Consider the following 55,807-nt stretch of genomic DNA (forward strand, 5'->3'; position numbering starts at 1 on the left):
CGCTGTTCGAGCTGGGCGTTGGCCTGCGCCAAGTCTCGTTGGGCGTTCATGCGGTCGGTGACATCGTAGCCGCCGACGAAGATGCCGGTGACCTGGCCGTCGTCGTCGCGCAGGGGCTCGTAGACCAGGTCAATGAACCGGTCTTCGGCGCCCGACTCGCGATCTAGTCGGATCGGCATCTCGCGCGCCGAGAAGGCGGTCCCGGACACATAGACCTCGTCGAGTAGCTCGTAGAAGCCCTGTCCGACCAGATCCGGGAACACTTCCCGCACCGAGTGGCCGATGAAGTCACGCTTGCCGGATATGTCTTCGTAGGCGTCGTTGACCCACTGGAAGCGGTGCTCAGGTCCTTCGAGGATCGCGGCGAAGCCGGGCATCTGCTGTAGCGAGCGGCGCTGCTGGGCGGCGATGCGGACGATCTCTTCCTGGCTTGCGCGCAGGTTGGCGTCGGCCAGGACCTTCTGGGTGGTCTCGTTGGTGAAGATAAAGAGACCGGCCGGACCGCCATTTTCGTCCAGGATCCGCGAATAGGAGAAGGTCCACCAGGTATCGGCCTGGCCGCGGTCGGTGGCGAGCTTCCACGGCAGGTCGTTGAAGCGATTGCTGCGGCCGGCCATGGCGTCTTCGACGATCGGCATCGCCTGGTCGAGCGCGTCGGCCCAGACCTCGTCGAACCGCGCGCCCATGGCCCAGTCGACTCGCGGTCCCAAGAGCGGGGTGTAGGTCTCGTTGAAGAAGAAGTGCAGATCCGGACCCCAGCACAGGATCATCGACTCCGGCGAATTGACCACCAGGCTGAGCGCTGTCTTGAGCCCTTGGGGCCAGTCTGCGGGCACACCGAGCGGATGGTTGCTCCAGTCGCGCGCCAGGATCAGGTCGGTGGCGCGGCCGCCGCCGGCGAGGAAGGGAGCAGGGTTGGGCGTCATCACTCGTACCTGGGGCGCTCCGATCGCGAAGGCTTTCGGGAGATCGGACGCTGATCGAACGCCGTACCGGAGCGCGCACCATCTCGCTCCGCTGTATGGTCAAGCTAGCCTCGTCCAGCGCCGATAGCCACGGTCCTTAGGTTGCCAGAGGCAAACCGGATCATGGCGCGTTGGCCTGCAGAGCAAGGATCCCCATCACAAACTTCCCACGGGTGCCTAACGCGAAGCTGAGCCATTCGGTTCGCCGAAGCCGACAAGGACATTTAGCTCTCCTTCCTACGACAGGAGATCTATGTCGAGGCCGCCAGCTGGTAAGCCGCTAAGGCCGTCGGTTAGGACATGGCTACGGCGGAAAGCCTGAGGGATCTATTTGAGCGAGGCGACGACCGGGCAGTGGTCGGACGGGTGTCCGTCAGCCAGCGCATAGGTTTGCTCTTCGAACCCCGCAAGATCGCGAGCGCTTCGAGCGTCGAGCACGATGTGATCGATGAACTCCTTGAAGCGCGGATCGCACTTGGGTGTTGTCGTTCCTTCCGCGAGCGAGAGGTCAGCATTCGCGGGTTGTCCATCGTCGAGATCGGCCCACAGCACGTCGTCCTGGCGGGCAAGCCGGCGATTGAAGTCGCCAAGTACGATGAAGCGGATGGGCTCGGCGGCGCGGGCGTCGATCCACTTTTCGAGGACGGGAATCTGCTGTTGCAGGGTTTGACAGGCGTCACCCTTCAGGCCGTTGAAGCAGCCTGACTTCAAGTGCACCGCCAAAAGGCGAACCGGCGCGTGGCCACGAGCGTGCACGATGATGTCTACGCCGGAGCGAAGGTTGGGATTGCCGACCGCTAGGTCCGCCAAGTCTGGAGCGCGGTCGAACTGGACGCCTTTGCGAATGGCGAAGCCGACGGCTTGACGGGTGAGCTTGCGACCCTCCTGGCCGCCGCAGGGGAAGTGGTCACCGGCCGATCGTTCCTCGATGATCAGCTGGTACTTGGCTGGATCAAACACCCGCGAGGCGGCCTTGATCGACTCCACTTCTTCGAAGGCGATGACGTCGGCGTTTAGCCGATCAGCGTAGCGCCGCATGAGGGCATAGTCTGCGTCGGTGCGGGCCTTGCAGCCTTGGGCGCCGTCCTCCGAAAGGTGCTCCATGTTCCAGGTGGCGATGCGAAGGGGGGCTCGCGGCGCCGGCGGTGTCGTGGCGCAGGCCGCCAAGGATAGGCTGATGGCCAGGACGGCGAGCGGCTTGAACATCGAAACGACTCCGTGGCGAACGTCGCCTTAGATCGCATGTGTTATAAATTAACAACGATCGTTTTCCGGAGGGGGCTCGTTCGCAACCAGTCTCGGAGATCGCCAACTCCGTCGCCAGGGCGGCTTTCTGCGGGGCCGTCGGGTTTTATGAGGTTCCAAGCGAGTTCGACGGTGAAGAAAGGCGGCCGCGGATCCAGGCGCGTGCCGGATTTTCCCAGAGCGTGTAGAGCGCAACCGCCGCCGCTAGGGTGATGGGCAGGAGCACGGCGACCTCGACCACGGATAGTCGGTAGCTGCTGTCGCTTCCGGTCAGCACCGCGATGGCGTTTTTCCAGATCACGAGGACGGGCATGTGCGCCAAGTAGAGCGCATAGCTGGCTTCGCCGGCGAGAAGGGCGGCGGGGTGGGCGAGCACGCCATCGGCGCCGGATCGGCTGACCATCGCCAGGCTCAGGACGAACGGCCCGGCCAGCGCGACCGTGATCCGCTCGTCGAGCTGCCAGTGCATCGAGGCCAGGAGCGCTGACGCCGAGATGATCGCCGCGGCGACGGCCATCGCCGGACGTGGGTGCAAGCGAAGCGACAATTGCTGCAGGCCGATACCGTAGAGGAATTGGCCGGGTATGCGCAGAACCCCGAACGTGCTGTCCGCATGGGTGACCACCTCGCCCGAAATCCGCCGGTAGATCAGGTCCATTACCGCGAAGACCAGCGCGGCCAGCAGCACGGTGAGCCATGGGTTTCGTCCGCGTCGTAGGCCGACATAGGCAAAGAGGGGGAACGTCAGGTAGGCGGCCCATTCGGCTGACAGCGACCAGGCTGGGCCGTTCCACTCGGTGGGCGATATCGGTAGCCAGGCCTGAACGAGGAAGAGATCGGCGAACCAGTCGGTCAGGCTATGGCCGGCGGCCGCGAAGGGCTGGCGCAGCATCACGGCTATGATGGCGACCAGCCCCATCAGGACCAGCATCGCAAGGTGGGTTGGGTAGATCCTGGCGAACCGGGCGACGATGAAGCGGCGATGGCTGTAGCGGCCTTCCTGGATTTGCGGGCCGTAAACGTGGGCCAGTACGAAGCCCGACAGGATGAAGAAGATGTCGACCCCCAGGCGGGCGCGCTCGATCAGCGCGATTGGCACGGCCTCGGGCGTGATCATGTTCACCTGGTAGTGGAACAGCACCACCCCGAGCGCCAGCACGAAGCGGATGCTGGTCAAGGCGTGTAGCGGCGCGGGTGCAGTGGCCTGCTGCTTGGGCGTTGCGGCGCCGGAGGACGCACGCGCTTGGGCGAGGTGAACGATGTTGGACAGGACGGCCCCCTGAACTTGTACGAGCGCGTCGTCGATGTGCTGACCGCTCTCAAGCGCATACGCATCGTCAAGGTCTGGCCCTTGGGCAGGCGCCCAAAATCCTGCCGGCGCCGTCTATCGCTCTTAGGAGATCGAGATTGCGGCGACGCTCGATCGGCACCACATTTTGGGTGTGGCGGATGGGGAGGCGGTCATGGGGTGGGTGCCGGTCATAGCGGCGATCGTCAGCGCCATCGCGGTCGTGACGGCGGCGATTTTCACGGCTGTCCAGACGAACAAGCGCGGCTTGAGAGAGAAGATCTGGGCCGCCAAATCCGAAGTCTACGCCGACATCTTCGATGCGCTGGATGTCATGGCCCAGTGGGCCGACCTCGTCAGCGAGGACACGCGGAGGGAATTCGTAATCACCCCCGAGGTGGAGCGGCGCAAGCGCGAAGAGTTCGAAATCGCCACTGCTGTGATGCGCAAGGCCGTCGTCCGGCGGACCGGCCTTCTGAGCGCTAAAGTTGAGCAGGCGGTCAGCGTCTTTTTCCTAGAGCTACGGCAGGCCGATGCGGCCGGCGAATGGTCTTCTCACGTCAGGCAAAAGACGGCGGCGGTGTTGAAAGCGCGGGCCAGCTTGAAGCGATTGGTGCGCAAAGACCTGGGTTTGTCTTCCGGGGGAGCTGGCTGGCGCACATGGCGTTCAGGCGAAGTCGCGCGTGGAGCTTTGGGTGGCGCTGAATTCATTGGTACGGTGCAACCGATGTTCAATCACGGAATGAGCCTGCCGGTCTCGAACGGCGCGGCTTTTGTCCGTCGCAAACGGCTGATGACGGACGAGTCTCCACCGTCATAAACGGCCAGCTGTGCGGCGAGGCCAGGGTCGATGAACTGGTCGTCCAGCTACCAACGCGACTGGGAAATTCAGCCACGGCTCTTTGGCGTGATGGAGGTGGAGGGCGCTCTGATGTTATTGGGCGCCGATATCAACGGCGTGTTTGGGCCAGCGAACGGAGGACGTACTCTCCCTCAGGGCAGCCCGGCATCTTGGCGCAGTTGGCGCGCCCCCGCTTGGATCGCGTGTCGGTGCTCGTTTATGAACTGCTCGGTGATCGGATCAAGCGGTTGCAGGTAGCCGGAGTGCATCACGATCTTGTTCTGCTTGATAGCCAGGGCGAAGGTCTGACGGAGCAAGGCCACCTCGTCGTAGAGTTCGTCTAGTTTTTGTCGCCAATCGTCCTTCAAGACAGCGCTGCGCCCGCCATGGGCTGCTTCGAAGGTATGGCGCTGGTTGCGATCGATCCGCTCACCTGTGTTGAGCGCGTGCACAGTGTCTTCAAGCGCTTGCTTGAAATTATCGCCGTGTTCCTTATCGATGGGATCTTCGAACGCTGGGCGAAAGAACGCACGAGTGACGACGTCGATGATCTTACGATCTTGATCGTCATCAGATCGGATCTGCAGGACGTTCTCGTAGTAGTGTCGAGCTAATGGGTCATAGTTATTCAGGTGGTTTACGAACTGGTCCCAGAACCAGATCGTTACGCTGCAGCGATCAAGCTCGGCGCGCTCCTTGCTGAGGACGTGAGCGGCCAGGACCAAGTCCGCGCTTGCCGGTGCGGTTGTGGCGAGGATGAATTTCTTGAGCGGCCAGGGGCCGTTGTCCGTCTCCTCTACGGCAGTGCGCAGCTCTTTTGCATTGAGGCTGCCGCCAGGTCGAGGCAGACCATTGGGGTCGAGTTTGAGGTGGCGTTTGCATTGGATGCCGATCTCAAGGCCGGAGATCCAGAGATCGAGACCGCCTTGGTACTGACCAGACCGCCCGACGATGTCGACGGAATGCGGATTGTACACGCGTTCAGCCGTCGATGCCGTCAAGGTTTCGAAGTCGGGCCAGTTCTGGGGCGGCGGAAAGAACAGTCTGAGCGGAGCCATGGAGTAAGCTTACGAGGTTCCGCCTGTACCGCCTAGGTTGTTCTGCCGCGTCTCGCTGGGGCTGACGGTCCTGCTACCGGTCGGCTCCGCCGCAGGCGCACGTCGGGACCAGGCGTCCGCTCGCCTTCAGCGATGGGGTTGGCTTTGCGTTTGGCCAGCCAGATCTCGACCTCGCCTCGATCCCACACCACGCAGCGGCGGGTGAGGGCGAAGCGACGGGGAAAGTCGCCGCGCTGTTCAAGTTCGTAGATGGTGCTGTCGGCTAGTGGCACGAGCTTGCGCAGTTCTGAGCGCCGGATCGGGCGGATCGGGCTGCTGGGTTGGGCATTGGCCTGGGCGGCGGGCGCCGGATCCGACATGTTCTGCTCCTGTGATCGACGCGCGATCGTTGGCGATTGTCGGCGACGAGCGAAAGATCGACCTTTGATGGAGCGGGCCTTGGCGTAGGTCCGGAGGGCAGATCGGAGGCGTGACCTTGCCGATGGAAGAGCCGCTGTTTGACTTCGAGGCGCAGCTTACTGTCCTCGTCGCCACAGAGTTGGCGCTGGCCAATCGCGATCCCAAGCGGCTGGCGGCGACGATTTCGCGCTTGGCCGACCAGGTATCTAATGCGCTGGCGGTCGCGTTCCGTGACGACACGAGCGCACTGGACCGGATCGTCAGTGGCTTGGAGGGCATCATTCACCGCAACGCCGTTGCGCGGGTCGAGATGTTCAGGCGCTTGGACGCGGACGACGACCTGGGCTAGGCGCGGCGCGGCGCCTCAGGCGTAGCAGTAGTGGATCAGGTCGCGGATCACATGCAGCAGGCCTGAGAGCGGCCCGCCTTCGATTGGCGAGCCGTGGGCGTGACGATTTCGCATCTCCGTCAAGGTCGGACGGTCAGCTAAGGGACCGATCTTCCGCAGGCGATTGACGACCCGCCCGCCGCCTATTCGGGCGGTTGGAAAATCCAGCTCGCGAATGCCCTGATGAGTGACCAGGTGGTCGAGGAGGTCCGAAAGCAGCGGCGTGGCGATCATGCCGGTGGCCGACGGCTCTTTCTTTTTCTTGGGCGGTGGCGACAGGCCTTTGATCAGTAGGCCGAAGCGATCGTTGAGCGCCAACTCCAGGGCGGTGAACGCCACCATCTCCGCAGCCAGGATCACGTCGGCGTCGGCCCAGGCCAGCAGGTAGAGCTTCTGGGCTCGCCGGTACTTTATTCGCACAACGGCCGGGGCAGAGCATGTTGGGTCTAGGTCGAGTGCATTCAGCGCTTGGCGCCAGGTTTCCACGGTCGGAAAACTCGTCAGGGCGGCAGGGCTGGTGGGGTGGGGCCAGTGCATGCAGACCCCGCCGGGAAAGTGCTCTAGCCAGGTGGCGAGGGTGTCCATCGCCTCGGTCGTTCCGTCGAAGAGGGCAAACGGCTCGAGCGGAACGTTGGTCATGGCGCGAGATCGAGGAGCTTGGCCAAGCGGATCCTGAAGCTGCGGTCGGTGCTCACACCTAGAACCTTCTGGTCGAAGTAGAGCGCGCAGATCTGTTCGGGGAGCCGCCGGACGTCGATCCGATAGACCCCATCGGCGTAGCCGATCATCTGACCGGTGACGAGATCGTCGATGATGTCGCCTTCTTCATGGACGTCCAGGCGGGGAGCATCGAAGGTCTCCTCCCACTCGCGAAGGAATTCCGGGATATCGCGCTCATCCAGGTCGAGCCCAAGAAGACCGGCGACGAGAGGCGCAGGCGTGATCGCCAGCGCGATGCGAGACAGCCGCGGGTGTTTCACGCCCGTGACCGGACGCGCCGGCGACAACCTGCCCGGCCGCCGTATCTGGGTCGGATGCGTCGAGGTCGGCGTCGCCTGGCCGCAGAAGATCAACGACGGCCGCGCCGACCCGTCGGTCGGGTGCGAGGGCGTCAGCCTTTCGGCGTCGATCAGCGCCAAGCTCTGCGAGGACGAAATGGGCGAGGGTCACACCCTGGTCTGTTCGCGTCCTAAGCGCCCAAGGCCGCGAGGACCTGTGCCGTGCTGGCGGCTGGCTTGCCTGGGCGGGGGCATGGGTCCAACGCGCAATCGGCGATCACGGCCAACAGGGTTAAAAGGCGCTCGCGACCAGGCGCCGACTCGTGGCTTGAAGGCGCCTCTGTACCCAGACGAGGGCCGGCATGACCCCGAATGCGTTCCGCGCCGCCGCCGCCAGCTTGCCGGCGGTCCTCCAGGTCTGTGTGCTGGAAACCGAGGTCTTCAAGGTCCGTGGGCGCGCGTTTGCGACGTTGAACTGGCCAGAGCCCGGCTGGGCTGTCGTCAAACTCCGGGCGGCGGACCAAATCCGGCTGATCGCCCAGAGCCGTGCGCTTGCGCGYGAGCCGGGACCGCGAGGCAAGCGCGGGGTTACGGTGGTGCAGTTGAAAGCCCTGGACGAGGCCGACGCTGGCGAGGTGCTGGCGGCGGCGTGGGGCCTGGCTTATGGCGGCGCGCGCGCCAGCGCCGAGGCGGTGTTGAGCGCGGTTTCCGCCGCGATGGAAGCGCGCTGAAGCGTCAGGCGATCAACGCCGGCTGAGCCTGCGTGATCGGGTCGGACGCCTCGAAATTGGATACCGTGACACCGAGCAGGCGCACGCCCGCGCGTAGCGGAAAGACCGAGCCGACGAGATCGCGGCACAAGCCTTTCAGGATCGCGCCGTCGGTGATCGCTCCTGGCATGGAGCGGCTGCGCGTGGCTTGCTGGAAGTCGGCGTACTTGATTTTCACCGTTACGGTGCGCCCGTAGGCTTTGGCTTGCCGGCACCAGGCGGTGACCTTGTCGGCCAGCGCCTCGATCTCGGCCTCCAGACGAGCGCGATCGCTCAGGTCCTCGGCGAAGGTGGTCTCAGAGCCTGAGGACTTGCGCTCGCGATCGGGATTGACCGGACGCTCATCCACGCCGCGAGCGATGCCGTAGAACCATCCTCCGGACTTGCCAAAGTGCTGCTGGAGGAAGGGCAGGGATTGGCGGTGGAGATCCTCGCCGGTGTGGATCCCCAAGGCCTTCATACGCGCCTCGGTCTTTTCGCCCACGCCATAGAAGCGTCCGATCGGCAGGGTTTGAACAAAGGCCTCGCCCTTGCCCGGCGCCACGACGAACTGGCCATTGGGTTTGTTCTGGTCGCTGGCCATCTTGGCCAGGAACTTGTTGTAGGAGATCCCGGCCGAAGCCGTCAGCCTGGTTTCGGCGAGGATGCGTTCGCGAATGAGCCGGGCTGTCTGGGTTGCGGTTTCGACGTGGGCCTTGTTGGCGGTGACATCGAGATAGGCTTCGTCGAGCGAGAGCGGTTCGATGAGGTCAGTGTAGTCGGCGAAGATCCCGTGGATCTGGCGGGAAACGGCGCGATAGACCTCGAAGCGATGCGGCACGAAAACAAGCTCTGGGCATTTGCGCAGCGCCGTCGAGGAAGGCATGGCGGAGCGAACGCCGAACGTACGCGCCTCGTAGCTGGCCGCGGCGATAACGCCCCGTGCTGCGGGGGAGCCGACCACGACTGGACGCCCTCTGAGGCTGGGGTCGTCGCGCTGTTCCACGGACGCGTAGAAGGCGTCCATGTCGATATGAATGATCTTTCGCAGCGGAGATTCCATAACGGCGGCAAGTTAGCAGTGCCGGAACAAAAATGGAACTTTTTCACTTGCCGCGACCGTCGAGCGCGAGCGATACCTGACAGGCGCAAACGCACGTGTCGGGGAAAGATCGGGGCAGGGGTGACGGGGACGACGATCAGCTACACCTTTGTTTGCCTGGGCGACAAACAGGTCGCCACGACCATGGACTTGCAGGTCCTGACCGAGGACGCCTATCGCCTGCATGCAATCGCCTTGCTGCGTGCGCATGGCTCGGCGTCGGCGGTCGAGGTGTGGACGGACGGTGGTTTGATCGAATTGATCCATCGCGATGGCGTCCGTGTATGGCCGGAGCCTGCGGACGAAGCCTAGGCGGCGAGGGCAGCACCAGACTGCAGGATGCGCTGCAGCGGCCCGGCTGATCGGGCCAGCTGCAGCGCGCGCCATCGTGCCACAGCATGGTCTTGCGGAGGCGCCTAAGCGCCCCCGTCGAACCGCCAGACGGGGATGCCCAGCTTGCGGGCCTTGTCGGCCAGGTTGGCCTGGATGCCAGAGCCGGGGAACACCAGGACGCCCAGGGGCAGGGTCTCCAGCAACAGGTCGTTGCGCTTGAAGGGCGCTGCCTTGGCGTGGCGCGTCCAGTCGGGCTTGAAGGCGATGTGGGTGACCTGGCGGTTTTCCGCCCAGCAGGCGGCGATGCGTTCAGCGCCAGTGGGCGCGCCGCCATGCAGCAGCGTCATGTCCGGGTGCTTGGCCAGGACGCGGTCGAGCGCCTCCCAGATCCGGGTGTGGTCGTTGCACGCCGCGCCCCCGGTAAAGGCGATCTTGGGGCCAGGCGGGACAAGGACATGCGTCTCGGCGCGACGGCGCGCGGCCAGGAAGTCGCGGCTGTCGATCATCGAGGCGGTCAGGGCGGCGCGGTTGACGCGCGAGCCGGCCTTGGGCGTCCAGCCCGCGCCGGTGTGGCGCAGGAACTCGGCCGCCGCCGCATCACGAAGGTGCTCGAGGCCATCACGCTGGTCGAGGAGGCGCTGGCCTTCGGCGAGGAGCCGTTCGAGCTCGACGGAGGCGACCTCAGAGCCGTCCTGGCGCTGCTGGCTGAGCTTCTGGGCGTCCTCGTTGCCGTCCAGGCGGCGCTGCAGGCGGTCGGCCGCGCGGTGGAAGAGATCGACCGCGGACCAGAGCAGTTCGGGCAGGAGGGGTTCCAGGCGCGTGTCGCTGAGCGTGGCGACGAGGGCGTCGAAGACGTCGGCCGCGACGCCGGTGAGGGCGAGAGGGTCTGCGGGCGGACGCGTGTCGCTGTCGGCGTCGAGGGACGGCGGTCCGAAGAGAGCCAGGGCGTCGAGCGCATAGCCGGTGGCCGACTGGCCGTGGAAGGGTTCGGGCGTATCGAAGCTGGGATCGAGGGCCATGTCGGCGTCCTCCTGGGGGATCAGGCCGCGCCCATCGCGACCTTCGTGGCGATCCCTCTCGGGCGGCGGCGGCGGCGCGCACCGCCCGCGGCCGGAGCGCAGCGGAGGACGCCGGGGCGGGACTGTTTTGTCTGGCGATGCAAAGCCGAGCTCTGCTCGGCGGCGGAAAACAGTCCCGCCCCGGCGTTGCGCGCCGTCGACGCCGCCCGCCCGATCGCCCTCTAGAAGGCCGTGGGCGCGACCTGGTCTCGCCGGGAGACCGCGAGGTGGCGCACGGTCCCAGGGGGCGTGTGCCAACCCGTCCACGACCAGTCTGGCGCCGGAGCAGGCGGCTAGGCGACCGGCAGGAAGCGGACCAGGTCCTCGGGGGCGATCTGTGATGCGAGAAGGGCGACCAAGGCCCGAGGGCCCATCCGGCGCAAGGCGTCGTTGAGATCGTCCAGGTCGGTGCTCAGGGCGCGCGTCTGGATCCCCGCCGCCTCGGCGCGTTGGGCCAGAGCGAGCGCGGCCGCGCGGCCGGCCGGATCAGGGTCGACGACGACATAGAGGCGGCGAAGCGAAGGCGGCAGCGCCAGGGCGGCCAGGTGCGCCGAGGAGAGCGCGGCGACGAGCGGGAGGTCGGGGGCGAGCCCGCCCAGCGACAGGATGGTCTCGAGGCCTTCGCCAGCGGCCAGGACGTCCTGCGCCAGGCCAAAGCGGACGCCGCCGCCGGCGAGCGCGCCCATCGCGCGCCTGGGTGTGACGATGGGCGCCTTGCCGCGTCCGTGCCGATCGAGCCAGGTGCGATGGGCGCCTGTCTGGCGACCGGCCAGATCGGTCACCGGGGCGATGATGGCCGGCCATGCCGTCGGGGTGTCGGGCGGATCGGTGGTCGTGGGGCGGTAGTAGCAGCTGGGGTGAAAGCGCAAGACGCCGGCGGCGAGCCGGGCGTCGAGGCCTCGGGCCTGCAGGTAGGTTTCGCCCAAGGTGCCCGGCAGGGGCGAGGCCATGGCGTAAAGACGGCGAGCCGCCCGCTCGCTTGATCCGCGAGAGCGTTGTGGTTTGAGGCGCGGGTTGGGCTGGCTGTTGGTCGGGGCGTCGGGCAAGGCCAGCCATCGGCGCGCCTCTAGGAGGGTCTCGCCAAGGCGGGTGTGGCCAAGGACGAGCCCCACAAGGTCGAGCAAGTCGCCATGCTGACCGGTGGCCGCATCCATCCAACGGCCCTGGGCGCCGCGGCCGGATGGCGGGCCAGACAGTCGGACATAGAGGCTACGCCCCGGCGTGTTGGCGACATCGCCGACGAGCCAATAGGCGCCTTCTCGCCGGCCGTTGGAGAGATAGTGCCGGCAGACGGCCTCGGCGCGATCGGCGAGGCGGCGCGCCAGGTCGGTGGCGGTGAGCGTCATCGACGCCTCCCGGGAAAAGAAAAAGGGACCCGCCGGGGTGGCGGCGGGTCCCAAGTCAGGTCCGTGGGTGGGGGGGGCGTCGGACCTATTCGGCGGCCATGACGTGGGGGGCGGCCGACCGATCATCAGGATCGCCCGGTTGCGCCTCGGAGCCCATGGCCGGTGCGCCCTCCAGAGCCGCCGTTTCGCCCCCCGGCGAAGCGGCGCGCGTGCGCAGGACCTTGGGCAACCAGCCGCTGTCGGCCATCGCCTCGGCCGCGGTCTCGACCATTTCGTCCTTTTTCAAGCCCGCCAGCGGCTCGGCCGCAGCCGCGCCCTTGGCCTCGGTCATCACCTGGACGATCTGGGCCTTGGTCAGGCGGCCCAGGAAGGTCTCGGCGGTGGGCGCCCATCCGGCCGAGACCATGTCCAGACAGAGGGCCTGGGCCAGGTCGTCGGCATGGGCCAGGGCGCGCGGGCGCCCGTTCCAGGCTTCGCTGACGGCGTTGAGGGTCAGGCCGACGCAGAGCGCGAAAAGCGCCCAGCGTTCGGCGGCGTCCAGGGCGAGGAGCGTTTCCCACATCCGTCCCGGATCGGCAGGCAGGCGCTTAGCCCAGGCCTCGCGCCGGGCCTCGAGCGCTATCGCGCACGGGGTTTCGGCCAGGTTCGCCGGCTGGATGGCGAAGCTGACGCTCTTGGCGCTGATCTCCAGGCAGGAGTCGTAGGCGCCGCGGCTGAAGACCTGCAGCGCCAGGACGTGCAGGGCCGCCAGGAACGCCACGTCGGGGGCCTCGGACAGGGCCAGGCGCAGAGCGACCGTGCGGTGAACGGTCATCTCGGTGATCAGCCGGTCGGGCAGGGGGCGGCCCGGATCGGCGTCTTCCACGTGTTCACGCTCGGCGGTCTCATCTTCGTCAGCCTCCTCGTCGGACGTTTCCTCACCGTCGACGAGGTCGCCTTCGCCCGGCTCGGGGTCAGCAGACACCACCGACGGCTCGTCCTCGGGCAGTACGTAACCGCGTTCGAGGCGCAGCTGGCCGTCCGGAGCGAGGCTGAGGAAGACGCCGCCGATCGCCAGATCCTGACCCGCGTAGCAGGTCGGACGGGCGCGGATAGCGTCCATGGCCGTCTCGATTTCGCCCAGCCGCAGATCGACGGCTTCTGGGTAGTCGACCGCGCCGTCGTGAGCTTCCTCGAGCCCTTCGTACTCGGCTTTGAGCGCTGCGAGCGTGGCGATCTCGGCCTCATCCATAGGGGCCGGTTCGCCGTCGAGGCGACGCAGGCCGTAGGTGTGGCCGTAGGGAAAGTCGATGGCGGTCTCGACCCATTTCCAGCCCTCGGCCCGCACCCGTTCGGCCGCGCGTTCGAGCTTGGCCAGAACCAGACGCTCGACCAGACCAGGGTCCTTCAACCAGCCGCCCTGGTCGGCCTCGAAGAGGTCACGCAGGATCGGCCCGCCGGCGTCCTGGTACTCGGTGAGCACGAATTGGGCGCGGCGATCGCTGGCGCGCACGGCGCCCTCGGTGAGCATGCGCCGGATCTGGTGCGCTTCGCGGTTGTAGGTCTTCTGGATGGTTTCCCAGACAGCGATCTGGCGCTCATGGTCGGGATTGACCGTGAAGGCCATGAGCTGGTCCAGGGTCATGGCGTCGTCGGCATAGAGGTCCTGCAGCGCGGGCGCGACGGCCGCCAGCCGCATGCGCTGGCGGACCACGGCGGCGGTGGTGTTGAAGGCCACCGCGATCTCCTCCTCGGGCAGGCCCTTGTCGGTCATCAGGCGGAAAGCCCGGAACTGGTCCAGGGCGTGCAGCGGGGCGCGCTGGGTGTTCTCGGCCAGGCTGTCCTCCTCGGCCAGGCCAGCCGTGCGGATCACGCAGGGGACCGGGGCGTTGCGGGCCAGGCGCTTTTGGCGAACCAGCAGCTCGAGCGCGCGGTAGCGGCGACCGCCGGCCGGAATCTCGAACATGCCGGTCTCGGCGCCGGCGTCGTCGATGACGGGGCGTACGCTAAGGCTCTGCAGCAGGGTGCGGCGGGCGATGTCTTCGGCCAGTTCCTCGATCGAAACGCCGGCCTTGGTGCGGCGAACGTTGGACTGGCTCAGCACCAGCTTGTCGAACGGGATGTCGCGCGAGCGGCTGAGGACGAGGGTGGGGGTCTTGGACTTGGACATGGACTTGCTCCATGACGGGCGGTTCGAGACCTCTTCTCGACTGGTTCACCCGTCACGAGCCTTTGGCCGCCCTCTTGCTCGAGGGCGGCCGGACCGGGCGCGGCGTTTTGGCCGCTTTGCGCGGGCGCTCGCGTGGCGCAAGGAGGCGTCCATGGGCAAGTACGATCCGCTGGGCGGCTATCTGCGTCGGCTGAAGACCGACAGCGTTGACCTGGGCTTTGCCGAGATCGAGCGGATCCTGGGTGCGATGCTGCCCAAGAGCGCCCAGCGTCCGCAATGGTGGGCCAATCAGATCGATCCGCAGGGGCGCCACGTGCAGACCCGGGCCTGGCGCGAGGCCGGCTACGACGCCTTCCCTGAGGCTGGGGCCGAGCGCGTCCGGTTCGTCCGCCGGCAGGTCTGAACGTCGCGTCCGCGCCTGCGCGGCTTGGCGGACTGTCGGGTTCACGCACAGTCGGCTGGTCGCGGGGACGTGTTGAAGCAAGTACGCCGACCCGCATCCCTGCAAACCCGGGGCTCCGCGAGCCCACAGCCCCGCGCCGCAGCAAGCGCGATTATTCGTAAATCCGTATCGGCGGAACGACGGCGGCTCGCCTCACCGGGGCTGCGGGTCTACGGCTGGGCGACGATCCGGATCGTCGCGGTCGCGCTGGTCCGGATCGTCGCGTCGGCGTCTAGCCGGCAAGCGCCAGCAGCCGTCCGGCCTTGGCCTCAAGCTCCAGGCGTGCGTCCTGGTGGGGCTTTTGACGGGCCACTGCGGTGATGCCCTGGACGAAATCGAAGATCGACTCTGGCGGGCGGCCCTCTTCGGCCAGGACCGTGGCGATGATCTTGCCAGTGTCGGTCTTGGAGAACCCGCGTTTGCGCAAGACCACCTCGCGATCCTCATCCTTGCGGGCGACGACGGCGTCGCGCGCGGCCGCGATCCCGGCCACGAAGTCACGCGAGGAGGAGGTGGCAAAGCGCTCGAGGGCAGGCGCGGCCTGGCCGGCGAACCGACGGGCGGCGAATTTGCTGTGGCGGATCGACAGCTCCTGGAAGCCTTCCGCCCCCCAGATGTTACGGTTCATGCACACCGCCCGCAGGTAGAAGGTGGCGATCCCCAGGGTCTTGGAGCCGACCTCGCTGTTCCAGCAGTAGAAGCCCCGGAAGTAGAGGTCGGGTTCACCGCTCGGCAGACGTCCAGCCTCGATCGGATGGGCGTCGTCGACCAGGAACAGGAAGACGTCGCGATCGCTGGCGTAGAGGGTGGTGGTGTCCCTGGTAACCTCCACGTGGGGATTGTGGGTCATGGTCGACCAGTCGAGCAGGCCTGGGACCTTCCAACGGGTGTCGCCCGTGCCGTCGCCGGCGATGCGCATGACCGCCTCGACCAGCTCGTGGTCCCAGATCCGGCCGTAGTCGGGACCGGTGACCGCGCGCAGTTCCACACGCCCGTCGCCGGTCTCCAGGGTCTTGATCAGCTCGGGGCGGTGATCGATCAGCCCATGCTGCAGATTGACCCCGGCCAGGGGCGCGGGCAGGCCGCGCAGATAGCCGGCGGGGGCGCCGACCAGACCGCAGAGCTGGGTGAACGACCAGTGGGTCGGGGCGATGCGATCGCCGCCGTCCGGCAGGATCAGGCTGAGACGCTCGGGATCGTCACGGCCGGCCTCCACGCGCAGGGATGCGGTCTGCACGACGCGGGTGCGGGCCTGCTCGGCGCGGCCCCGCAGTGACTTGTAGAGATCGCTCAGCGAGAGGAAACGTTCGTCGTCCGGGCGGTTGAACCACTCCGAAGACACCCGGCCCAGACGTTGGCCTCGGGTGATGTCGACGGCGTAGGCGCCAGCGACGGGCGCATCGGAAGCTTGTCGCGGATCGGCGGGGTGGCGGTTCATGGCGGGGCTCCTTGACGAGCCCGCCGAGAGCCTCTCTCTCGACCCTTAGACCCGTCGCCCGCGGGTGCTTTCCTCTTGCTCTGGGGCGGGGGCCTCGTCCGCTGACCGGTGGGGGGCAAGGCCTGGCCGATCGGCAGCGCCGTCCACCGGCGCGGCCGCTTCTTGTAGGCGCAGGATCAGGCTGTGGCCGAGGGGTGTCAGAGCGGTGGGGTGTTGGCGCATGCGCGTCGTGGGCGCGGCCCGTCCGAGGGCGGGGCGCTGTTCGAGGCTCGTCGGCTCGTTGATCAGGCCAAGACTGCGCAGATGGGCGTCGCTCATCGCCGTGATCGCGCGTGCGTAGGTCGTCTGCCGCTCGAAGTCCGGGCCGAAGTCCCGGGCGCGGAGACGCAGGCGCGGATCGGCGATGCCGTGCAGGGTTTCGACATCGCGGTCGGTAAGACTATTGAGCAGGCGGATATGGGTTCGCTCGAACTCGGCCTGAAGTTCGTCGCTGGAGAGTCCGTCGCCGATGATGGCGCCCAGAATGGCGATCCGTTCACTCGAGGTCGCGCGGGCCGCGCCGTCCAGGCCTTCCTGCAGCAGGGAGAGGTGTTGGGCGCCCAGGTCCGACATCTTGCGTTCGACGCGGCGCAGGCGGTGATTGTGCCCTTCGACGCGCCGCATGGTGGCGGCCAGACAATCGCGCATGCGTTCATTGAGGGTGCGTGGAAAGAGCTTGCCGGCGAAGTGATCGCCAAAGGTGCCGCCAGGCCCGCCAACCAGGCTGGCGACGAGCTTGCCAAGGCCGGTAACGAGGTCGAGGGGGTCTTCGCGCAGGGGCGGCGGCAGGGTCTCGGTCAGGGCGACCAGGCGCTGGTCGACGAGATCCTGCAGCTCTTCGGCCGAGGGGGCGTCGCCGGCGTTGTCCGAGGGCGGATCGGGGCGGTTCATGGCCAGGATCTTACAGGGCGCCTTCGACGAACCGGCGCAGTTTGCGGGTGGCGAGCATGCCGTGCTGACACCAAGGGGCGCTGCCCAGAAGCTCATCCACGACGAGGAGGTCGTGCAGGAGCAGGTAGGTCACGGCCGGATTCATCCGCCGGGGCGGCCAGCCGTAGTGCTTGGCCGCGGCCTGGACGCTGTCGGAAATGGTCTCGGCCAGGAGGTCGGCGGCGATCTGGCGGGCGTCCATTTCCGGATTGTTGGACCCAAAAACACCGTCGAGGGCGGCGAACAGCGCGCTGGTGGGGGCCAGGACGTCGAACGGGGTTTCACGGCCGTTGGCGAAGCCTTCGGTCTCGATCAGGCCGCGCGCCTCCAGGTCGTCGGCGGCGTCGGCCAGATCGCGCGGGCTCAGGCCCGTGGCGGTCAGCAGGGCGTCGTACTCAAATTCCGGGTCGCCGGTGAGGGCTGTTTGCGAAGCCTTGATCAGGACCCTCGCGAGTTTGTCGGCGGCCGGCGAGATGATCACCGCCAGCGCGTCGGCGGACGTGGAGGTCATGGTCGTGAGGCTCCGGCGCTTACTGATTCCCTTATCAGTGGACGCCTTGGCGCTCAGCCCCGTCAATCGCCAGCTTGAGTGTTGGGATGGTTGCGAGGCGCGCCGTCCGGAGGCGATGATCAGGGGGAAACGATACGGGGAGGGGATGGGTGTGATCGCGCTGGACAGCAACGCCTGCCGGCGTCTGCACGCCCCGACCCGGGGCTGGATGGCGACGACGGCGATCGTCGATGGTCAGCCGGCGGCGCCGACGCCCCACGCCCGGGGGAGCTGCCTGGGGTGCGGCGCGGCCATGGTGGCCAAGACCGGGCGGGTGACGTCCCATTGGGCGCATGCCGCGCCCCGGGACTGGGATCCCTGGTGGGAAAACGAGACGGCCTGGCATCGTGAGTGGAAGGCGAAGTTTCCCGAGGACTGGCGGGAGATCAGGCACGAGGCCCAGGGCGGGGAGATTCACCGCGCCGACGTGCGGACGGGGCCTGGCCTTATTCTGGAGTTCCAGCATTCGTCCCTGCGAGACGACGAGCTGGCCGCGCGCGAGGCTTTCTACGACAATCTGGTATGGGTGCTGGACGGCCGGCCGTTCGCGGCCAACTTCGAGATCCATCACATCCTGCCCGATCCGGACGCGCCGATCGCCCAGGACATGGTCTGGGTCCCGGCCAAGGTTGGCCTCTACGGCACGCACGGCGGGCTTTACCACCTACGCTCGGAGTTCGAGGCGCAGGTGGGGCGCGCCGCGGCGCGATCGGAGGTCCGGTACGGCACGATACGCGGGCTTGGCAGGATCAAGCGCGACATTGAGGCGGCTTATCGTGGTCACCATCAGTTCGTCTGGAAGCAGCCGCGGGGCGGCTGGCTGGCGGCGGGCGCGCCGGTGTTCATCGACTTTGGCGAGGCTGGGCTCTGGCGTCTGGGCGTCTACGACGACTCGGGCCTGCGCTGTTGTCGCTTCACCAGTCAGGGGCGGTTTGTCGACGCGGCCAGGGTGGCGCGTGACGCGGCCGAACTGGAGCGCCTGCTCTGGCCGGTCCGCCCGTTTGAAGATTTCGCCGGCTACCCCATCAACTGACGCATCGGGGCGTCTGACAAGCGCTGCAATGGCGTTGTTCGAGGCGTGAACTTGGGCCAGGGTCCGCGCCCCGCCGTTGAGCGGACCGATTACCGTAGCAAGGCCAAGCCATGACCCTCGAAGACGCCATCGCCAAGCTTAAGGCGCAACGCGACGAGGTCGATCGCCTGCTCGACGACGCGCGGTTCAGCACGACCTTCAAGTTCTGGCAGCGGCACACACGGGTCGTGCTGGCCCAGATTTTCCAGCCTGACAGCTCGCACCACGCAGAGTTCGCCGCGATCAGCTACCGCAACAGCTTCGCGTTCAGCGACGAGGGCGATGGTCCGAGCGCCGAGCGTTATCGCGACGGTCTGTTGTCGGCCAAGGCGCTGCTGGCCAGCATCATCCGCGAGCTGGAGGAGTTTGGCCTGCCGCATGCGCCGGCGATGCAGACCGATGCGCTGGTGGACGCCGAGGCGCAGCTTGCGCACATCTGCCGGTCTTTCGCGGCCTTTGCCAAGCGGCTGCAGAAACGGCGCGGGGACCGGGCGGCGCTGATGGTCGAGGACGAGCACGACGTGCAGTATTTGATGCACGCGATCCTGGGTCTGTACTTTGAGGATATTCGCCCTGAGGAGCCCACCCCGACCGTGGCGGGCGGAAGCGCCAAGATCGATTTTCTGCTGAAAGCCGAGGGCATCGCCTTCGAGCTCAAGATGACCCGGCCGGATCTGAAGGACAACAAAACCGGCGGCGAAGCGCTGATCGATATCGGCCGCTATCCCAAGCACCCGGACGTGCGGTCGTTGGTCTACTTCGTCCATGATCCGGAGGGTTACATCACCAACCCCAAGGGCCTGATCGCCGACATCGAGCGCGATTACGGGGCGCTGCGGGCCAAGGTGATCATTGTCGGCCCATTCAGTTGAGCCGATCCTTCATTGGCGATCGCCTGGGAGGCTGATCAGCCTCAGTGCGGCCTGATGGGGTTCGTCCAGCGTCGATTAGGGTGACCCCAGGGGCGTGACCAACTCAATTGCCCATTACGACCGCGGAGGCGCTAGCGAGTTCCAGGCGGGCGGCTCGCTAGCGCAGGCGTGCGCCGATCTGTTCCATCTGCCGAATTTCCTGACGCTGGGCTTTGACGATATCGCCGCACAGGGTCACCAGTTCCGGATCAGCAAGCTTGGCCTCGCGGCACATCAGGATGGCGCCCGAATGGTGAGGGATCATCGAGGCGACGAACTGGCGGTCACCGATCCCGGCCTGGGCGCGTGTCGCCCAGAACGAGCCGGCTGTGAGGGTGGTGAAGAGCGCGATAAGCAGGATATTGGCGCGCTTGTTGGGAAACATGCCTGGCATGGTCAGGAGCATGAAGACGCCCATCGGCGCCCACATGGTCACGGCCATGTAGGCCATGTTCAGGTTGTTCTTAAAATCGCCCGTCCCATCGATCATGCTGAACATGACGACATACATGACCACTAGGCCAAGGATCATATTTAGCCAAAACAACAGGTAGGGGCGCGTCTTGTTGTCTTGACTTGAGCTGTTGTGGTCTTGGTGGGACATGGTCTTGCCTCCGGGTTAGAGCTTCGCCTTGGCGAAGACCTCGATCAGTTCATCGAATTTCTGACGTTGTTGGTCGGGGTCTCCCGACTGGATGGCCTGCGCGACGCAGCAGGCTGCGTGGGACTTCAGGACCTGGGTCTCGACTTTGGAGAGGGCCGCTTTGACCGCATGCAACTGATAGAGAATGTCGATGCAATAGCGGCCGTCCTCTACCATCTTGCCCACGCCCTGGACTTGGCCTGAGATACGCTTGAGCGCTTTGGAGATCGTGTCGGCGTCTCGCATTCTGGCCTCCTACCCATACCCCGCATGGGTATGGGTAAGGCATCTTGAGGGCGGTTCGTTCCCTTTGTGGTCACTTGAGATGACCGCCTGCGCGCTCAGGGGATTGGGCCGAATGTCCGCCAAAAGCCAGGTGCTCACGGTCAGATTGGCGTTGGGGCACGCCCGGTGCTCCGATGGAAAAGTCCTTGGCATTGCGCCGGCGGGCGCCGCACGAGGGGACGTGCGTTTTGGTAGGAGGTTTCATCCTCAAGCGACTATGCCGCCCGGTCATTTGAACCGACGATGAGGGATCAGCCGCTGGTGCTGCGTAATCGTCCATATGCGCCGGAATCCCCGCCGGCGCACCGTTCTGACTTTTGCCACAGGATCGCCGATGCCCCCGCGTCCCCTTGTTCTTGACCGCCGCGCCATACTCCGTGGAGCGGCGTTGCTGGGCGGCGGTGCGGCCGTCACCGCGCTTTTGCCGGCCTGGGCCCGCAGCGCCACGCCTGGCATCGCATCCAACCTCCCGACCCTGTMGGGCGAGACCATCAAGCTCACGGTCGGGCGCACGCCGATCCGCATCGACGGCAAGATGGCCCACGCGGTGACCATCAACGGCACGGTGCCTGGGCCTCTGCTGCGTCTGAAGGAAGGTCAGCGGGTTCGGATCGAGGTGACCAACACGCTCGACGAGGATACCTCGATCCACTGGCACGGCCTGCTGGTCCCGCCGGAGATGGACGGTGTGCCGGGCGTCAGCTTTCCAGGCATCGCGCCGGGTGAGACCTTTGTCTACGAGTTCCCGGTCATCCAGTCGGGGACCTACTGGTACCACAGCCACTCGGGCCTGCAGGAACCTGTGGGTCACTACGCGCCGATCGTGATCGAGCCGGCGGGCGCTGATCCGGTGGTGGCGGACCGCGAGCATGTCATCGTGCTGTCGGACCACAGCGACATGCACCCGCACATGGTGTTCACCCGGCTCAAGCAGATGGGCGGGGCCTTTAACTACCAAAAGCAAACCGTCGCGGGCCTTCTGGCCGGCAAGGACCAGACCCTGGCCGAGCGCCGGGAGTGGGCCAAGATGCTGATGGACCCCACCGACATTTCCGACATCACCGGGGCGGTGCAGACCTACCTGGTCAACGGCCATGGGCCCAAGGACAACTGGACGGCGCTGTTCACGCCGGGCGAACGGGTTCGCCTGCGGTTCATCAACGCCGCGGCCCAGATGGTTTTCAACGTGCGGATCCCGGGTCTGAAGCTGACGGTGGTCGCCGCCGACGGCCAGAACGTGCGGCCCGTCGAGGTCGATGAGTTCCAGATCGGCAACGCCGAGACCTACGACGTCATCGTCACGCCGACGCAAGACAAGGCCTTCACCATCGTCGCCGAGAGCGTCGACCGTTCGGGCATGGGCCGGGCTACCTTGGCGCCGCGCGCGGGAATGAGCGCCGATGTGCCGCCGTTGCGCCAGCGTCCGCTGGCGACCATGCGCGACATGGGCATGGACATGAGCAGCATGGGCGGTGGCGACATGGCCGGGATGGACCATGGGTCCATGGCTGGCATGGACCATGCGGCCATGGGGCACGGCGCGATGGCCAAGGCGGCCAAACCCGCGCCGGGCATGGCGCCGCCCCGGGCGCGGGGTTCGGACGTGATGGGCGACATGTCGGGGATGTCCGGCATGAACATGTCGATGCTCAATCCCGACAACGCGCCCAATGTACCGCTAGGCCCGGGCGTACAGATGCTTGCGCCCATGCCGATCGACCGCACGGGCGACACCGGCCAGGGCCTGGAGAGCGTCGGCCATCGGGTTCTGGTCTATCGTGATCTGGTGGCGCTCGAGCCCAACCCTGATCCAAGGCCGCCTGGGCGGGAGCTGGAAATCCATCTCACGGGCAACATGGAGCGGTTCATGTGGGGGTTCGATGGCAAGCGCTATTCGGACCATCCGGCGCCTTACGCCTTCACCAAGGGCGAGCGGGTCCGCGTGACCCTGATCAACGACACGATGATGGCCCACCCGATTCACCTGCACGGCCACTTCTTCGAACTGGCGTTCGGTCCGCGTGGTCATCAGCCGCGCAAGCATACGGTGATCGTCGCGCCCGGCGGCAAGGTGAGCTGGGACTTCACGGCCGAGCCCGGCGACTGGGCCATGCACTGCCACATGCTCTATCACATGCACGCCGGCATGTTTCAGGTGTTCGCGGTTCGCCCGCTGGATGGAGGCGCCCAATGAACCGGCTCCTGATGCTCGCCCTGGCGCCCGCCGCCATCGCCGCTCCCGCCATGGCGCAAGACCACTCCGGTCACGACATGTCGTCCATGCCGGGAATGTCGTCGTCGGCGGCCAAGCCGGCCAAGCCCGCCAAGCCCGCCAAACCCGCACAGGCCGCCAAGCCGGCGGCCGCAGCGCCGGCGCAGGGCCATTCAGGTCACGACATGTCGTCCATGCCCGGAATGTCGCCGTCGGCCACGGCCCAGCCGGCTAAGCCGGACCAGGCCGCCCAGCCGGCTGCAGCGGCGCCTGCGCAGGACCATTCAGGTCACGATATGTCGGGCATGCCCGGCATGGCGCCGGCCGTCGACCCTCATGCGGGCCACGCCACGGCTGCGGATGCTGGTGCGATGTCCGAAGAGCAGGGGCCATTGCCGGTATCGGATGATCCGGTGGCCATCCCCGAGCCGCCCAAGGACTTTGCTGCCGACAAGGTCTTTGGCACGGCCGCCATGGCTCGAAGCCGCCAAGTGCTGGCTCTCGAGCACGGCGGCGCGCGAGTGTCTCAGCTGCGCGCCAACATTCTGGAATGGGCGCCTCAGTCGGGCAAGGACGGCTATCGTTGGGATGTCGAGGGCTGGTACGGCGGCGACATCAACCGGGTCGTCGTCAAGACGGAGGCCGATGGCCTGTTCGGCGGCAAGCTTGAGAAGGGCGAGGTTCAGCTCCTCTATTCCCGAGCGGTCGCCCGCTACACCGACGTTCAAGTCGGTGTTCGTCAAGACATCGGGGAGGGCGCCTCGCGCACCTATCTGACTGCGGCTTTCGATACGATGTTGCCGTACTGGTTCGAGATCGAGGGCGCAGCGTTCCTGTCCGACAAGGGCGACGCCTTCGCGCGGCTCGAAGGCAGCTACGATCTGCGGCTGACTCAGCGGCTGGTCTTGCAGCCTCGCGCCGAGCTGGAGTTCGCGGCGCAAGACGTGCCTCGTCAGGGCGTGGCGGCGGGGCTGACCGATGGCGAGTTTGGCCTGCGGCTGCGCTATGAGATCCGTCGGGAGTTTGCGCCCTATATCGGCGTTTCGCACGAGCGGCAGTTCGGTGGAACCGCTGATCTGGCCAAGGCGCTTGGTCGTTCCACGCGAGACACGACCTTCGTGGTCGGTTTGCGAGCCTGGTTCTAAGGTTTCCGCAGAGTCCCGTCCGGTCCAGCCTCCGGACGGGCCTTGCGTGAACAAAAAAAGGAGCGGCGATCCTTTCGGGTCGCCGCTCCTTTGCTTTGGGGCCTGGGGCTGGGAGGCTTAGTTGACCTTGAAGCTGACCTGGCCGGCCATCTTCTTGCCGTCGGCGCCGGCGGCCGTCCAGGCGACCTTGTAGCCACCGCTGGTCAGCGCGCTTTCGGGCGTGCCGATCAGGGTCATGCCGTCGGGCGAGACGGTGGTCTTCATGCCCATCTTCATGCCGTGCTCGGGCATGGAGAGCTGCAGGTTGGCGCCGGGCGCCAGCTTTTCGCTGAAGGTCAGGCTGACGGACTTGGTCGTCGCCACCACGGTGTTGGCGGCGGGGGYGGACTGGACGAGCTTGATTTCGGCGCTGGCGGCGGTGGCGAGCGCGGCACCGAGGATCAGAGCGGCGGCGGCCGCGACGGTGGAGCGATAGGTCATGGGGACTACCTCATGCGGGGGAACACTACCCTTCAATACGCAGGGATGGGTTGGGCCCCTCATGGCGGCGGGGCCAGGCGCGGCGGCGCGGTCTTATGCGTCTTGCGCAGGTGCGCCGTCCTCCTCGCGCCGGGCCGGATAGGCGGGATCCACGCCGATGGCGCCGATGTCCCTGAGGGGTTCGGGCACGACGGCGGCGTGGATGCCGCCATCGTCGATCAGGATGTTCTCGGGGTGACCAAGCTGGATGTAGCGGATCGCCTCGCTACGGGCGACGACCCGCTCAGCCAGGGTAGTGACGGCTTCCACGGTTTCGCCGCGATGTCTGGCGATGTCGGCCAGCAGGCGTTCGTACCAGTCGGGCTTGCCGGTGTTGATGTTCAGGTTGGCGGCGGACTGGATGCGGCCTCTGGCCGTAAAAGGACCGTCGGCCTTGTTGACTAGCCCATCGAGGATCTCGCTGGTGACGATCATCCGCTGCATGCCCGTGACGATCTCTGTCCAGTTGAGGACGCGGTGACGGGCCGCCAGGGCGTCGGGAATGAACGCGGCGAGCCGATAGAGAAAGCGAGCGATGAATTGGGCCGCTTCCTGCCCGCCCACGGGCAGCAGGGTCGCCATGACCGTGAGCGAGCCCATGGCCAGGAAGCCGTTGCCGACGGTGGCGTGCGAGGCCGCATCGGCGCCATGGGTGTCGCAGGCGCTGAGGAGCACGATCGGCGGGGGACGCACGCGACCGCGTAGGCTCCAGACGTCGAGCGGGGTGTCGCCGATCATCAGGGTGCTGACGCCATGGCCGTCGTCGAGCCAGCCGTGACCGTCGAACACCATCACCGCGCCCGTGAAGGCGTTGAGTTCGGCTTCGAACGCCTCGACCGTCGAGATGTGGACATGCTTGATTTTGAGCCTGTCAAGCTGGGGAGCCATCGCCTCAAGGGCCTTGGCCATCACGTTGCGCAAGGGGTCGTGCGGCAGGAACGAGGAGACGACGAGGATGTCCTGGACGGTCTGGGGCGCGACGGTCGTGGGCTGATTGGTGGCGAGCTCGCCGATCATCAGATTGCCGGGGGTGGCGTTGATGCGCGAGCACTGGTGGCGCAGCATCAGTGGCAGGCCGCGGATCGGCAGCCATTCGATCGGCGGATCGGCGACGATCTTCACCGGGCCTGTGACTTCGTTGTCGAGGAACGCCATGCGCTCTGGGCCCACGGCTTGGCTGAGCGCTTCCTGGATCTCCCCGAACAGGCGCCGGGCCTTGTGCTTGGACTCGGCCTTGTTGGATCGCACGCTACGGGCATAGGCCGACAGCAGGGGGTAGACGCGATTGACCGCTGGTCGCAGCCGCATGACCGCCGAGGTCGTCGATGCCGCCGCCAGGCCGACCGTCGCCATGAAGAGGTGAAGCTCGCCCTGGCGAACCCGCAGGGTCTCCTGGGCTGCGGCTGAGGCGAAGAACTGTTCCAGGTCAGGGCTCGTCATCAGAAAGCCGGACTGCTGCTGGAGCATTTTGACGACCTCGGCCGAGGCCCGGTCGGGCGCCTTGCGCCAGTCGATGCGCTGATAGGCCCAGCGAAACAGCGCCGGCTCGACCAGCCACAGCTCCGGGTGGACCAGGATCAGCCGGTGCATATTGTCGAGGCCGGCGCGATCGCGAGCGGCGAACACCGCGCGAAGAGTTTCCAGGGTCTTGGTGTCGTAGTCGGTCTCGGCGCGTCCTTGGAAGGGCTCGCCTTCCTCGAAGCTGCGGCCGGCCCGGGTCAGGGACATCTGGTCTCCGAGCAGCATGTTGTGGCCATCCATCTTCAGACCCGACGGCTCGGGCGCGCGCATGACGTAGTCGTCGAGCATGGCGGCGGCGAAGATACGCCGGCGCTCGTCGAGCTGATCGCCATGCGTCTGGAGCACCTGGCGCAGGTGCGCCACCAGGCGCTCCTCGTCGAACTCATCGGCCGCGACCGCGCCTTCGACCTTGGTTGAGCTCACATGGAGAGGTTTGATCGTCTGATGGGCGCGCCAGGCTTCGACACGGGCGGCGGTCGCGGGGTCTGCGGTAAAAGCGACGACGAAGTAGCCGAGCAGGCGCGCGGGAATCTGCTCGAGCGCGTCGATGTTCACCGGCGTCCAGGACAGCATGCGTGCGCCGCCCATGCGTTGGGAGATCAAGCCATCGATCGGGGCTTTGTTCTCGGCGATGTCGGCCGGCAGCGTTGCGAGCTGTTCGACAAATCCGATCAAGCCGGTCCAGCCGGCGGAAAAGCCTTGGAACGGAGAGGTGTCGTCCCCGTCGGTTTCGGGCAGGACGAGAACATAGCTGATCTTGAGCGGGTCTCTGGGCGGCACGGGCGGATCCTTCCTGGCCCAACCGTCTAGGTTTGAAACCGCCGTTTTCAAACGCTGGGCCGTCTGAAATCTGGGACCCGCTCCGGGGCTGGTCGGCGACGGCGCGCTGGCGTCAGTCCAGGAGTGGGCGAATTTAGTCGTCTCAACCTGGGCGGATCGAAAGGCTATACTTGAGCCAACGGCTCAGGCGCGGCCTGGCGCAGAAACCACGTTTGGCGTGAGGGGAAGTTCCCACGCCTGCGTAGATACAGATGAAAGCCAAGGGTTCGGCACATGAGCAATGATCTCGATCAAAAGCTGGCGGCGCTGTCGCGCCAGCCCCATCCCAGTCTCCACGGCTTAGAGGGGCAGGTCTGGCAGCGCATCGAGGCGATCCGCGGCCGTCGTGTCGCTTCACGCATGATGATGCCTCTGCGGGCTGCCTCCCTGGTCGGGGCGCTGGGACTGGGCTTGGTGGGCGGGCGTCTGGCAGCCAGCGCGGCCGAGCGGCCGGCGCCGGAGATTTCGGTGTTCTCGGTTGACGCCAAGCTGGCCCCGTCCACCCTGCTGGGCGGGCACTGAGATGCCGAGCTTTTCACGCGGCGCCGCGCTGACGGTGGTTTTGGCTCTGGTCGCGGGTCTGTTGGGCGGCTGGCTTGGGACCACCCGCCTGCTGGATCGGCGCGCGCCCGGCTCGGTGCATGAGATCGTCCACCATGAACTAAAGCTCAGCCCCGATCAGGAAAAGCGCCTGGAGGTGCTGGAACAGGATTTCTCGGTTCGGCGCAAAGCGCGTGAGGCCGAGTTGCGGGCGGCCAATGCTCAGCTGGCCGCCGCCATTCAGAGCAAGCACAGCTACTCGCCGGAGGTCGTTGCTGCGGTCGAGCGCTTCCACGTGGCGATGGGGGAGCTGCAAAAGGAGACTGTGCAGCACGTTTTGGAAATGCGTACGGTGCTGACGCCTGAACAGGCCAAGACCTTCGATCGTCGTGTCACCGAAGCTCTGACGAACGACGCGACGTGACCGAGCCGAGCAAGGCGGACGACGACAGCGCGTTAGCGCGTCGCGCCGCCGAAGGAGATGAACGAGCGTTCAGCCAGTTGATGCGCCGCCACAAGGGGGCGCTGTTTGTGTTTGCGCGCCGCCATGTCGGCGACGCCGACGCCGCGCTAGATGTCGTCCAGGAGACCTTCGTTGCGGCCTGGAGAGCGCTTGGACGCTACGACCCGGCGCGGCCGTTTCCTGCCTGGCTGCGCGCTATTGCGCTCAACAAGTGTCGCGATCGAGGGCGCCGACTGCTGGTTCGCCGTCTGGTGATGGGAGAGCGCTCGATCGATGCGCCCGGTTCGCCAGACTACGCCGACGCGGGGCCTGGCCCTGAGACGACGATGCTGGAGGCGCAGGAGGCCGGTCGGCTCGAGGCGGCGATCGCGAGCCTGCCGACCAACCTGAAGGAGCCGTTGATCCTGACCTATCTTGATGGGTTTTCTCAGCAGGAAGCGGCCAAGATCCTCGACGTCAGCATCAAGACGATCGAGACCCGCGCCTACCGCGCGCGCAAGCGCCTAGCCGAGTTGCTCGGCGAACACTGACATTTTTCGATCCTCCCCGACGAGGGAACGCCGTCGCGCGTGCGTAGCGGTCTACGCGGCCAGGGCGTCCAAAGCCTGCCGCCGTTCTCGAAACGGGGGAAGCAAACCGTGTATCCAAGCGACATTCGCCCGCTGACGTCGTTGCGCATCTGCGCGGCGCTGTGGGTTCTGGTCTACCACTTCCGGAACCATCTCGACCTTGGGCTCGGGCACACAGGCCTGGTGGCCAAGGGTTATCTGGGGGTGGATCTGTTTTTCATCCTGTCGGGCTTCATCCTCAGCCACGTCTACACCCGTGCTGTGGAGCACCGGCGCTTCAATTATCGTTCGTTCCTGTGGGCGCGTCTCGCGCGCGTCTATCCGGTTCACTTGGTGACCTTGGGCGCGACGATCCTCATCTGGCTGGCGGCGCTGAGGTTGGGCGCGCGGTTCGATCCGGTGGCTTTTGATCCAAGGGTCATCCCTCAGCATCTGCTGCTGATCCACGCCTGGGGGACGACGCCCACCGTGCAGTGGAACTTTCCCTCATGGTCGATCTCGGCTGAGTGGTTCGCCTATCTGTTCTTTCCGCTGGCGGCGGCGGTGTCGATCCGGCTGCGGCGTCGTCCGCTGGTGCTGGTCGGACTGAGTTTTGTGGTGTTCGGGGCTCTGTTCTTGGCCACGCAGGCCAGGGGTTTGCTGCTCACGGACATGACCGCCCAAGGGGGGCTCGCGCGGATCGTGCCGGCATTCCTGATGGGGGCGGCGCTGCATCGGCTGGGTCTTTCGACCCATATCGCGCGGCGCTGGGCGATGACCGGGGCGCTGGCGGCGACGGGCTGGATCGTGGCGGTGGCGAGCTTGAGGCTCAGCGATCTGGTGATTTGGCCAGCTCTGGCGGCCTTGATCTTTTTCCTGGCCGAGGCCGCCAAGGGATCGGTTCAGGGCGTGATGTCGGCCCGGCCGCTCGTCTATCTGGGCGAGGTTTCCTATGCGGTCTACATGACGCACTTGCCGATCGACATCGCCTATTTTCACTTGCTGGACCGTCTCACGCCCGGCTTGACCGGGGGCAGGGCCTGGCTGGCCTGGATCGGGGTGTTTGGCGTGTGTCTGGTCGTGTCGATGGCTGTGTATCATCTGGTGGAGCGACCTGCCCGGGACTGGCTGCGGGCCCGGGACCCGTTCGCGCGGCGTCCGGTCGGCGAGGCCGACGCCGAGCCCGTCATTTGACGACGGGCTCGGCGAGCCGTCATGGGCCCGTGATCGGGCTCATGCGGCCAAGCCAGGCGACGGCGGCCAGGACGGCGATGGCCGCGCCGGCCTCCAGGATCAGGCTGCTGCGCAGGGCCGCGATGGCCGCTGCGGTGCGCGTCGGATCGTCTTTTGCCGCCTTGAGCGCAGGGGTCAGGTGGAGGCGGTTGGCGCCGGCCAGGCCGAGCATGGCGATGAAAAGGCCAAGCTTCAGCAGCAGAAGTTTGCCGTAAGGCGTGGTTACGAGTTCCGGCAGGCCCGCCGGGCCGACGAGGAACCAGCTATTGACCAGCCCGGTCCCGATCAGCAGCGCGACAATGACCGATCCAAGACCCGCAAAGCCCTCCAGGGCGTTGTGAAACGCCTGGGTGTTTTCGGGCGAGCGGCGCCGTTCAAACGCCATGCGGGCGAAGATCGCCAGGGCGCCGATCCAGGCCGCCGCGGCGACGAGGTGAACGATATCGGCAATGAGATGCAGCATCGCCCCCGGGCCTTCGCTAGCTGCGCCATGGCCCATCCAGGCGAAGCTGGCCGTGGCGATGAGACCAAGCGCCAGGGCCGCGGCAAAGCCGGCTCGGGAGGGCATGAACAAGAGGGCGACGGCGGCAAGCAGCGCCGACAGGGCGCGAATGACCGAGGCTGGACCCATGTCCATGCTGGTGAGGACGGCTTTGACGGTCTCAGGCTCGAAGACCGTAGCCAGGGATCCGGCGACTATGGCGGTTTGGGCTATGAGCCCGGCCACGGACAGTAGCGCCAGCGCGGCGCCCGATTGGATCAGCAGGGTTCGCGGCCATCCGAGCGCCGAGGCGCTCACGGGGCCATGGGCGGGAAGGGAGCGGAGCGCAAAAAGCGCTCCGCCGGTGAGGACGAATGCGGCCGCGAACTGGGCGAGCCGTAGAACGTCGACAATCGGTTCCATCGTTACTTCACGGTGAAGTTGAAGAAACCTTCCATACGGTGCCCATCACCCGAGGCGGCCGCGTGCCAGCTGACCTTGTAGACGCCCGGCGAGAGCTTGCCGGCGGGGACGCCGGTGACCGTTTTCTTGTCGGCCGCCACGGTGGTTTTGACCTTCACGGCGCCGCCGCTGGCCTTGGCCAGTTCGAACGAGGTGAAGGCCGGCACCAGGGTTTCGTTGAAGGTCAGGATGATGGTGCTGGGGGCGGCGATGGTGGCGTCGGCCGCCGGATTGGACGTCACCAGCTTGGCGTGGGCGCTGGCTTGGCCGGCGATGAGGGTCATCGCCGCGGCGGCGATCAGCGAGGTGTAGCGCAGGGACATAAGAGGGATCCTCTGGGAGGTTGGCTTGCGTGAATCTCTACGCAGGCCAGCTTGATCTCCCTCAAGTTTCCATCGCGTCCCCGGCCGATGCCGAAGCCTGATCGGGTACGGGCGCAGGCGCCTGGCCTTAGCCCGGCCGTTGACCGATCACAGCGCCGTGGCTCCGGCGACGATGGTGTTTCCCGCCGCGATCTGGGGCAGGGCGATGGCCCTCAGGGATGAGCCGAGTTTGGGGTGAAGCGTGCGACCAGATCAAAAGCGTCGCCTGGAAAGAGCAGGCTGACATGGGTCACGCCCGCGCCCGAGCGCCAGGTGCGGCGATCCAGGCGCAAGCAGGCGCTCGTCGAATCCTGGTGCAGCGCCTGGGCTACGGCTCTGGTCGGCGCCACCGCGCTGATGCGGTGCTCGGCCTCCGTCCATGGGACCGTTCGCAGCAGCCAGGTGCCTGGGGGCATGACGGCAAACTCCACGCCTTGCGCTTCGGGCACGGCGTCCAGGCTGATCAGCCGCTCTTCCAGGGCGAACGGACGATCATTGGCCTTGTGCAGGCAGCGAAGCAGCAGGACCTCGCAGGTCTCGGGAAGGTCGAATTCGAGAGCCTCCCGCCGCGTGACGGGCCGAATGCGGCGGCTAAGCAGGATGTACGCGTAGACCTGTCCGCGAGCGCGCACCTCGGCCTGGATGTCGGGAATATCCAGGACGGCGGAATGGATCCTGGGTCTGGAGACGAAGGTGCCCATGCGACGCCTGCGGACGATCAGGCCGCTGTCGACGAGCTTGGACAGGGCCTTGCTGACCGTCATCCGCGAGCAGTCGAACCGGCGCATGAGTTCGTGCTCGGCCGGTATGCGGTGCCCTGGCGGCCAGGCGCCCGAGAGGATCTTCTCGGCGATATCGGCCTTGATGCGCCCGTGAAGGCTTTCGGCCGAGGCGGACAAGGAAGCGGGCGGAGCGGGCATCAGCGACCTCGCAGCTTGTCGATGGGGTCCAGGACATAGGCGAAATCCTGCCGGCGGAAGCTGCGGAACAGCAGGATGAAACCGCTCAGGGCCAGCCAGAGACACCCGGTGGCGACGGTGATGATCAAGKGGTGATTGAAGCTGGCGCCCGTGGGGTAGTCCATGATGTGGATCATCCAAAAGAGGTTCCAGGTTCGGGTGGTGTCGTTGACCCGGTGATGGATCGATCCCGTGCGCGGATCGACAAAGAGCGCGGTATGCTCAAGGTCATCAAATCCGACCCGCCAGACCGGCAGCGGCACGCCGCGGACTTCGCCGCTGGGCTTTTCGACGATCTGGATGGAAGTCGGGACGCCAACGCCGGCATAGCTGCCTTGCGCCAGGGCTTTTGCGCGCGGGGCGTCGATGGTGACGGGGGCGCCGGTGGTCGCATCAAACAGGCGCAGATCGATCGGCGTTTCGATCTCGTAGACATACTGTTCGCCCAGCGGGCGAAGCCGGGCGCGCAGGATGGGCGCCTCGAGGGTTTGGGCCAGGGATGCGAGCGCGATGGGCGTGTGGGGACGCGCCAGCGAAGGCGGCGCGCGCTCACTGCTCTCGGCCGCGACTTTCTTGGCGTCGAGCATGGCCATCATCGCCCCGCTTATGGACCAGAGCAGAAATTGCAGTCCAAGGATCAGGCCGAACCATTTGTGCAGGGTGCGGATCAGAAACACAGGTCACCCCTTAGGCGAGTTTGCGCACACGGCGCTTGCGACGGAAGCTGAAGATCAGGAGCCAGGCTCCCGTGAGCGAGGTGGCCACCGCCATCCAGGCTGCGGTGCGCAGGAGCAGGTTGTTGACGTCGACCCGTGCCTCGTAGTCCATGATGTGGAACATCCACACGAAGTCGAAGGCGCGCCAAAGATCGTGGCGTTTGGCCACCAGCTCTCCGGTCTGGGGAGAGATGTAGAGCGTCGGGCGCCAGCGCCCGGCGAACTCGATCCGCCAGATGGGCGCGGGGCGGCCTTTGATCTCGCTAGGAATGACGCTGAGCAGATCGGATTTTACGATTGAACCCGCGCCGGCGTAATGCGCCCGGGCGCGTGCCTCGGCGGCCGCGCGATCCAGCGGCGACAGCGGGCGGCCTGAACGCGCATCGACGAGTGTGCGCTGCTTGCCTTCGCCGACGACAAAGACCGGCGCGCCAAGCTGAGTATCGAGCTTGATCGTGCTGGCCGCCGGGTAGCGACTCAATATCTCGCTTGGATCGCGCACGCTGGATGGATCGATCGGCGTCACGGGGGCGGGGCGCACTAGGGCGTCGCCGTGGATGATGTCGATGTGGACGGCGGTCATGTAGAGGCCGCTCAGCATCCAGAAGAGCGCTTGAACGCCAATGATCAGCGCGAGCCATTTGTGGGTTTTGCGGGCCAGGGCTGGCCAGCGGATCGCCGGTTTCTTTTTGTTGGCCATGATCGAATGTGGTCGGCCAAGCTAGGCTTGGCCGACGGTCCCCTTTGATTAGTCGAAATGATAGGTGAGCTTGAGGTAACCGCGACGACCCAGCAGGTCGTAGGTCATGGTGTCGGTGTTGCCGTCGGTCCAGCTCTTGATGAAGGGCGCTTTCTTGTCGAAGAGGTTGTCGACCCCGACCGTCAGGCCCGCGCGGGTTCCGAGGCGATAGGCGAACTGAGCGTTGTGGTAGAAGACATTGGGCGAGCGGTAGCCGATGTCGGTGGGCGCGGCGTTGAAGTCGGTGGCCTTGCCGATCAGCTGCACCGAATAGTTGGCCGACCAGCGCGGGCTTTGCAGCGAGGCGTTGAGGCTGGATCGCCAGTGAGGATAGCCGCCGTTGCCGCCGCCGATATGGCCGTCGAAGACGATCGGGGTGGCGCCTTGGAACGGCGTGATCACGTACTTGTCCAGATAGGTGGTGTTCCAGTCGATGCTGGCGTCCAGGCCCCGGACGTCGAAATCGTATCGGACGCCGATGTCGACGCCACGCATCTGCTCGCGCCCGGCGTTGGAGGGCTGCGAAGACAGGAAGTTGATCTCGCCCGTCAGGGTGCTGCGGGTGAAGTTGGCCGGGCCGCAGAACGGGTGGCTCAGATTGACCGAGGCATAGCAGACCGCCAGCTTCGTCGAGCCCGGGATCGAGCGGATGGCGTCCGAGATCTTGATGTCGAAATAGTCGACCGTGACCGACAGTTTGGGGATGAAGGCCGGTTGCAGGACCGCGCCGACCGTCAGGGTCTTGGCGCTTTCCGGCTGCAGGGCGCTGTTGCCGCCGACGGTGGTCAGCACGGTGTTGCCGAGCTGAACATAGTTGGCCGGCACGCCGCTGGCCCGGCAGTTGGCCACCAGGGTGGCGTTGGTGCTGCTACCATAGCGGCTGCAGGGATCGGTGGTGGTCAAGTTGCCTTCGGCGACCCCGCCGAACAGCTCCGGGACGCTAGGGATCCGGAAGCCGGTTCCATAGGTCGCCCGAAGCCGCAGGCCCTCCACGACGCCCCAATTGACCCCGACCTTGTAGGTCTCGTTCGAGCCGAAGAGGTCATAGTCGGAGTAGCGCACGGCGCCGTTGAGTTCGAGCGTCCGGACCATGGGTAGGTCGGCCAGCAACGGCGCTGACAGCTCGACATAGGCTTCCTTGGTCGACACCTGGCCGGAGATCGGGTCTTGCTGGTTGGTGTTGGCGATGCCCAGCACGGTCAGGGCGTCGGGGTCGCGCCAACCCTTTTCCTCGCGATAGACCACGCCGGCGGCGACGCTCAGCTTGCCGGCCGGAAGCGTCAGCAGCGAGCCGGAGACATCGGCCGTGATGCTGCGTTGCTCGTTGCCGCCGGTGTCGCGCGAGTTGAAGAGGATGTATTTCAGAGCCGCTGGCGTCAGATCTCCCGCGCCAAGATAGTCGGCGCAGGGAATTGCCGCGCCCGGCGTGGTGCTGCAGATCGCCGGATTGATCGAGTTGGCCACCCGTTCGAGATTGGCGATATTGGTCATGCCGTCGACGCCGGTCGTCCGACCCCAGTTGGCGGCGGCTTCCCAGCTCCAGTCGCCGCCCAGTTCGCCGCGGGCGCCGCCCACGAAGCGGTAGGTGTCGACGCTTTGGGAGAAGATCCGCGGGCCAGGTTCGGCCAGGCGCCGCTGCACGAGCGTGATGTTCTGCCCGGTCGGGTTGGTCGGGTTGGTCGCCGAGATCGCCAGGTTGCGCAGGGTGCCGGGCGAGGCGATCTGATGGCTTTGGCGATGGGTGAAGAACGCCTCGCCAAACAGCGTCACCTTGTCGTTCAGCTTGTAGTCGGTCAGCAGCGCTGTGCTGAAGCGTTCAATGGGGCTGACGGCGTTGAGGAAGGGATTGGAATTGAAGTTGTGCTTGGCGGCGCTGTAGGGCTCGTAGAAATTGCCGTTGCCGCCGGGCGTCTGGTTGAAATTGATCTGCTGGCCGTTGGGCAGGACCGCGCGTCCACCAATCGTGGAGGCTGATGACACGCAGGTCAGCGCCCCGCCGACCTCACCCAGACCGCAGGGCGCGCGACTGGCCAGGTTGACCGCTTCGGTCTTCTGCCAGGTGATCGCGGCGGTGACCGAGCCGCGGTCGCTGTGCATGCCCCACAGCGCGTCCAGAGCGTATTCGTCGCCGTCGCCTTCGTCGGTGACGCCGTACTTGCCGGTCAGGGTGAGGCCTTCGACGTTCGTGCGCGTGACGATGTTGACGACCCCGGCGACCGCATCGGCGCCGTAGATGGCCGAGGCCCCGTCTTTCAGAACGTCGATGCGGCCGATGATCGCCGTCGGGATCATGTTCAGGTCGGGCGCGCTATTGGCGCCTGTGCCGCCGTTGACCACGCGACGGCCGTTGATCAGGGTCAAGGTGCGATTGATGCCCAGGCCCCGAAGATTGACCTGCGCGGTGCCGTAGCCGTTGCCCGTCCAGTAGGCGTTGGTTTGGTTGCCCGCGTTGCCGGCCGAGGCCGGCAGGCGCTGTAGGAGCGCTTCGACGTTGTTGACGCCGGAGCGCTCGACCTGCTCCTGCGAAATCACCGTTGCTGGCCCGACGCCGCTGATGTCCTGGCGTTTGATCCGGGTTCCGGTGACGACGACTTCTTCGACGTTGCTGGCCTCCTGAGCTTGCGCCGCCCATCCGCTGAACGACGCCGTAGCCATGGCGCCAGCCAGCAGCGCCCGCTTGAAATGCCAGTTCATCGACTGATCCCCCTCGTGTTTCCGATCCCGCCCAACGGTGGCGGCACGGAAACATGCTCGGGATCGAGCCCTCATCGCGTCAAGCTATGTATATACATAATGGGGAAAATTCGAGGGCATAATATTCCCGAAATTCAGCGTTTCTCGGGAAGGGTTGGTGTTTTTTCCGGGATTACGCTGAAAAATTCACAACATTTCAGATTATATCTATCGCCTGATGGTTATTTTTCCAGCGTCGAATTATTCGAGTGGATGGTTTGTATCGGCTTACAATTTTGATTCCGTTTGATCAGATTTTGTGCGCGCATTATCGCGAAAATATGTGAATTAAATCTCATCAATCATGGCGCGAATGTCGATTAGATTCGAGTTTATTCGCAAACAATGTCAGACATTGTTTTGACATGACTATTCATGCGCCGAAATATTCGTCGCTATACACAATTATTATTACGAGAGAGCCGGGTTGCGGACGGATCAGGTCCGTCGCACCCGTTTCTCAGTAGAGGGATACGCAGCGCTTGGGCCGCCCCCTCAAAAAATGATGTGAGCGCCTAGAGACGGACCGCTCGAAGTCGCAGCGCGTTTCCAACCACGCTGACCGAAGACAGCGCCATGGCCGCGGCGGCGATCGCCGGCGACAGAAGCCAGCCAAAGACCGGATAGAGCAAACCGGCCGCGACCGGCACGCCCGCGACGTTGTAGGCGAAGGCGAAGAACAGGTTTTGGCGGATGTTGCCCATCACCGCGCGCGACAGGTGGCGGGCCTTTACCAGTCCCTCAAGATCGCCGTGCAGCAAGGTGACGCCGGCGCTCTCGATGGCCACGTCCGAGCCAGCGCCCATCGCCACGCCGACCTCCGCCGCCGCCAAGGCAGGGGCGTCGTTGACCCCATCGCCGGCCATGGCGACCTTGCGGCCTTCGGCGCGCAGCTTGTTGACGACAGCGGCCTTCTCCTCAGGCAGCACGTCGGCTTCGACCTCGTCGATTCCCAGGCTCTTGGCGACGGCCTGGGCGGTCGTACGGTTGTCGCCAGTCAGCATGACGATCCGCAAGCCTTGGGCCTTGAGGGCGGCGACGGCGCTCTGAGTGGTCGGCTTGATCGGATCGGCGATCGCCAGCACGGCTGCGGCCGCGCCATCGATGGCGACGAAGATCGCGGTGGCGCCGTCGCGTCGCAAAGCGTCGGCCTGAGCGGTCAGGGCTTCAGTGGAGATGCCTTGCTCGTCGAGGAACCGCGAGGAGCCGATGGCCATGGGGCGGCCGTCGATCTTGCCCAGGACGCCCTTGCCAACGGGAGAGTCGAAATCCTCGGGTTGCTGGAGCGGCAGGTCGCGTTGAGCCGCTGCCCGAACAATAGCGTCGGCGAGGGGGTGTTCGCTGGCGCGCTCGAGGCTGGCGGCCAGTTGCAGGATCTCATCTTCAGTGAAGCCGGGCAGGGGGCGAACCTGCGTCACCGCCGGACGACCTTCGGTCAGGGTGCCGGTCTTATCGATCACCAGGGTGTCGATTTTCTCGAAGCGTTCGAGCGCCTCGGCATTCTTGATAAGCACGCCTGCGCTGGCTCCGCGCCCCACCCCGACCATGATGGAGAGGGGCGTGGCCAGTCCCAGGGCGCATGGACAGGCGATGATCAGCACCGACACGGCGGAGACCAAGGCGAAGGCCATGCTCGGGGGCGGTCCGAAGATCGCCCAGGCCACGAAGGCGACCAAAGCCACCAAGATCACCGCAGGCACGAACCAGCCAGACACGCGATCGGCCATCCGCTGGATCGGCGCGCGGCTACGCTGGGCTTCGGCGACCATGGAGACGATTTGAGCCAGCAGGGTGTCGGATCCGACCTTGTCGGCGACCATCACGAACGAGCCGGTCTTGTTTTGCGATCCGCCGATGACCTTGTCGCCCTGGGCTTTGTGGACGGGCATGGACTCGCCGGTGACCAGGGCTTCGTCGACGGAAGCCTCGCCGGTCTCGACATGGCCATCGACGGGGATCTTTTCGCCGGGGCGGACACGCAACTGGTGACCGACTTCGATGTCCTCGACCTTGACCTCGATATCGTCTTCGCCGACCACGCGGCGGGCGGTTTTGGGGGAAAGGTTGAGCAGCGCTTTGATGGCCCCGGAAGTGTTCTCGCGCGCTCGCAGCTCCATCACCTGTCCCAACAGAACCAGGACGGTGATCACCGCAGCGGCTTCAAAATAGATCGGAGCCGAGCCGTCGGAGCGGCGGAAGGCTGCAGGAAAGAGGCCGGGCGCCAGGGTGGCCACCACGCTGTAGGCCCAGGCCACGCCGATCCCCATGGCGATCAGGGTGAACATGTTGAGCTGGCGGGTGATGAGCGAGCGCGCGCCGCGCTCGAAGAACGGCCAGCCGCACCCCAGGACGACCGGTGTCGCCAGCGCTAGTTGGATCCAGTTGGACAGATGGGGGGAGAGGTTTAGGGCCATCAAACCCACGTGGCCGCCCATCTCCAGCGCAAACACCGGTGCGGCCAGCGCCAAGCCGATCCAGAAACGGATGGTCATGCTGCGCAGTTCGGGGTTGGGACCGTTCTCGGCGCTCGCCGTCACCGGTTCCAGGCCCATGCCGCAAATCGGGCAATTGCCAGGCCCGACCTGGCGGATTTGGGGGTGCATCGGGCAGGTGTAGATCGCGCCGGCTGGGGCGGGTTTGGCGGCGGTCTCGGGGTTGGGTTCCGCGCGAAGCGAACCGGCATAGCGGGCAGGCTCGACGTCGAACTTGCGCGCGCAGCCGGTCGAGCAGAAGTGATAGGTCTGGCCTTCAAACGCTCGGTGTTCGGCCGCGGTTTGCGGGTCGACCTCCATCCCGCAGACCGGATCCTTGACTGCCTGGGCCGAGGTCTCGTGAGGGTGTTCGTGGTGGGGGTGTGAACCGCTCATCCATACGCTCCAATGCCTAGGCCTTCTGATACGATACGCGGCGATCAGGCGATCCCCTCATGGCGGGTGAATATTTCTCAAGCTTGGCCGAAGTTGACAGGCAGGCTGACGTATCCCGCCGCCAGGGAAGGATTGGGCCCGGCGATGATTGGCCTTGGCTTTGTGAGCGGCAAGATCAGACACCTGAGCCTAGGAGGCGGGGCGGGGTCTCGTTGCCGGAAGGCTTGGCTCGGCCGCCACGCCGACGCAGCAGCAAGTAGCCGGCCGGGATCACGAACATCGACAGCAGCGGCGCGGTCAGCATGYCACCGATCATCGGAGCGGCGATGCGGCTCATGACCTCCGAGCCCGCGCCATGGCCCCAGAGGATCGGCGCCAGGCCCGCCAGGATCACCGCCACGGTCATGGCCTTGGGCCGCACGCGCAGCAGGGCGCCTTCGCGTACCGCTGCTGCGACCTGGTCTGGCGTCGGGTTGGGCCCCAGGGCGTCCATGGCGTGCTTGAGGTAGATCAGCATCACCACTCCGAACTCGGCCGAAACCCCGGCCAGGGCGATGAACCCAACGCCGGTGGCCACCGACTGGTGGAAGCCCGCCAGGTACAGCGTCCAGATCCCGCCGGTCAGGGCGAAGGGCAGGGTGGCCATGATCAGTCCCGCCTCGTCGAAGCGGCGGAAGATCACGTACAGCAGCACGAAGATGATCAGCAGGGTGGCCGGGACGACGATCTTCAGCCGGTCGGCGGCGCGTTGCAGATATTCGAACTGACCCGAATAGGAGAGGCTGACGCCGGGCGACAGCCGCACCTTCCGGTCGACCGCTTGTCGCAGGTCGGCGACGACCGAGGCCAGATCGCGATCCCGAACGTCGACATAGACCCAGGTCGTCGGCCGGCCGTTCTCGCTCTTGAGCATCGGCGGGCCGTCGGCAATCCGGACATCCGCCACGCTGCCCAGGGTGATCTGCGCGCCGCTCGGGGTGAGGATTGGCAGAGCGCGCAGGCCTTCCAGGCTGCCCCGCAGTTCGCGTGGATAGCGGACGCTGATCGGATAGCGGGCCAGGCCCTCGACCGTCTGGCCGATGGTCTCGCCGCCGATCGCGCCCGAGACGATCGATTGCACATCGTCGATGTTCAGCCCGAACCGCGCGGCGGCCGCCCGGTCGATGCGGACATCGACATAGCGTCCGCCGGTCAGGCGCTCGGCCAGAGCCGAGCTGACGCCGGGCACGTCCTTGGCGACATGCTCGACCTCCTGGGCGATCCGATCGAGTTCGGCGAGGCTGGCTCCGGACACCTTGACCCCGATCGGGCTCTTGATGCCGGTGGCCAGCATGTCGATGCGGTTGCGGATCGGCGGGACCCAGACATTGGTGAGACCCGGGACGCGCACCCGCTGGTCCAGCTCGGCGACCAGCTTGTCAGGCGTCATGCCCGGCCGCCACTGGTCGCGCGGCTTGAAGCGGATGGTGGTCTCGAACATCTCCAGCGGCGCGGGGTCGGTGGCGCTTTCGGCCCGTCCGGCCTTGCCGAACACGCTCTCGACTTCCGGCACGGTCTTGATCATCCGGTCGGTCTGCTGGAGCAGTTCGCCGGCCTTGGCCGCCGACAGGCCCGGCAGGGCCGAAGGCATGTAGAGCAGGTCGCCTTCGTCCATGTTGGGCATGAACTCGGCTCCCAGATGGGCCAGCGGCCAGGCCGTGGTGGTGAAGGCCAGCAGGGCGACGACCAGCGTGGTCCTGGGACGGCGCATCACCCGGTCCAGCAGCGGGCGATAGGCCGCCGTCAGCGCGCGATTGATCGGATTGGCCGTCTMGTCGGGGATCTTGCCGCGGATCAGATAGCCCATGAGGATCGGGATCAGGGTCACCGACAGGATCGCCGCCGCCGCCATGGCGTAGGTCTTGGTGAAAGCCAGCGGGCGGAAGAGGCGGCCTTCCTGGGCCTGCAGGGTGAAGACCGGGATGAACGACAGGGTGATGATCAGGAGGCTGAAGAACAGCGCCGGCCCCACCTCGGCGGCGGCCTCGGTGATCACTTTCCAGCGTGTCTCGCCGTCCAGCGGCTGGTCGGGGTGTTCGTGCGCCCAGCGCTCCAGCTTCTTGTGGGCGTTCTCGATCATCACCACGGCCGCATCGACCATGGCCCCGATGGCGATGGCGATGCCGCCCAGCGACATGATGTTGGCGTCCACGCCCTGGCTCTTCATCACCAGGAAGGCGGCCAGAACCCCCAGCGGCAGGGAGAGGATCGCCACCAGGGCCGAGCGCAGATGGCCCAGGAAGAGGGCGCAGACCAGGGCCACGACCAGGAACTCCTCCAGGAGCTTGCCGGTCAGGTTGTGGACGGCGCGGTCGATCAGGGCCGATCGGTCATAGGTGGTGACGACCTCGACGCCGGGCGGCAGGCTCTTCTTCAGTTCGGCCAGCTTGGCCTTCACCGCCGCGATCGTGGTGCGGGCGTTTTCGCCCGAGCGCAGGATCACGACGCCGCCAGCGACCTCGCCCTGGCCGTTCAGTTCGGCCACGCCCCGCCGCATCTCCGGGCCGACCTGGATGGTGGCCACGTCGCCCAGGCGCACCGGCACGCCGCCGGCCGCGGTCTTCAGCGGCACAGCCTGGAAGTCCTCGAGGGTCTTCAGATAGCCGGTGGCGCGGACCATGTACTCGGCTTCGCCCAGCTCCAGCACCGAGCCGCCGGCCTCGGCGTTGGCGCCTTTCAGCGCGGCGATGACCGCCTGGTGGGTGACGCCGTAGCTGGCCAGCTTCTGCGGATCGAGCACGACCTGGTACTGGCGGACCATGCCGCCGATCGCCGAGACCTCGGCCACGCCCGGCAGGGTCTTGAGCTCATAGCGCAGGAACCAGTCCTGCAGGGAGCGAAGCTGGCTCAGGTCATGGCCGCCGGTGCGGTCGACCAGGGCGTATTCGTAGACCCAGCCGACCCCGGTGGCGTCCGGGCCCAGCGCCGGCCGCGCGCTTTCAGGCAGGCGCGACTGGACCTGGTTGAGATATTCCAGCACCCGCGAGCGGGCCCAATAGAGGTCGGTCTTGTCGTCGAAGATCACGTAGACGAAGCTGTCGCCGAAGAACGAATAGCCGCGCACGGTCTTGGCGCCGGGCACCGACAGCATGGTGGTGGCCAGGGGATAGGTGACCTGGTTTTCGACCAGTTGCGGGGCCTGGCCCGGATAGCTGGTGCGGATGATCACCTGGGTGTCGGAAAGATCAGGCAGGGCGTCGATCGCGGTCGAGCGGACGGCCAGACCGCCCGCGACGATCAGGGCCAAAGCGCCCAGCAGCACGAAGAAGCGGTTGGCGACCGACCAGCGGATCAGGGCGGCGATCATTGCGCGCCTCCGGTCTTGGCGATGCGCCGCACCGTTGCTCCGGCGGGCGGCTGGTCGAAGCCGAAGCTGACCTGGTCGCCGACCTTCAGGCCCTTGAGCAGCATCGGGTCGGCGCGGAAGGCCATGGTCATGGGCGGCCAGCCAAGCGCCGGCACCGGACCATGCGAGAGGGTGACGCTGCTCTGGCCGATCTGCTCGACGCGACCGGTCGCTTCGAACAAGGCGGGCTTGGCCGGCGCCATGGACCTGGCGGGTGTCATGGGCTTGGCCATGGTCATCATGTCCGACGGCATGGGCGGACTGGGCGGCGGCAGCGGGCGGACCTGCAGACCCGCCAGGCTGGCCTCGGAGTCGACCAGGAACTGGCCCGAGGCGACGACCTTCTGGCCAGGCGACAGGCCCTGCAGGATCTCGGTCTGGCCGCCGGCTTCGCGGCCGGTTCGGACCTCCACCGCCTGGAAGCGGCCGCCCTCCACGGCGAGCATCACCACGTTGCGCGCGCCGGTGCGGATCACCGCCTCGGACGGAACCAGCAGGGCGGCTTGCCTACCGCCGTCGAAGGCGACGGTGGCGAACATGCCAGGCTTCAGGCGGCCGTCGCGGTTGGGCAGCTCGACCCGTGCCTGCAGGGTGCGGCTGTCGCCCTGGACCTGCGGAAGAACGGCCTGGACCGTCCCGCGCAAGGTTTCGCCCGGATAGGCCGCCAGGGTCACGCTCACGCTCTGGCCTTGACGCAGCTGGCCGCCTTGCGCCTCGGGCACGGCGGCGGTGATCCAGACCTTGGAGAGGCCGTTGATCTCGGCCAGGGTCTGGCCCGTCGCCACGGTCATGCCGGCCCGAACGTCGAGCTTGGAGACGACCCCGCCCAGCGGCGCGGTGATGGTGATCGTGGTGCGCGGCCGGCCGTCGTGATCGAGGCCGGCGACCACGCCGTCGGGCATGCCCAGCAGCCTCAGGCGCTGGCGGGCAGCGGCGGTCAGGGCCGCATCGCCCGTGCGGCGGACGGCCAGGTACTCGGCCTGGGCGCCGCCCCATTCGGGGACCAGCAGGTCGGCCAGCGGCGCGCCGGCGGTGATGACGTCGCCAGGCGCGCGGCCATAGACCCGCTGTACGAACCCGCCGCTGCGGGCTTGGACCACGGCGACATCGCGCTGGTTGAAGTCGACGGTTCCGGTGGCCGTTAGCCCTCCGGTGAGCATGCCTTCCTCCGCGGTGGCCAGGCGCATGCCGAGGTTCTGGGTGGCCGACGGATCGATGCTGACGCCCGGCGCGGGGCCGGTCGCAGTGACCTCGTCGGCGTATTTGGCGACCAGCTGCATGTCCATGAACGGCGACTTGCCGGGCTTGTCGAAGTGCTGGGCCGGGACCATCGGGTCGTACCAGTAGAGCACCTTGCGCGCGTCGGCCGGGGCGGCCGTCGAGGCGGGTTTGGCGGTCAGGCGCGCCAGGCCGTAGCCGCCGGCGCCGGCCAGCACGACCAGGGCCGCGGCGCTCCCGAGCAGGACCTTCATCGAGAGAGGCGGGGTCATTGGGCGTCGCTTCCGTAGGTCAGGGTCAGGCGGGCGGCGTCGATGGCGACGGCGGCCTCGCGATCGAGAGCGGTGAGCTGGGCGTCGGCCATGCCGGCAAAGGCGGTCAGCACGTCGGGCAGGCCCGCCGCGCCGGCGCCATAGGCGGCGGTCTCCAGGTCGGCCTTCTGCTTGGCGAGCGGCAGCAAGGTGTCGCGCGCGCGCAGCCATTGCTCATGGTGCATGACGTGATCGGCGAGATCGGCTTCGAGCTGGGCGGCCAGGGCGCGCCGGGCGTCTTCGCGCTGGGCGTCGGCGCGGCCGGCGCTGGCGGCGCGGGCGGCGATCATCGGATCCTGGCGGCTCTTGCCCCAGAGCGGCAGGCTGATGCTGACCCCGGCCGAGACCATGTCGCCAAACATCGGGTCCCGTCTCTGGTAGGCGACGTCCCAGCTCCAGTCGGGACGCTTGTCGGCCTTGGCTAGGTCGACATCGGCCCGGGCCTGGCGCGCTGCGGCGTCCCTGGCCAGCACGGTGGGGTTACGGTCGATCGCCGCCCGAAGGTCGGCGGGGGCGATGTCGAGATCGGGCGCCGGGCCGCTGGCCATGGGATCGGCGTCTCCCGTCCAGCGCGTCAGCATGGCGCGGGCGCGGCCCAGCGCCGAGGCCGCCTCGCTGCGACGATCCTCCAGGGCCGCGCGCATCTGCGCCGCCTCCAGCGCCTGGGCCGGCCTGGACCGACCCGAGGCGACGCCGGACGGCGCGGCGGTCCATAGCGGGGCCAGCTGAGCGATCACGCCGTCCAGCGCGGCCAGCTTGCGCTGCGCGTAGAGCAGGTCGATCCAGGCCAGCGCCGTGGCGATACGGACCTGGCGGGCTTCGACCGCGCCCTCGGCGCCGGCCGCGGCGATGTCGGCCTGGGCGCGGCCGATCCGCGCCTGGCGCTTGGCGGCGCTGGGCATGTCCTGGCTAAAGCCGATCTTGCCCATGGTCATCTCGTCGGACCCGAACCGTCCGGCCATCGGGCCCGAGACCGGAAAGTTGTCGAGACCCAGGGCGAGCTTGGGGTCGGGCAGGGCGCCGGCAGCCTTGGCCGAGGCCCTGGCGGCTTCGACCTGAAGGGCGGCGGCGCGCAGGGCCGGGGCGTTGGCGGCGGCCGCGTCGAGGGCCTGGGCGTAGGTGAGGGGCGCGGCATGGGCCGCGCCGGCGAGCAGGCTCGCGGCCAGGGTGATGGCGATACGCATCGGGGTTCCGATCACGGTGGAAGGTGAGGACGGACGAGGGGCGTGGAGCCCGGCGGGAAATCCCGCCGGGCTCGGGCCGCCTTAGCCGCCGTGAGCGGAGGTTGACGCGGGCGCCTTCATCATCGGGCAGCCGCAGTTCTTCATCGCCATCTCGGTCTTGGCCTCCGGCGCGGCGACCCTGATGTTGTGACGGAAGACGTCCTTGGGGTTCGCCGCCGCGGGCGAGGCGCGATAGGTGAAGCCCGCCTCTTTCGACGGCGAGGCCAGGGCCGGCGAGCCGGCGATGGCGGTCAGGGCGGCCGCGGCGAGGGCGGCGGCCAGGGTCTTGGAGATTTGCATTTTGATCGTCCTGAAAAGGTTCGAAGGGCCGCCAAAGGCGGCGCTCGGATCCCGGACGTGACGAGACGCGGACACGCGAGGGCGCGACCGCGCCGGCACGGCGCGGGCGGGACCTGCGTCAGACGCAGGTCGGGTTCAGGCGATCAGTTTGGGTGGTCGTTCGGCCCGCGGCGGCGCGTGGGCGCGCAGCGGTTGGGAGAGGGCGGCCGTCAGGCGCATTGGTTCGACGGGCTGCAGTTGGATCTGTGAGGTGGGCAAGGCGCTCATCGTTGCGCACATGGCCCAGCAGACCTGAGCGCAGGCCTTGCCATGGTGTGGCGGCTTTTGCTTTTCGTCGCAGCAGTCGTGGCTGGCCTTGGCGGCATCCATCGACTTGACGGCCGGCGCGTCCATGCCGGCCATGGCTTCCGGTCCGGCTTTGGCGCACTCGACCTGCGCAGCCGCGATGCTCATCGGGCTGATCAGCAGGGCCAGGACGGCCAGAAGGGCGAACAGGTGTCGCATCAAGCTCAGTAATTAGGTCGACAGGCCGACCTTGTCGATCCCCGGACGAGCTAGGCTTTGCATCTGGCCGGAATATGGCAGATCGCTAGGCGGGGTTCGAGAGCGCTTCGATCACCCGGCATTCGCCCGCCGACCCGCGACAGCCGGCGTCGGCCATGCGCTTCAGCTCTGTCCTGAGCGCCGTCAGTTGGGCGATCTTGGCGTCGACCGCCACGAGCTGGTCATTGGCCAGGGTGTTGGCCTCGTCGCAGGCCTGGTCGGGATGGTCCGCCAGGTCCAGCAAGGTTCGGATCGCCTCGATCGGAAAGCCCAGCTGCCGGGCGTGCTTGATGAAGGCGAGGCGCCGCACCGCCGCCTCCTCGAACATGCGACGGTCGCTCGCGGTGCGATCTGGGACCGGCAGAAGGCCGATCTGTTCGTAGAAGCGGATGGTGGGGACCTTCACGTCCGCCGCCTTGGCGAGCTTGCCGATGGTGAGCGCCGACATAGAACCTCCGTTCGAGATCACGAGAAATAAGCGCTTGATCCTCTAGTGACTAGAGGATGCAGAACCAGGGCTATGAGCGACTCTTGTTCCAGCAAGCCGGCCGCCTCGGGCTGCGGTTGCGGCGCCGAAGTGAAGTTCGACGGCGCCACCCCGGCCTACCGCCGCGCCCTGATCTGGGTGATCGCGATCAACCTCGTCGGCTTCGTCGTCGTGCTTGTGGGCGGCCTGATCCAGGGCTCGGCCTCCTTGTCGGCCAACGCGCTGGATTTCCTGGCCGACAGCGCCACCTACGCCATCAGCCTGTGGGCCATCGGCAAGTCGGTGGGCATCCGCACCGGGGCGGCGCTCTTCAAGGGCGTCAGCCTTGGCGCGGTCGCGCTGTCTGTGGCCGGCTTTGCCGCCTGGCGGGCCTGGAGCGGCGCGGCGCCGTCCGGCGAAGCGATCTCGGCCCTGGGTCTCTTCGGAGCGCTGGCCAACCTGATCGCCGCGGGCCTGCTGGTTCGCTATCGCGACGGCGACGCCAATGTCCGTTCGGTCTGGCTCTGCACGCGCAACGACCTGATCCAGTGTCTGGCGGTCGCGGCGACGGGCGTCCTCGTCTGGCTGACCGGCTCACGGTGGCCGGACCTGATCGTCGGCGTCCTGCTGGCAGGGGTCTTCCTGAGTTCCGCCTATCAGATCATTCGCCAGGCCCGGGCCGAGCACCGCGCCGAACTGGCGCTCTCCTGACATGCCCAAGCTCTTGCCACACGCGCCGTTTCGCGCTCATGGATTGATAATGATTACTGGTCTCAAGGGGCGTCTGGCCTCGATGCTCGGCGGCCTGATGGCGATCCTCGTCGTCGCGGTCGCGCCGATGGCGCACGCGCAAGAGGCCAGCTCGGCCCAGACCACCTGGCGATTGCTCGACTATCTGTCGGTCGACTACGCCGGCGCGGTGAAGGACGGCAAGGTCATCAGCCCGTCCGAATATGCCGAGATGAACGAGTTCGCCGGCCAGGTGCGCGAGCGCATCTCCGGCTTGCCCGCCACCAAGGCCCAGCCAGCCCTCCTGGCCAAGGCCGAGAGCCTGCAGGCGACCATCGCCGCCAAGCAGGATCCGGCCGTGGTTTCGGCGCGGGCTCACGCGCTGGCCAACGATCTCCTGGCGGCCTACCCGACGCCTCTGGCCCCCAAGCGCGCGCCGGACCTGGCGCGCGGCGCGGCGCTCTATGCCGAAAACTGCGCGGCGTGCCACGGGGCGACGGGCAAGGCCGATGGACCCAGCGCCGTGGGCCTGGACCCGCCGCCCATCGCCTTCGCCGACGTGGAGCGCGCCCGCCAGCGCAGCGTCTTTGGTCTCTATCAGGTGATCCAGCAGGGGCTCGACGGCACGGCCATGGCCAGCTTCGCGCATCTGCCGTCAGACGATCGCTGGGACCTGGCCTTCTATGTCGGCCGTTTTGCCTTCACCGACGCCGAGGCCGCCGCCGGCGAGACGTTGTGGAACGAGGACGTCGCCGTCCGGGCGCGTTTTCCTGACCTGCAGACCCTGACCCAGACCACGCCGGCCGCCCTGGCCAGCGCCGTTGGCGAGACCAAGGCGCGGGCCCTGACCGCCTACCTGCGCCGCCATCCCGAAGTGGTCATCCGCACCGGCGGCGGCTCGCTCGACGTCGCCCGCCAGAAGCTTGCCGCCAGCCTCAAGGCCTATGAGGCCGGCGATCGCAAGGCCGCCGCCGATCTGGCCTTGGCCGCCTATCTCGACGGCTTCGAACCCGTCGAGCCGTCGCTCGGCGCGCGCGATCCGGCCCTGATGCGGCGGATCGAGGGCGCCATGGGCGACGTGCGCGGCGCCATCGGCAAGGCCGCGCCCGCAAGCGAGGTCAAGGCACAGATCGAGCGCCTGGACGCTCTATTCGCCGCCGCGGCCCGGGCTTTGGCGCCGGAGAAGGCCAGCGGCCTGTCGAGCTTCGCCGGCGCCTTCACGATCCTGCTGCGCGAGGGGCTGGAGGCGCTGCTGATCGTGGTGGCGATGATCGCCTTCCTGCGCAAGGCCGAGCGGTCGGACGTCCTGCCCTACGTCCACGGCGGTTGGATCGCGGCCCTGGCCGCGGGCGGCCTGACCTGGGCGGCGGCGACCTTCTTCATCTCGATCAGCGGCGCCAGCCGTGAAATGACCGAAGGCTTCGGCTCCGTGATCGCCGCGGCGGTGCTGATCTCGGTGGGGCTGTGGATGCACGGCAAGGCCCAGGCCGACGCCTGGCAGGTCTATATCCGCGAGAAGCTGTCCCACGCGCTGTCCAAGCAGTCGGCCTGGTTCCTGTTCCTGCTGGCCTTCATCGTTGTCTATCGCGAGGTCTTCGAGACCATCCTCTTCCTGACCGCGCTCTGGACCCAGGGCGGGGCAGGGGCCGTGCTGGCCGGCGTTGGCYGCGCCATCGTCGTTCTGGCCGCCATCGCCTGGGCCATGCTGCGATTCTCCAAGCGCCTGCCGATCGGCAAGTTCTTCGAGTATAGCGCCATCCTGATGGCGATCCTGGCCGTGGTCCTGGCCGGCAAGGGCGTGGCCGCCCTGCAGGAAGCAGGACTTCTGGACCTGCATCCGTTGGCCCTGCCGCGCATGGAGCTGCTGGGCTTCTTCCCGACGATTGAAGGCGTGGCGTCGCAGGCGTTGACGCTTGTCATTCTGGTCGGCGGCTTTTGGTGGTCGCAGCGGAGCGCGAGAAGAACGATGGGATGAGGTTCGGCGATTGCGGTGAGGCTGCTGCCGGGCGATCGGCTCGATGAGCCCAATGTTTGTAATTATGTAACGCGTTCACGCGTTGCAGGTTGGCTGTTAAGAGGGCGAATGGCGCGACTGTCGACATGGCTGAAACACACGATGGGGGCGATCTTCGCTTGCCTCGTGCTGTGTCTGTCGCTCGTGCCGACGCTCGATAGTATGGTTTGCTCATCGGATACTTCGGCGGTGGAGTTGGTGCAAACCACGCCCGGGCAGCAAGTCACCGATCCGGCTCATAACCATGGCGGCAATGGGCAGCGTGAAACTGGCGGCGACGCCTGTATCCACGGCCATTGCCATCAAAGTGTTTCTCCAGCGTCGCCAATCATTGTGCGGCAGGTTGTCGCCCAGATCAGCGGCGCAAATCTAGCGCCCGCCGAAACGGGCTTGCCGCCCTCGAATCTTCCCGACGGTCCGAAAGAACCTCCCCGCGCCTGACGTGGCCGCGCCCTCGCGCGCGTGACCGCCATCGTCAGTAACGCAATCTGGGATTTTCCATGTTCTCCCGTCTTGCCCGGCCCGCCGTCTTCGGCGCGGTTGCGGCGCTCGTCGGCTTCGGCGCGCCCCTGCGCGCCTTCGCCGAACCTGTCACCCTGGCCGACGCGTTGTCGCGCGCCCAGACCCAATCACCGATCGTGACCGCGGCCCAGGCCTCGGTCACCGCAGCCGAAGGTCGTGCCCGTCAGGCCGGCCTGATGCCCAACCCAGAAGCCGGCCTGCAGGCTGAGAACTTCGCGGGTTCTGGTCCCTATGGCGGCTTCGGTTCGACCGAAACCACCCTGACGGTCAGTCAGCGGCTGGAACTGGGCGGCAAGCGCCGCACTCGCGCCGCCGCCGCCGACGCTGAAGTGGATGCCGCCCGTATCAGCTTCGCTATGGCCAAGGCCGACCTTAGCCAGGAAGTTACGGTGCGCTACGCCGAGGCCCAGGCCAGCGAGGACCGTCTGGTGCTGGCCCGCGAAACGGCGCAGCGCGCCGAGGGCCTTTCCAGCGTCGCAGCCACCCTGGTCGAGAGCGGCCGCGAGCCGCCGCTTAGGGCTCTGCGCGCCGAGGCCGCCAGCCGCGAGGCCGCCGCCGCCGTCATTGCCGCCGAGGCCGAGGCCCTGGCGGCCCGTAGGGCGCTGGTCTCCCTCTGGGGAGAGGCCAATGTCGCCGTCGAACTGACGGACGTGGCGCCTGCCGAGCGCAAGACCACCCTCGTCGATCCTGGCGAAACGCTCGACGTGCGCCTGGCGCGCGCCGAGAAGGCGACGGCGCAGGCGGTCATCGATCGCGAGCGCGCAGCGGGTCGTCCTGACCTGACCGTCCAAGCCGGCGTGCGACGCTTCGAGCAGACGGGCGACTCCGCCGTGACCGTCGGCTTTACCGCTCCGATCCCGGTGCTCAACCGCAACCAGGGCAACGTCGCTGCCGCCCGCGCCGACGCCACGGCCGCCGAAGCTAAGGAGCGCCTGGCGCTGGTGCGTTCGGTCCGGACGATCAACGACGCCGAGGCCTCGCTGCGCGCGGCCGACGCCAAGCTGGCCGTCCTGGACGGCAAGATCGTCCCGCAGGCCCAGACCGCAGTCGACCTTTCCCGGAAGGGCTTCGAGGCCGGGAAGTTCTCCCTTCTCGAAGTGCTCGACGCCCAGACGGCGCTGACCGCCGCCCGTACCGACCTCATCGCCGCGCGCCTCGATCGCGCCAAGGCCCTGGCCGCGCTCGAACGCGCCGCCGCTCAATAGGGGATTTTCTTGATGAAGACCCAAGACCGGAAGACCCTGCTCACCGCTGTCGCGGTCAGCAGCCTCCTCGCCGTAGGCGTCGGTGCGCTAGCCGGCCGTACGCTCCTGGCCCCGGCCGAAAAGCCGGCCGCTGCCGCCCCCGCCGAAGAAGATCACAAGGGTGAAAAGCCGCACGTCGCCATGAGCGGCGATCGGATCGCCTCGGAGAATATCCAGGTGGTCACCCTGGCCGCCGGCGGCCTCGATGCCGCGATCGTCACCCAGGCCACCGTGGCCGCCACGCCAAATGGCGCGGCGACCCTGGCGGCGCGCGCCGACGGCGCTGTGGTGCGCATCGTCAAGCGCCTTGGCGACAGCGTTGCGGCCGGCGAGACCATCGCCGCGATTGAAAGCCGAGACGCCGCCGCCATCAGCGCCGAACGCTCGGCCGCCGCGGCCAAGGCCACGGCCGCGCGCCAGGCCTTGGTGCGCGAGAAGAAGCTTTTCGACGCCAAGATCACCGCGCGTCAGGATCTTGAGGCTGCCCAGGCCGAGGCCGCCATCGCCGATGCAGAACTGCGCCGCGCCAGCAGCGCCGGGGCCGCCGCCGGGGTCTCGGGCAACGGCCGCACGATCGCCGTGACCAGCCCGATCTCGGGCCGCATTACCGGCTCCAATGCCGTGCTCGGCGCCTACGTCACGGCCGGGACCGAACTCTTCCGGGTCGCCGACCCGGCCAAGATCGAGGTCCAGGCCGCTCTGCCGGCCGCCGACGCTTTGCGCGTCAAGCCGGGCGATATCGCCAGCGTCGAGACCGCCACGGGTTCGATCCCGGCAGTCGTCCGTTCGGTGACCCCGGGCCTGGACGCCGAGAGCCGCTCGGCCACCGCCGTCCTGACCCTGTCGTCAGGCGCTTCGGACCTGGCCCCTGGCCAGGCCCTGCGCGCTCGCATTACTCCGCGCGGGGCCGCCGTCGATGCTGGCCGGTTCGCAGCGCCAGACGAGGCCGTCCAGTCCGTCGAGGGCAAGGACGTTGTCTTCGTGCGCACCAAGACTGGCTTCGAACCGCGGCCGGTGAAGATCGGCCGCCGTGGCGGCGGCCAGGTCGAGATCGTCTCGGGCGTGAAGGTCGGTGAGCAGATTGCCGGCAAGGGCGCCTTCCTGCTGAAGGCCGAGATGGCCAAGGGGGAGGCCGAACATTGATCGGGCGCATCCTCGACCTATCGGTTCGCTTCCGCTGGGCGGTCGTGGCGCTCGTCGCGCTCGTCGCCTCCATCGGTATCCTCAATCTGGTCCGCCTGCCGATCGACGCGGTGCCGGACATCACCAACAAGCAGGTTCAGATCAACACCGTCGCCTCGACCCTGGCTCCGGCCGAGGTTGAGAAGCTGGTCACCTACCCGGTGGAGACCGCCATGGCCGGTATCCCCGGCCTGGAGTCCACGCGCTCGATCTCGCGCAACGGCTTCTCGCAGGTGACGATCGTCTTCAAGGAGAAGACAGACATCTACTTCGCCCGCCAGCAGGTGGCCGAGCGCCTGACCCAGGTTCGCCAGAGCCTGCCGGCCGGCGCCGAGCCGGCGATGGGCCCGATCTCCTCAGGCCTGGGTGAGGTCCTGATGTGGACCGTCGCCTTCGAGCATCCGGGCGGCAAGGGCGCCAAGGCCAAGGACGGCGAGCCCGGCTGGCAGTCCGACGGGGCCTACCTGACCCCGACGGGCGAGCGCCTCGCCGACCCGACCGCCCAAGCAGCCTATCTGCGCGAAGTGCAGGACTGGATCGTCCGGCCACAGATGCGTTCGGTGCCTGGCGTCGCCGGCGTCGACTCCATCGGCGGGTTCGAGAAGCAGTTCGTGGTTCAACCGGACGCCAGCCGCATGGCCGCCTATGGCGTGTCGTTCAGCGAACTGGCCACCGCCCTTGAAGCGGCCAACCTCGCGGTCGGCGCCAACTTCGTCGAGCGGGGAGGGGAGGCCTTCCTGGTCCGCGCCGATGCTCGCGTCAAATCGGTCGACGAGATCGCCCGCGCCACTGTCGCCAACCGCGGCGGCGTGCCCGTGTTCGTCCGCGACGTCGCCTTGGTCCGCATTGGCGGCGCCCTGCGTACCGGTGCGGCCTCGGAGAACGGCGAAGAAGTGGTCGTCGGTACGGTGCTGATGCTGACCGGCGAAAACAGCCGATCGGTGGCGGCCGCCTCGGGCAAGATGCTGGCCGAAGTCACCAAGTCGCTACCCGCCGACGTCAAGGCCCAGGTGGTTTACGACCGCTCCAAGCTGGTCGGCGCTACAATCAAGACCGTCGAGAAGAACCTCGTCGAAGGCGCTCTGCTCGTCATCGTCGTGCTCTTCCTGCTGCTGGGCAACTTCCGCGCCGCCCTGATCACCGCCCTGGTGATCCCGCTGTCGATGCTGATGACCGCTATCGGCATGAACAAGCTGGGCGTCTCGGGCAACCTGATGAGCCTTGGGGCTCTGGACTTTGGTCTCATCGTCGATGGCGCGGTGATCATTGTCGAGAACAGCCTGCGTCGTCTGGCCGAGCGCCAGCATCACGAAGGCCGTCTGCTGACCCTGTCGGAACGGCTTGCTGAAACCCGCGAAGCGGCCCGTGAAATGATCTCCCCGACCGTCTACGGTCAGGCGATCATCCTGCTGGTCTATGCGCCGCTGCTGACGTTCACCGGCGTCGAGGGCAAGACCTTCTCGCCGATGGCGATCACGGTGATGCTGGCCCTGGCCGGCGCCTTCATCCTGTCGCTGACCTTCATCCCCGCCATGATCGCGCTGCTCATCCGCGGCAAGGTCGCTGAGAAGGAAGTGGCGGCCGTTCGCTGGACCAAATCCCGCTATGAGCCGCTGCTGCGCAAGGTTGTCGATCGTCCGCTGCCGGTGATCGTCGCCTCGATCGGCATCTTCCTGGCCGCGGCCGTGACCTTCAACTTCCTGGGTCGCGAGTTCACGCCCCAGCTCGACGAGAAAGACATGGCCATTCAGGCCCTGCGCATCCCGTCGACGTCGCTGGAGCAGTCGCTGCGTATGCAGCGGCGGATCGAACGCCAGATCGCCACCTTCCCGGAAGTGGCCTTCGTCTACTCCAAGACCGGTACGGCCGAGGTCGCCAGCGACCCGATGCCGCCCAACGCCGCGGACAGCTTCGTCATCCTCAAGCCCAAAGAAGAGTGGCCCAACAAGAAGGAAACCAAGGCCGAGCTGATCGGCCGTATCGAGAACAAGCTCGAAGGCCTGACCGGCAACGCCTACGAGTTCAGCCAGCCGATCCAGATGCGCTTCAACGAGCTCATCGCCGGCGTGCGTGGCGACGTGGCCATCAAGGTCTACGGCGACGACCTCGAAGCCATGACCCGGACGGCCGAGGAGATCGCTGGTGTGCTGCGCACCGTCAAGGGCGCGGCCGACGTCAAGGTCGAGCAGACCTCGGGCTTCCCAACCCTGGATGTCCAGCTCGATCGCGACGCCATCGGCCGCTTTGGCCTGACGGTCGAGGAGGTCGCCGACACCCTGGCCGTGGCGATGGGTGGTCGTGAAGCCGGCCTCGTCTTCCAGGGCGACCGGCGCTTTGACGTCACCGTTCGCCTGCCGGACGCCAGCCGCAACGATCTGGACGCGGTGGGCGCCTTGCCGGTGATGCTGCCGGAGCGCGCCGGTGGCGGACCGCGAGCCTCGGTGCCGCTGCGCGACGTGGCCAAGTTCTCCTACTCGGAGGGGCTTAACCAGGTCAGCCGCGAGAACGGCAAGCGTCGGGTCGTCGTCCAGGCCAACGTCCGTGGCGCCGACCTTGGCTCGTTCGTCGGCGAAGCCCAGGAGAAGATCGGCCAGCAGGTCACCCTGCCGACCGGCTCCTGGCTGGTCTGGGGCGGTCAGTTCGAGAACCTCAAGGCCGCCCAGGCGCGCCTGGGCCTCGTGGTGCCACTGTGTTTCCTGCTGATCTTCGGCCTGCTGTTCATGGCCCTGGGCGGCGTCGCGCCGGCTGCGGCGGTGTTTTCGGCCATTCCGCTGGCCCTGGCCGGCGGGGTGTTCGCGCTGGCGCTGCGAGGTATCCCGTTCTCGGTCTCGGCCGCGGTCGGGTTCATCGCGCTCTCCGGTGTGGCGGTGCTCAACGGCCTGGTGATGATGACCGCAATCCGCCAGCGCCTGGTCACAGGCCTTCCCCTGAAGGACGCGATCATCAACGGGGCCATGGAGCGCCTTCGACCTGTGATGATGACGGGCCTGGTCGCCTCGCTGGGGTTCGTTCCCATGGCGCTGGCGAGCGGCACCGGCGCGGAGGTCCAGCGTCCGCTGGCCACCGTCGTCATCGGCGGCCTGATCACGGCCACGGCCCTGACCCTTTTCGTCCTGCCCGCTATCTGCCGCTTCGTCCTGCGCAAGGCCGAGCGTCAGCAAGCGGCTGCGCCCCAGATCTAAGGAGGACGTGATGATTCCTGGAAACGCACTGCTGCTGCGGATCTACACCGACGAGAATGCGATGTCGGGCGACCGTCCGTATTTCGAGGCTCTCGTCGATCGCGCTCGCCTGGTCGGGCTGGCCGGGGCCACGGTTCTGCGTGGCCTGAGGGGCTTTGGGGCCTCGAGCATCATGCACGGCGCAGGCGGGTTTCATCTGAACTCGAACCTGCCGGTGGTGGTCGAGATCGTCGATGAGGAGGCCAAGATCCGTCCCTTCATCGATGGGCTGGAGCAKGGCGACGAGATCGGTCTCGTCACTCTGGAGAAGGTGGAAGTGGTCCGCTACGGCGGTCACCGCATCCCCTACGTGTAAGGGTGTCGCGGCGCGCTGAGCTCGTCTCGGCGCGCCGATCCCCGATTTTCGGGAAATCGCTATGACGATTGTCGTCGAACACCATTGCAACATCGACGCAACACCCGAAGCGGTGTGGCGATCGCTTACCGACTTTCCTCATTGGGCCGATTGGCATCCCCACCGCGCGCTACTTGGTGAGGCTAAGCTTCATGCGCGGGTCGTCCATATTTTGCGACAGCCATCGGCCGGACGCCGTCGAACCCCATCCACGATCGACGTGCTGGAGGAAGGCCGCTGCCTCAGTTTCCGGTTCGGTCGCCGATGGTATGGCTACAGCTTCGAGCGCTTTTGTCTGGAGCCTCGGAAATCCGGGACGCGGCTGATCCAGGTGACGCAAACGCCGCTTTGGATGGTGAAGCTTCAGCGCGGGCCGAACGTGCATGAAGCCGCTGTACGAAACGCCTGCGAGCAGGTCGCTTTGGCGTTGTGCCGGCGACTGAAGCCAGGTCGAGGCCAGCCGCGCGGTCGTCTGAGCCATCGCGGCAGACTCTAGAGTTGATTTTTACGGACGGGAAAGCCGTCGATCGCCTTCAAAAGGAGCAC

The 55,807-nt window shown here is 66.8% G+C and carries 52 protein-coding genes and 1 pseudogene (1 of these 53 cut by a window edge); 22 read left to right on the plus strand and 31 right to left on the minus strand.

The annotated features are described in order from the left end of the window. The 3 genes from AC1DCG_RS00300 to AC1DCG_RS00310 all read right to left on the minus strand — a co-directional run. Positions 1 to 926, minus strand: partial view of a PAS domain-containing protein gene (locus tag AC1DCG_RS00300; RefSeq protein WP_477027980.1) — the 5' end (the start) only. The gene continues 1,186 nt to the left of window position 1, outside the view; 926 of the gene's 2,112 nt are visible here — the first part of the coding sequence; its start codon is at positions 924 to 926; its stop codon lies off the left edge, out of view. Between the two features lie 366 nt (positions 927 to 1,292). Beyond that, a complete protein-coding gene (locus AC1DCG_RS00305; protein WP_101715624.1) occupies positions 1,293 to 2,171 on the minus strand; it encodes an endonuclease/exonuclease/phosphatase family protein in 879 nt (292 codons plus the stop codon). A gap of 145 nt (positions 2,172 to 2,316) precedes the next feature. Then, positions 2,317 to 3,387, minus strand: a complete 1,071-nt coding sequence (locus tag AC1DCG_RS00310) for an acyltransferase family protein (RefSeq protein WP_205686792.1) — start codon at positions 3,385 to 3,387, stop codon at positions 2,317 to 2,319. Between the two features lie 286 nt (positions 3,388 to 3,673). On the opposite strand from AC1DCG_RS00310, the gene AC1DCG_RS00315 reads away from it, so the two are divergent. Continuing rightward, complete coding sequence (locus AC1DCG_RS00315) at positions 3,674 to 4,318, plus strand: hypothetical protein (RefSeq protein ID WP_145998495.1); 645 nt, start codon at positions 3,674 to 3,676, stop codon at positions 4,316 to 4,318. Between the two features lie 173 nt (positions 4,319 to 4,491). Here AC1DCG_RS00315 and AC1DCG_RS00320 read toward each other — a convergent pair whose 3' ends face one another. After that, on the minus strand, positions 4,492 to 5,397 hold the full coding sequence (locus tag AC1DCG_RS00320) for a hypothetical protein (RefSeq protein ID WP_145998494.1): 906 nt from the start codon (positions 5,395 to 5,397) through the stop codon (positions 4,492 to 4,494). A gap of 32 nt (positions 5,398 to 5,429) precedes the next feature. After that, positions 5,430 to 5,756, minus strand: coding sequence for a helix-turn-helix transcriptional regulator (locus tag AC1DCG_RS00325; protein WP_477027981.1), 327 nt, complete (start codon positions 5,754 to 5,756; stop codon positions 5,430 to 5,432). Between the two features lie 110 nt (positions 5,757 to 5,866). On the opposite strand from AC1DCG_RS00325, the gene AC1DCG_RS00330 reads away from it, so the two are divergent. Continuing rightward, the gene (locus AC1DCG_RS00330; RefSeq protein WP_477027982.1) at positions 5,867 to 6,145 is read left to right on the plus strand and encodes a hypothetical protein; all 279 of its coding nucleotides are present in this window, start codon (positions 5,867 to 5,869) and stop codon (positions 6,143 to 6,145) included. A gap of 15 nt (positions 6,146 to 6,160) precedes the next feature. On the opposite strand, the gene AC1DCG_RS00335 is transcribed toward AC1DCG_RS00330, so the two are convergent. Both AC1DCG_RS00335 and AC1DCG_RS00340 read right to left on the minus strand, forming a co-directional pair. Then, positions 6,161 to 6,823, minus strand: coding sequence for a hypothetical protein (locus tag AC1DCG_RS00335; RefSeq protein WP_477027983.1), 663 nt, complete (start codon positions 6,821 to 6,823; stop codon positions 6,161 to 6,163). Further along, on the minus strand, positions 6,820 to 7,164 hold the full coding sequence (locus AC1DCG_RS00340) for a hypothetical protein (protein WP_477027984.1): 345 nt from the start codon (positions 7,162 to 7,164) through the stop codon (positions 6,820 to 6,822). Before AC1DCG_RS00340 ends, AC1DCG_RS00335 begins: the two co-directional genes overlap by 4 nt. Here AC1DCG_RS00340 and AC1DCG_RS00345 point away from each other — a divergent pair. Together AC1DCG_RS00345 and AC1DCG_RS00350 are read left to right on the plus strand one after the other, a co-directional pair. Then, positions 7,139 to 7,315: pseudogene (locus tag AC1DCG_RS00345) on the plus strand (hypothetical protein); the annotation flags it as partial. The gene AC1DCG_RS00340 and the pseudogene AC1DCG_RS00345 overlap by 26 nt on opposite strands. Before the next feature lie 229 nt (positions 7,316 to 7,544). Continuing rightward, positions 7,545 to 7,913 carry an MmcQ/YjbR family DNA-binding protein gene (locus tag AC1DCG_RS00350; protein ID WP_240633748.1) on the plus strand — a complete coding sequence of 123 codons (369 nt, stop codon included), beginning with the start codon at positions 7,545 to 7,547 and terminating at the stop codon, positions 7,911 to 7,913. Positions 7,914 to 7,917: 4 nt separating this feature from the next. Here AC1DCG_RS00350 and dinB read toward each other — a convergent pair whose 3' ends face one another. Then, on the minus strand, positions 7,918 to 8,994 hold the full coding sequence (dinB, locus tag AC1DCG_RS00355) for a DNA polymerase IV (protein WP_101712453.1): 1,077 nt from the start codon (positions 8,992 to 8,994) through the stop codon (positions 7,918 to 7,920). Positions 8,995 to 9,114: 120 nt separating this feature from the next. Here dinB and AC1DCG_RS00360 point away from each other — a divergent pair, with 120 nt between their 5' ends. Then, positions 9,115 to 9,345, plus strand: coding sequence for a hypothetical protein (locus AC1DCG_RS00360; protein WP_101712452.1), 231 nt, complete (start codon positions 9,115 to 9,117; stop codon positions 9,343 to 9,345). A 104-nt stretch (positions 9,346 to 9,449) separates the two neighbouring features. Here AC1DCG_RS00360 and AC1DCG_RS00365 read toward each other — a convergent pair whose 3' ends face one another. The 3 genes from AC1DCG_RS00365 to AC1DCG_RS00375 form a co-directional block, all read right to left on the minus strand. Beyond that, positions 9,450 to 10,385 (minus strand): DUF2493 domain-containing protein, encoded by a 936-nt coding sequence (locus tag AC1DCG_RS00365; protein WP_101712451.1) that lies wholly within the window; start codon positions 10,383 to 10,385, stop codon positions 9,450 to 9,452. A 332-nt stretch (positions 10,386 to 10,717) separates the two neighbouring features. Beyond that, positions 10,718 to 11,770: a DUF7146 domain-containing protein gene (locus AC1DCG_RS00370; protein WP_477027987.1), complete on the minus strand. Its 1,053-nt coding sequence runs from the start codon at positions 11,768 to 11,770 to the stop codon at positions 10,718 to 10,720. Positions 11,771 to 11,855: 85 nt separating this feature from the next. Then, complete coding sequence (locus AC1DCG_RS00375; protein ID WP_477036465.1) at positions 11,856 to 13,919, minus strand: ParB/RepB/Spo0J family partition protein; 2,064 nt, start codon at positions 13,917 to 13,919, stop codon at positions 11,856 to 11,858. Between the two features lie 151 nt (positions 13,920 to 14,070). Between AC1DCG_RS00375 and AC1DCG_RS00380 the strand changes: the two genes are divergently transcribed. Beyond that, the gene (locus tag AC1DCG_RS00380; protein WP_101712448.1) at positions 14,071 to 14,322 is read left to right on the plus strand and encodes a DUF7662 domain-containing protein; all 252 of its coding nucleotides are present in this window, start codon (positions 14,071 to 14,073) and stop codon (positions 14,320 to 14,322) included. A 271-nt stretch (positions 14,323 to 14,593) separates the two neighbouring features. On the opposite strand, the gene AC1DCG_RS00385 is transcribed toward AC1DCG_RS00380, so the two are convergent. The 3 genes from AC1DCG_RS00385 to AC1DCG_RS00395 are packed head-to-tail and all read right to left on the minus strand — an operon-like array spanning position 14,594 to position 17,279. Continuing rightward, a complete protein-coding gene (locus AC1DCG_RS00385; RefSeq protein ID WP_101712447.1) occupies positions 14,594 to 15,799 on the minus strand; it encodes a DUF932 domain-containing protein in 1,206 nt (401 codons plus the stop codon). Between the two features lie 45 nt (positions 15,800 to 15,844). Continuing rightward, entirely contained in the window at positions 15,845 to 16,729 is an 885-nt protein-coding gene (locus tag AC1DCG_RS00390; protein ID WP_101712446.1) for a hypothetical protein, read from the minus strand. A gap of 10 nt (positions 16,730 to 16,739) precedes the next feature. After that, positions 16,740 to 17,279, minus strand: a complete 540-nt coding sequence (locus tag AC1DCG_RS00395; RefSeq protein WP_101712445.1) for a hypothetical protein — start codon at positions 17,277 to 17,279, stop codon at positions 16,740 to 16,742. Between the two features lie 151 nt (positions 17,280 to 17,430). Here AC1DCG_RS00395 and AC1DCG_RS00400 point away from each other — a divergent pair, with 151 nt between their 5' ends. Beyond that, entirely contained in the window at positions 17,431 to 18,351 is a 921-nt protein-coding gene (locus tag AC1DCG_RS00400) for a competence protein CoiA (RefSeq protein WP_477027990.1), read from the plus strand. A 110-nt stretch (positions 18,352 to 18,461) separates the two neighbouring features. After that, positions 18,462 to 19,262: a PD-(D/E)XK nuclease domain-containing protein gene (locus tag AC1DCG_RS00405; RefSeq protein ID WP_205686790.1), complete on the plus strand. Its 801-nt coding sequence runs from the start codon at positions 18,462 to 18,464 to the stop codon at positions 19,260 to 19,262. Positions 19,263 to 19,419: 157 nt separating this feature from the next. Here AC1DCG_RS00405 and AC1DCG_RS00410 read toward each other — a convergent pair whose 3' ends face one another. Both AC1DCG_RS00410 and AC1DCG_RS00415 read right to left on the minus strand, forming a co-directional pair. Continuing rightward, the gene (locus AC1DCG_RS00410; RefSeq protein ID WP_477036466.1) at positions 19,420 to 19,905 is read right to left on the minus strand and encodes a DUF305 domain-containing protein; all 486 of its coding nucleotides are present in this window, start codon (positions 19,903 to 19,905) and stop codon (positions 19,420 to 19,422) included. Positions 19,906 to 19,920: 15 nt separating this feature from the next. Continuing rightward, positions 19,921 to 20,190, minus strand: a complete 270-nt coding sequence (locus AC1DCG_RS00415; protein ID WP_101712442.1) for a metal-sensitive transcriptional regulator — start codon at positions 20,188 to 20,190, stop codon at positions 19,921 to 19,923. A 373-nt stretch (positions 20,191 to 20,563) separates the two neighbouring features. On the opposite strand from AC1DCG_RS00415, the gene AC1DCG_RS00420 reads away from it, so the two are divergent. Next, entirely contained in the window at positions 20,564 to 22,423 is a 1,860-nt protein-coding gene (locus tag AC1DCG_RS00420) for a copper resistance system multicopper oxidase (protein WP_477041328.1), read from the plus strand. After that, complete coding sequence (locus AC1DCG_RS00425; RefSeq protein ID WP_101712440.1) at positions 22,420 to 23,586, plus strand: copper resistance protein B; 1,167 nt, start codon at positions 22,420 to 22,422, stop codon at positions 23,584 to 23,586. The genes AC1DCG_RS00420 and AC1DCG_RS00425 overlap by 4 nt, the downstream gene beginning before the upstream one ends. Before the next feature lie 117 nt (positions 23,587 to 23,703). Here AC1DCG_RS00425 and AC1DCG_RS00430 read toward each other — a convergent pair whose 3' ends face one another. Together AC1DCG_RS00430 and AC1DCG_RS00435 are read right to left on the minus strand one after the other, a co-directional pair. Then, positions 23,704 to 24,066, minus strand: coding sequence for a copper resistance protein CopC (locus AC1DCG_RS00430; protein ID WP_477041329.1), 363 nt, complete (start codon positions 24,064 to 24,066; stop codon positions 23,704 to 23,706). Between the two features lie 93 nt (positions 24,067 to 24,159). Continuing rightward, a complete protein-coding gene (locus AC1DCG_RS00435) occupies positions 24,160 to 26,406 on the minus strand; it encodes a CHAT domain-containing protein (RefSeq protein ID WP_101712438.1) in 2,247 nt (748 codons plus the stop codon). A 273-nt stretch (positions 26,407 to 26,679) separates the two neighbouring features. On the opposite strand from AC1DCG_RS00435, the gene AC1DCG_RS00440 reads away from it, so the two are divergent. The 4 genes from AC1DCG_RS00440 (at position 26,680) to AC1DCG_RS00455 (ending at position 29,190) form a co-directional block, all read left to right on the plus strand. Next, positions 26,680 to 26,967 carry a hypothetical protein gene (locus AC1DCG_RS00440; protein WP_101712437.1) on the plus strand — a complete coding sequence of 96 codons (288 nt, stop codon included), beginning with the start codon at positions 26,680 to 26,682 and terminating at the stop codon, positions 26,965 to 26,967. 1 nt (position 26,968) lies between these two features. After that, positions 26,969 to 27,409 (plus strand): periplasmic heavy metal sensor, encoded by a 441-nt coding sequence (locus tag AC1DCG_RS00445; protein WP_101712436.1) that lies wholly within the window; start codon positions 26,969 to 26,971, stop codon positions 27,407 to 27,409. Continuing rightward, positions 27,406 to 27,978, plus strand: a complete 573-nt coding sequence (locus AC1DCG_RS00450; RefSeq protein WP_240633746.1) for an RNA polymerase sigma factor — start codon at positions 27,406 to 27,408, stop codon at positions 27,976 to 27,978. The genes AC1DCG_RS00445 and AC1DCG_RS00450 overlap by 4 nt, the downstream gene beginning before the upstream one ends. A 108-nt stretch (positions 27,979 to 28,086) precedes the next feature. Next, the gene (locus tag AC1DCG_RS00455) at positions 28,087 to 29,190 is read left to right on the plus strand and encodes an acyltransferase family protein (protein ID WP_477036468.1); all 1,104 of its coding nucleotides are present in this window, start codon (positions 28,087 to 28,089) and stop codon (positions 29,188 to 29,190) included. 19 nt (positions 29,191 to 29,209) lie between these two features. Here the strand turns inward: AC1DCG_RS00455 and copD are convergent, their stop codons facing one another. From copD to AC1DCG_RS00520, 13 genes are all read right to left on the minus strand, one after another. Next, positions 29,210 to 30,133, minus strand: coding sequence for a copper homeostasis membrane protein CopD (gene copD, locus AC1DCG_RS00460; protein WP_477027994.1), 924 nt, complete (start codon positions 30,131 to 30,133; stop codon positions 29,210 to 29,212). Positions 30,134 to 30,135: 2 nt separating this feature from the next. Then, a complete protein-coding gene (copC, locus tag AC1DCG_RS00465; protein ID WP_101712433.1) occupies positions 30,136 to 30,495 on the minus strand; it encodes a copper homeostasis periplasmic binding protein CopC in 360 nt (119 codons plus the stop codon). A 212-nt stretch (positions 30,496 to 30,707) separates the two neighbouring features. Then, complete coding sequence (gene hutC / locus AC1DCG_RS00470; protein ID WP_477036469.1) at positions 30,708 to 31,454, minus strand: histidine utilization repressor; 747 nt, start codon at positions 31,452 to 31,454, stop codon at positions 30,708 to 30,710. Further along, complete coding sequence (locus AC1DCG_RS00475) at positions 31,454 to 32,170, minus strand: PepSY domain-containing protein (protein ID WP_477041330.1); 717 nt, start codon at positions 32,168 to 32,170, stop codon at positions 31,454 to 31,456. The genes hutC and AC1DCG_RS00475 overlap by 1 nt, the downstream gene beginning before the upstream one ends. Before the next feature lie 10 nt (positions 32,171 to 32,180). Continuing rightward, a complete protein-coding gene (locus tag AC1DCG_RS00480) occupies positions 32,181 to 32,909 on the minus strand; it encodes a PepSY domain-containing protein (protein ID WP_101712430.1) in 729 nt (242 codons plus the stop codon). Positions 32,910 to 32,957: 48 nt separating this feature from the next. After that, positions 32,958 to 35,642 carry a TonB-dependent receptor gene (locus tag AC1DCG_RS00485; RefSeq protein ID WP_477027996.1) on the minus strand — a complete coding sequence of 895 codons (2,685 nt, stop codon included), beginning with the start codon at positions 35,640 to 35,642 and terminating at the stop codon, positions 32,958 to 32,960. Between the two features lie 554 nt (positions 35,643 to 36,196). After that, positions 36,197 to 38,548 (minus strand): heavy metal translocating P-type ATPase, encoded by a 2,352-nt coding sequence (locus AC1DCG_RS00490; RefSeq protein WP_101712428.1) that lies wholly within the window; start codon positions 38,546 to 38,548, stop codon positions 36,197 to 36,199. Positions 38,549 to 38,723: 175 nt separating this feature from the next. Beyond that, positions 38,724 to 41,894, minus strand: coding sequence for an efflux RND transporter permease subunit (locus tag AC1DCG_RS00495; protein ID WP_477041331.1), 3,171 nt, complete (start codon positions 41,892 to 41,894; stop codon positions 38,724 to 38,726). Beyond that, complete coding sequence (locus tag AC1DCG_RS00500) at positions 41,891 to 43,423, minus strand: efflux RND transporter periplasmic adaptor subunit (protein WP_101712426.1); 1,533 nt, start codon at positions 43,421 to 43,423, stop codon at positions 41,891 to 41,893. Before AC1DCG_RS00500 ends, AC1DCG_RS00495 begins: the two co-directional genes overlap by 4 nt. After that, a complete protein-coding gene (locus AC1DCG_RS00505) occupies positions 43,420 to 44,646 on the minus strand; it encodes a TolC family protein (protein ID WP_101712425.1) in 1,227 nt (408 codons plus the stop codon). The genes AC1DCG_RS00500 and AC1DCG_RS00505 overlap by 4 nt, the downstream gene beginning before the upstream one ends. An 81-nt stretch (positions 44,647 to 44,727) precedes the next feature. Then, the gene (locus tag AC1DCG_RS00510) at positions 44,728 to 44,985 is read right to left on the minus strand and encodes a hypothetical protein (RefSeq protein ID WP_101712424.1); all 258 of its coding nucleotides are present in this window, start codon (positions 44,983 to 44,985) and stop codon (positions 44,728 to 44,730) included. Positions 44,986 to 45,120: 135 nt separating this feature from the next. Further along, complete coding sequence (locus AC1DCG_RS00515) at positions 45,121 to 45,489, minus strand: hypothetical protein (RefSeq protein WP_101712423.1); 369 nt, start codon at positions 45,487 to 45,489, stop codon at positions 45,121 to 45,123. An 85-nt stretch (positions 45,490 to 45,574) separates the two neighbouring features. Continuing rightward, a complete protein-coding gene (locus tag AC1DCG_RS00520; RefSeq protein ID WP_101712422.1) occupies positions 45,575 to 45,976 on the minus strand; it encodes a MerR family transcriptional regulator in 402 nt (133 codons plus the stop codon). A gap of 72 nt (positions 45,977 to 46,048) precedes the next feature. Between AC1DCG_RS00520 and AC1DCG_RS00525 the strand changes: the two genes are divergently transcribed. The 8 genes from AC1DCG_RS00525 (at position 46,049) to AC1DCG_RS00560 (ending at position 55,757) form a co-directional block, all read left to right on the plus strand. After that, entirely contained in the window at positions 46,049 to 46,705 is a 657-nt protein-coding gene (locus AC1DCG_RS00525) for a cation efflux transmembrane domain-containing protein (protein WP_477028000.1), read from the plus strand. A 49-nt stretch (positions 46,706 to 46,754) separates the two neighbouring features. Beyond that, positions 46,755 to 48,698: an FTR1 family protein gene (locus AC1DCG_RS00530; protein WP_477041332.1), complete on the plus strand. Its 1,944-nt coding sequence runs from the start codon at positions 46,755 to 46,757 to the stop codon at positions 48,696 to 48,698. Positions 48,699 to 48,806: 108 nt separating this feature from the next. After that, positions 48,807 to 49,178 carry a hypothetical protein gene (locus AC1DCG_RS00535; protein WP_145998337.1) on the plus strand — a complete coding sequence of 124 codons (372 nt, stop codon included), beginning with the start codon at positions 48,807 to 48,809 and terminating at the stop codon, positions 49,176 to 49,178. Between the two features lie 59 nt (positions 49,179 to 49,237). Next, positions 49,238 to 50,464, plus strand: a complete 1,227-nt coding sequence (locus AC1DCG_RS00540; protein WP_101712419.1) for a TolC family protein — start codon at positions 49,238 to 49,240, stop codon at positions 50,462 to 50,464. Between the two features lie 12 nt (positions 50,465 to 50,476). Then, positions 50,477 to 51,646: an efflux RND transporter periplasmic adaptor subunit gene (locus AC1DCG_RS00545; protein WP_123170784.1), complete on the plus strand. Its 1,170-nt coding sequence runs from the start codon at positions 50,477 to 50,479 to the stop codon at positions 51,644 to 51,646. Next, positions 51,643 to 54,867, plus strand: coding sequence for an efflux RND transporter permease subunit (locus tag AC1DCG_RS00550; RefSeq protein WP_123170783.1), 3,225 nt, complete (start codon positions 51,643 to 51,645; stop codon positions 54,865 to 54,867). The genes AC1DCG_RS00545 and AC1DCG_RS00550 overlap by 4 nt, the downstream gene beginning before the upstream one ends. 10 nt (positions 54,868 to 54,877) lie before the next feature. Beyond that, positions 54,878 to 55,222, plus strand: a complete 345-nt coding sequence (locus AC1DCG_RS00555; RefSeq protein ID WP_477041333.1) for a DUF190 domain-containing protein — start codon at positions 54,878 to 54,880, stop codon at positions 55,220 to 55,222. A 61-nt stretch (positions 55,223 to 55,283) separates the two neighbouring features. Continuing rightward, on the plus strand, positions 55,284 to 55,757 hold the full coding sequence (locus tag AC1DCG_RS00560) for an SRPBCC family protein (protein ID WP_477036471.1): 474 nt from the start codon (positions 55,284 to 55,286) through the stop codon (positions 55,755 to 55,757). Positions 55,758 to 55,807: the final 50 nt, after the last annotated feature.

The organism is Caulobacter sp. 10L414, from assembly GCF_056395525.1.

What these genes read in the sequence shown, in the direction of transcription:
- AC1DCG_RS00560 (WP_477036471.1), top strand. Translation starts at nt 55,284, where the DNA reads ATGACGATTGTCGTCGAACACCATTGCAACATCGACGCAACACCCGAA.
- AC1DCG_RS00440 (WP_101712437.1), top strand. Translation starts at nt 26,680, where the DNA reads ATGAGCAATGATCTCGATCAAAAGCTGGCGGCGCTGTCGCGCCAGCCC.
- AC1DCG_RS00500 (WP_101712426.1), bottom strand. Translation starts at nt 43,423, where the DNA reads ATGACCCCGCCTCTCTCGATGAAGGTCCTGCTCGGGAGCGCCGCGGCC.
- AC1DCG_RS00395 (WP_101712445.1), bottom strand. Translation starts at nt 17,279, where the DNA reads ATGACCTCCACGTCCGCCGACGCGCTGGCGGTGATCATCTCGCCGGCC.
- dinB (WP_101712453.1), bottom strand. Translation starts at nt 8,994, where the DNA reads ATGGAATCTCCGCTGCGAAAGATCATTCATATCGACATGGACGCCTTC.
- AC1DCG_RS00390 (WP_101712446.1), bottom strand. Translation starts at nt 16,729, where the DNA reads ATGAACCGCCCCGATCCGCCCTCGGACAACGCCGGCGACGCCCCCTCG.
- AC1DCG_RS00510 (WP_101712424.1), bottom strand. Translation starts at nt 44,985, where the DNA reads ATGCAAATCTCCAAGACCCTGGCCGCCGCCCTCGCCGCGGCCGCCCTG.
- AC1DCG_RS00540 (WP_101712419.1), top strand. Translation starts at nt 49,238, where the DNA reads ATGTTCTCCCGTCTTGCCCGGCCCGCCGTCTTCGGCGCGGTTGCGGCG.
- AC1DCG_RS00315 (WP_145998495.1), top strand. Translation starts at nt 3,674, where the DNA reads ATGGGGTGGGTGCCGGTCATAGCGGCGATCGTCAGCGCCATCGCGGTC.
- AC1DCG_RS00375 (WP_477036465.1), bottom strand. Translation starts at nt 13,919, where the DNA reads ATGTCCAAGTCCAAGACCCCCACCCTCGTCCTCAGCCGCTCGCGCGAC.
- AC1DCG_RS00425 (WP_101712440.1), top strand. Translation starts at nt 22,420, where the DNA reads ATGAACCGGCTCCTGATGCTCGCCCTGGCGCCCGCCGCCATCGCCGCT.
- AC1DCG_RS00515 (WP_101712423.1), bottom strand. Translation starts at nt 45,489, where the DNA reads ATGCGACACCTGTTCGCCCTTCTGGCCGTCCTGGCCCTGCTGATCAGC.
- AC1DCG_RS00535 (WP_145998337.1), top strand. Translation starts at nt 48,807, where the DNA reads ATGGCGCGACTGTCGACATGGCTGAAACACACGATGGGGGCGATCTTC.
- AC1DCG_RS00545 (WP_123170784.1), top strand. Translation starts at nt 50,477, where the DNA reads ATGAAGACCCAAGACCGGAAGACCCTGCTCACCGCTGTCGCGGTCAGC.
- copC (WP_101712433.1), bottom strand. Translation starts at nt 30,495, where the DNA reads ATGTCCCTGCGCTACACCTCGCTGATCGCCGCCGCGGCGATGACCCTC.
- AC1DCG_RS00370 (WP_477027987.1), bottom strand. Translation starts at nt 11,770, where the DNA reads ATGACGCTCACCGCCACCGACCTGGCGCGCCGCCTCGCCGATCGCGCC.
- AC1DCG_RS00445 (WP_101712436.1), top strand. Translation starts at nt 26,969, where the DNA reads ATGCCGAGCTTTTCACGCGGCGCCGCGCTGACGGTGGTTTTGGCTCTG.
- AC1DCG_RS00485 (WP_477027996.1), bottom strand. Translation starts at nt 35,642, where the DNA reads ATGAACTGGCATTTCAAGCGGGCGCTGCTGGCTGGCGCCATGGCTACG.
- AC1DCG_RS00385 (WP_101712447.1), bottom strand. Translation starts at nt 15,799, where the DNA reads ATGAACCGCCACCCCGCCGATCCGCGACAAGCTTCCGATGCGCCCGTC.
- AC1DCG_RS00380 (WP_101712448.1), top strand. Translation starts at nt 14,071, where the DNA reads ATGGGCAAGTACGATCCGCTGGGCGGCTATCTGCGTCGGCTGAAGACC.
- hutC (WP_477036469.1), bottom strand. Translation starts at nt 31,454, where the DNA reads ATGCCCGCTCCGCCCGCTTCCTTGTCCGCCTCGGCCGAAAGCCTTCAC.
- AC1DCG_RS00335 (WP_477027983.1), bottom strand. Translation starts at nt 6,823, where the DNA reads ATGACCAACGTTCCGCTCGAGCCGTTTGCCCTCTTCGACGGAACGACC.
- AC1DCG_RS00410 (WP_477036466.1), bottom strand. Translation starts at nt 19,905, where the DNA reads ATGTCCCACCAAGACCACAACAGCTCAAGTCAAGACAACAAGACGCGC.
- AC1DCG_RS00415 (WP_101712442.1), bottom strand. Translation starts at nt 20,190, where the DNA reads ATGCGAGACGCCGACACGATCTCCAAAGCGCTCAAGCGTATCTCAGGC.
- AC1DCG_RS00520 (WP_101712422.1), bottom strand. Translation starts at nt 45,976, where the DNA reads ATGTCGGCGCTCACCATCGGCAAGCTCGCCAAGGCGGCGGACGTGAAG.
- AC1DCG_RS00325 (WP_477027981.1), bottom strand. Translation starts at nt 5,756, where the DNA reads ATGTCGGATCCGGCGCCCGCCGCCCAGGCCAATGCCCAACCCAGCAGC.
- AC1DCG_RS00525 (WP_477028000.1), top strand. Translation starts at nt 46,049, where the DNA reads ATGAGCGACTCTTGTTCCAGCAAGCCGGCCGCCTCGGGCTGCGGTTGC.
- AC1DCG_RS00320 (WP_145998494.1), bottom strand. Translation starts at nt 5,397, where the DNA reads ATGGCTCCGCTCAGACTGTTCTTTCCGCCGCCCCAGAACTGGCCCGAC.
- AC1DCG_RS00480 (WP_101712430.1), bottom strand. Translation starts at nt 32,909, where the DNA reads ATGGCCAACAAAAAGAAACCGGCGATCCGCTGGCCAGCCCTGGCCCGC.
- AC1DCG_RS00305 (WP_101715624.1), bottom strand. Translation starts at nt 2,171, where the DNA reads ATGTTCAAGCCGCTCGCCGTCCTGGCCATCAGCCTATCCTTGGCGGCC.
- AC1DCG_RS00505 (WP_101712425.1), bottom strand. Translation starts at nt 44,646, where the DNA reads ATGCGTATCGCCATCACCCTGGCCGCGAGCCTGCTCGCCGGCGCGGCC.
- AC1DCG_RS00405 (WP_205686790.1), top strand. Translation starts at nt 18,462, where the DNA reads ATGACCCTCGAAGACGCCATCGCCAAGCTTAAGGCGCAACGCGACGAG.
- AC1DCG_RS00365 (WP_101712451.1), bottom strand. Translation starts at nt 10,385, where the DNA reads ATGGCCCTCGATCCCAGCTTCGATACGCCCGAACCCTTCCACGGCCAG.
- AC1DCG_RS00490 (WP_101712428.1), bottom strand. Translation starts at nt 38,548, where the DNA reads ATGAGCGGTTCACACCCCCACCACGAACACCCTCACGAGACCTCGGCC.
- copD (WP_477027994.1), bottom strand. Translation starts at nt 30,133, where the DNA reads ATGGAACCGATTGTCGACGTTCTACGGCTCGCCCAGTTCGCGGCCGCA.